The organism is Ignavibacteriota bacterium, assembly GCA_016707525.1.
Classification (GTDB): Bacteria; Bacteroidota; Ignavibacteria; order UBA10030; family UBA6906; genus JAGDMK01.
The window spans coordinates 57,672-115,342 of sequence record JADJHP010000006.1 but is presented as its reverse complement, the minus strand read 5'-3'; the positions used below and the strand labels follow the sequence as shown (position 1 = coordinate 115,342).

The following is a 57,671-nucleotide window of genomic DNA, read 5'->3' as shown; positions in this document are numbered from 1 at the left end:
GCCTGGACCTCGAGCATGCGGGCCTGCTCCTCGGCCTTGGATTTGGCGACGAGCAATTCGGCGGCATGGTCGGCCAGCGCCTGGTCAGCGATCTTGCGCTCGGTGATGTCCCGGAAGAGGCTCAAGAGCATGGGCTGCTGCTCCTCGACCTCGATGATCGTGTTCGAGACCGCGAACCACACGCGGCGGTTGTCCCAGAGCCACATTTCCCGTTCGAAGAACGTCTCCACCGTGCGGGTCTCAAACCGCATGCGGTATTGTTGCAGCACGCGGGCGCTGTCACCCGGCGCATAGAAGGCATCGATCATGCCGCCTTCGAGCTGGGCGCGCGTCTTTCCCACCATCCGGCAGAAGGCTTCGTTCACCATCAGCACGTTACCGTCAGGATCCGTCAGGCGCATGCCATCCTGGGAATGCTCCCATACCGACCGGAATTGCGCTTCGGATTTCCTCAGGAGCTCCTCTGCACGCTTCGGCTCGGAGATGTCGCGCCCGACCACCACGACCCCGGTCACCCGCTGTTCCTGCGACAGCAGGGATGTCGTCAGAGACATCCAGAATTCTTCGCCGCTGTTGGTCCGGCCGCGGACATCACCACTCCATCCACCGCGGATCGTGCCGCGAAGGATACCCCGCATGAGCAGCGGCTCGGTGGATCGTGCGAGGAACTCCTCCAGACGGTGACCGGTGATCTCTCCCACGGCATATCCGAACCTGTCCGCGAAGGCCTTGTTCACATACGTGACACACGCATGGGTGTCCAGAATGACGACGAACTCACCGATGGATCGCGTGACATACGCGAGCCGGGCGATCTCATCATCCATTCTCTTCCTCGTCGTCACATCCTCTTTGACGGCGACGAAATGGGTGATCTCTCCTTCGATGTTCCTCACCGGCGAGATCGACGCGGCCTCCCAGAAGATCTCGCCGTCCTTCTTCCTGTTCGCCAGCTCGCCCCGCCAGACCCTGCCACTCCGGAGCTGCGTCCACATTTCCCGGTACACTTCGTGGTCCGTGAGTCCGGATTTCAGGATGCGCGGATTCTGACCCAGGGTCTCTGCCCGGGTGTACCCGGTCAGCGCCTCGAAGGCCGGGTTCACGTACTCGATGATCCCATCGACATTCGTGATGACGATCGACGTCGGACTCTGATCCACCGCGCGCGAGAGCTTGCGGAGTTCTTCCTCATTGTGCTGGCGCTCGGTGACGTCCAGGAGGGCACCGACGAATCCTGCAATGGGACCGTCCTCACTGGAGGAGAACGGTGCGGCATGGAACTGCACCTGGCGGAGCTCGCCGGCATGGTTGCATACTTCGATCTCGCGCACAAGAACCCGGGCGGTCCGGACGATCTCCTGCTCGAGCTGCTGCTGCACCGGTGCATGCCGTTCACCGAGGATCTGATAGACGGTCTTGCCCACCAGTTCGTCACGGGTCCAACCGGTGAAATTCTCGAATGCCGTGTTGCACCCCAGGAAATGCCCCTCTGCTGCTTTGAAGTAGACGGGCAGCGGGATCGCATCGAGCATCAATTGCTGGAAGACCGCTTGCTGATGGATCGCCGACTCCGCCCGCTTGTGCTCCGTGATGTCCATCGCGAGTTCGAACCGGACGTGGCGGCCATCGGACCACATGATCATCTTGTCGGTGACAAGATAGTCGCGCCCGCTCACGTCGTCGTGATGTTCCCACTGGAGCGACTCGTTGCCGGAGCGGCGGATGAGTTCATTGGTACAGAACGAACACGGGACCGATGCGTCGTGCAGTTCCTTGTAGCAGATCCCCCCCGTGAGCTTTTTGCCGGTGACTTCCTGGAGATGCCGGTTTGCGAAGAGGATCTGATACGAGACCGGATCGGCGACGTAGATGGATTCCGCGATGCTGTCGAAGACCGAAAGGACCTGTTGTTGCTCCGTCCGGTTCCTGAAGACGTGGACCATGCCGGACACCGTGCCCCGGGCATCACGAATCGAAGTGATGTTCTGCTCGACCGGGGTACGCCGCCCGTCGCGGCCCATGAGCAAGACGAACGGCGCTTCCTGGGCACCACGGCCTGTCCCCGCTTCCAACTGACACACGTCGTTGATGTGCCTGCCAAGCGCCGCGTCCTTCGTCCATCCGGTCATCATCTCCGCAACGGGGTTCAGGAGCCGGATGATACCCGCCGCATCGGTGCTGATCACGGCATCGGCGATGGAACCGAGTGTGGTGGACAGCCAATGCTCATTCTCGCGCAGCCGCCGATCCATGGTGCTCTTGTACAGCGCCATCTCGATGGTCGTATGGAGTTCGCGTTCTTCAAGCGGCTTGAGGATATAGCCGAACGGCCCGGTCAGCTTGGCTCGTTGGAGCGTCACATCGTCCGAATGTGCGGTCATGAAGATCACCGGGATATCGGATGTGCGTCCGATCGCCTCGGCAGCTTCCACCCCATCCATCGCACCTTTCAAGGTGATGTCCATGAGGACGATGTCGGGAAGGTGTTCGCTCGCCAGTGCGATCGCATCCGCGCCGGTGCACGCCATCCCTACCACATCGTACCCGATGCGGTCGAGACGCCCGCGCAGATCGTTGGCCACGATCCGCTCATCCTCAACGATAAGTATCCTTGCCCTGGGCATGATCCCTGTTGCATTCGCCTATGGGGGAGATCCCTGGATGAACACATGCTCATCCCACTCCCCGGACAAAAATTACACTTCTAAACCCATGCCAAGGATGCGTGTAAATATTACAATTAAACCGTTGGAATTTCAGTGATTTAGCAGGAATTGATGAGTGCGCATCAGGAAAATGGCGGGTATTGACAATGAGGCAAAATCTTGGTGGCGATTATTACGCAGATGGTCGGAAAGTGTCCATTTCACCCTCTACGATCGCCAGCGTCCTGCGGATGAGATCCTGGGCCCCCTCATATAGTGGGACGTCGTGGCCAGGGAAGATCGCCCGAACTGGCAGACGCGTGAGACGCCGAAGAAGAGTGGTGAACTCGTCACTGTACGTCCCACCCGTCGACCGAACGAACAACGGTGTGTCTCCTGTGAACAGGTACCCGTCGCCGTGTACGTAGATGCACATGGAGTCCATGGAGTGCTCGTTGCAGGCCATGATCTCCGCATCCCTGTCGCCCAGGCGGAGGGACTCCCCATCATGCAGGAGTCGTGTCACGCCATCCGTGGGAGCCATGGCAGCCACGGGACAACCATAGGCGGCAGTCACACGACCGACACCGCCGGCGTGGTCGAAATGGGAGTGGGTGAGCAGGACGAGGTCCACCTGACGCTTCCCGATGCCGGTATTCAGGGTCTGCACAATATCGACGATCCCGCCATCCGTCCCGGTATCCACGAGCGCATTCACATCTTCCAGTCTGTTCCACTCGCCGAGCAACAGGTAGGCCCAACCCGAGTACACCGGGCCCGATGACCGGAGAGGGATGACCTTCACGGCGCCCGCTCGAGCTTCCTGAAGAGTTGCCCTTCGGGCGAGACCTGTTCGAACATCCCGGCAACTTCGTCCGGAAGTTTCTGGGTCTGCTCGGTGGCGAAGAAACCGCCCGGCGCAAGGGCTGCATGGAACATGCGGATCACGGCTGCGCGTTCCTGCTGCTGGAAATGCAGAAGGACGTTCTTGCACATGATAAGGTGGTAGGACGCCCCGATGGGTGTCATGGACAGCAGGTCATGCTTCTGGAAGTGGATCCTGTCGCGCACCATCTGCACCACACGGTACTGGCCCGGTTCATCCGCCGGCTCGAAATAGCGGGCGAACAGGTCCTGAGGGATGCGCTTGAGCGGCTCTTCGGGATAGATACCGGCGATGATGATCTTGCCGAACTGGTCCTGCTCATCGATGTCCGTCGCGTCGATGCGCACGTTGCGGAACATGAAATGCCCCATGCGTTCGGCGATGACGATCGCGAGGGAATAGGGCTCGGGCCCCATCGCGCACCCGGCATCCCAGACCCTCACCCGTGTGAAACCGGACACGGCCGGCACCACATGCTGGCCGATCAGGTCCAGGATGCTCATGTCGCGGAAAAAGAATGTGAATGCCATCAGGCAGCTCCTATCGTGGCGTGCTGCAACTCCTGGATGAGACGATTGATCTCGAGCGCAAGCTTCGGCACCGGAGCATGCATACGGGAGATCCGCAGCGCCACCACCGAGCCCGGCATGGATTCGACCGTTGCGGTTGCGGGGTCCTGTGCCAGGACCACACCACCGGAGACATTCACGTACCCCGCACCGATCGTTCCGTCGCGCCCCATACCCGTGAGCACTGCGACCAGGGCACGGTGCCGGAATGCCGAGGCCATGCTCCGGAAGAGCGGATCGGCAGCCGGACGCACATAGTTCTCCGGTGGATCATCCGTGAGCAGGAGACGTGGCGCGCCCGGATCGACGATCATATGTTTATCGCCCGGGGCAAGATAGACCGTACCGGCATCCACACGCATGTCATGTTTGCCGAGGCGGACAGGCATGGTGGTCTCCTCCTGGAGGCGTGTAGCGAATGCTTCAAGCATCCACGCAGGCCCATGCTGCACGATGAAGAATGCAGCATCCGTGGTCGGCGTGATCCCGTGGAGAAGTTCCCGGACCATCGGAGGCCCCCCGGTACTCGCCGTGATCCCGACACCGACAACATTGCCCCGCCAGCCCGTCGCCGCGCCTTTCAGCACCTTTTCATACTGTTGGCCCTGACGCTTCTGGACAAGCCCCTTCTGCAGAGCATCGACCACGAGCCCGGCATCGATCGGCTTCGTCACATAGACGTCCGCCCCCGCCTCGAGGGCCCGTTGCCGGGCCTGCGGCGAAGCCAGCGCGGTGACCATCATGAGCAGGGGCAGGGGTTTGATGTGCGCCTGGATCTTCTTCACGAGCTCCATCCCGTCCATCTCCGGCATCATCCAATCCGTGAGGACGGCATCCACCGGTTCCCGGCGGAGGACGTCGAACGCCTCTGCGCCGTTCCTGGCAGTAAGGATCTCGAACTGCTCCTTGCGGAGCACTTTCTTCAACAGGACCAGACTCACCGCATCGTCTTCGACGATCAGGACTCTCATACTTATCGTATCCGGGTAAAAGTTCTTTGGTCGACCACGGCACGGAGTTTCTGTTCCAGATCCTCCTGGCGAACAGGCTTGACCAGATAGTCAGTGGCCCCGGCCTCGAGACCCTCCTGTCTGCTCCATTCGCCCCCCTTCACCGTGACCATGCAAACGTAGGTGCCCTTGCTCTGGGGATGGGTACGGATGTATCTGCACAGCTCCACACCATCCACTTCCGGCATCATCCAGTCAGTGAACACCGCGTCCGGATGATGCTGGTCATACAGATGCTTGGCGACCTCGCCATTCTCAGCCTCCAGGACCCGATGCCCCGACTGTTTCACCTGCTTGGCAAGTGTCATCCGTGTCGCAGCATCATCTTCAGCGATCAGGACCAGCATAGTTCCCCCGCCTTCCAGAGTGCACTATTGTTCTGCCAGCACGACCGGCCGGTGCTTCGCCGTGATCGTTGCAGCATGGTATGAGGAAGTGCCATCGCCCCCGCGCGGTGCTTCACCCTCTTGCGTCTTGAACATATGAACGGATGCCATCAAGGATTCCGTCAGCCTGCTCAGGTCATCCGCGGCCTTGGCGATCTGGTGGACCGCCAGGGCGGTTTCCCGCGTCACGCTGCTGATCCCATCCACATTCTTGGAGATCTGGTCTGCGGCATCGGATTGCTGCTCCGTGGCGCGGGCGATGGCACTCACCCGGTCCGTCGCTTCCTGGGAGATATCGACGATCCCCTGCAACGCCCGCCCGGCCTCGTCGGCCGCCGCGATGCCCTGCTCCACTTCTCCCGTCCCTTCGGTCATCGTTGTCACCGCATCGGCGGTGTTCTTCTGAATCTCCTTGATCATGCCCGCGATCTCTCTCGTCGCACGCGATGTGCGCTCGGCAAGCTTGCGGACCTCATCCGCCACGACCGCGAAACCCCGCCCCTGTTCACCTGCCCGCGCCGCTTCGATGTTCGCATTCAGCGCCAGGAGGTTCGTCTGATCGGCGATATCGTTGATCACGGACACGATCTCCCCGATGCGATCGCTGGAGCGGCCAAGTTCGCCAACCGTCGCGGCGGACCGCTTCACCACATCCGAGAGTTGGCGCATGCGGACGATCATCTCCTGCACGATCACACCGCCACGCTCGGCAGCCTCTTTTGCGTGCGTCGATGTCTCCGCCGCCTTGATCGCATTGCCGGAGCTCTCGATGATGGATTTCGCCATCTCTTCCACTGCCGCGGCGACTTCGCTCGCCTGGGTGCTCTGCTCCTGCGCCCCGGCGGCCATCTGCTCAGTGCTGGAGGAGATCTCTGCGCTGGCGCTCGCAACCTCCGAGGAGGATTCCACGATGCTCTCGAGCGTCTTCTTCAACGAATCCACCATCTGTGCGAAGGCCTTCGCCATCGTGCCGATCTCATCGTTTCTCTCCGTGTTGACCAGAACGGTCAGATCACCGCCAGCGACCTTGGTCGCGGCGTCCACCAGCGATTTCACCGGACGCGTCACGGTCACGGTGATACCGACGACGATGCCGACCATCGCGATGGAACCGAGCAGGGCAAGCAGGGCGATCTTCCTCGATTCGGCCGCGACCTCGGCCTGGAGGGATTCGAGCGGGAATATCAATTCAAACGCGCCGTGGACCTCACCGACCTTCCACCCTTCCATCCTCACGCCCGTCGGGTCCTTCCCTTCCTTGTTCCCCCAGAGGGCGAAACTGGTATTCGGATCGCCGTGGCACGCCATGCACTCCTCCGTCAGGCGCACCGCCCGGAAATACCGCAGCTGATTCGTGTTCTTGTCGATGAGAAAATGCTCGGTGGCGTTCTCTGCATCCAGCTTGCGCAACACGCTCGCCTCCACGGAATCCGGCATATTCTTCGGGTTCCGGGGCGAGAACTTCGGGACACGGAGCGTATACCCTGACTCCGCTGCTTTCTTCGCGGCGGTCTTCATCGCGCCCACGACGGGAACCGTGTAGAGCAGTTGGTCCACGTTGGCGATATCCTTGCGGAAGACGCCTTCCTTCTGCTGCTGGGCAGTGAAATCTCGTGACGATTCTGCCTGGAGCAGGATGGCACGGGCGCGATCCACAAGGGCAGCTTCCTTCGTCTCAGCGAAGACGCTGGAGAACCAGAAATACACCCCGGCGGCAATGATGAGGGACCCTGCGGCGATCGGGACGCTGATCTGCCAGCTTAATTTCTTATCCGACATTTTGAATCGCATGGGTCAGCCTTCCTTTTCAAGGACAAGAGCACCGTTCGTTCGCACCGCCACCCCGGAGTGATGTTCTGACGAGTGCCTCGCCCCCCCATGCTGCCCCGGCCGCGCATTGGACAAATGGAACCGTCCCACGGCATCCTGCAACTGATGGGTCAGGTGACTCAGATCGGAAGCCGTCTGCGCCATCTGATGGGCGGCCTTGGAGTTCTCCTGGATGGCACCATTGATGCCATCCACGTTCTTCGCGATGAGTTCACCGGCCTTCGACTGCTCCCCGGAGGCGCTGGCGATCTGCGTCACCATCGCGGTCACCTTCTGTGCTTCCGTCACGATCACGGTCAACGCCACGCCGGCGGATTCCGCCAGCTGAATGCCGTTCGTGACCTCACCCTGCCCTTCTTCCATCGACGTCACCGCTTCGCTCGTCGTGGTTTGGATCTCCTTGATCATCCCGGCGATCTCCTTCGTCGCGCGTGCGGTGCGCTCGGCTAGCTTGCGTACCTCATCCGCCACCACGGCGAACCCGCGCCCCTGTTCGCCCGCACGCGCTGCCTCGATCGCCGCATTGAGGGCCAGCAGATTGGTCTGGCTGGCGATGTCTTCGATCACCGCAACGATCTCACCGATCCGCTCGCTGGAGGAACCGAGATTGCGTACCGCGTCACCCGACTTGTTCACGACATCCGCGATGCGCCGCATGCCGTTGATCGTCTGCGTCATCACGTCGCCGCCACGCTCCGCGGCATTCTTCGCATCCGTTGCCATATGTGCGGTCTGCTGGGCGCTCTGCGAATTCTCCATGATGGTCCGGGCCATCTCTTCCATCGACGACGCCACCTCATTCACCTGCCCGCTTTGTTCGGCGGCACCGGCCGCCATCTCTTCTGTTGCGGCCGAGATCTGGGCCCCGGCACTTGCCACGGCTTCCGAGGCCCCTGCCACTTCGGTCAATGTCGCCCGTATCGTCCCCGTGAACTTGTCGAACGCCCGCAACAGGTCCCCGATCTCGTCCTTCCGGTCCGAAGACAGTGAGGTGGTAAGGTCTGCATTGTCGATGGTCTGAACCACCTGCGTGATCGGTTTGCTGATCATTCCCGAAAGGAAGATGCCAAGCCCCAGACTGGATGCCACCGCGAAGACGAGGAGTGCAATGACGATGTTCCTTGATTCCGCTGTTGTCTCGTCGAACTCGACATCGGTCCTCTTTGCCTCTGCCATATGCCCTTCGATGAGCGTATTGTAGACGTTCTCAACCACGGCTCCCTTGACCTTGAACGCACCGGTCAGCATTGCCGCCGCTTCCTGCATGCGCCCATCCTGCACCGCCTTCCGGTACGCTGCGCCCGCTGCCCGGTATTCCTTGAAGGCATCCTGACCATCGCGGAGGGTCTTCTGTTCATGATCCTCAACAAGATCGCGCGCAAGATCGGCAAGGCCGCTCTCGATCGTCCGTTCCAGGGCAACGAGCTCTTCCATGGCGTTGGCCCGTTCTGCCGGGGCGACCACGAGGAGGCGCACGTTCTGCATGCGCAGGCGCATGAATTCACGCCGCTCAACCCCCAGCTTGCCGATCGAGACGATGATGTTCGAATAGATATCGTCTTCGGCCGTCTTCATCCAGGAGACGGTCTTGACCGCCTCGACACCCAGTGCCAGGGCGATCACCGTGACGATGCCAAACCCGAGCATCAGTTTGGTGCGCGTTTTCAAGTTTGTGAACCAGTTCATCGTAACGTCCCTTGCGTTGTTTTCATGACCCCATCAACGGAGATCCATTCTCCCGTGGGGCACCATCCGACCGGCGCCCACCGCGTGGGTGGGCGCCGACCGACCCATTGCCCCGACTGCAGACTCGAACCGGCAACGATCTGAGCCACGACGGAGATCATCGCCCGGGGCGAGACCTCCCGGCCGGAAGATCCACGGACCAGATGGCGGGGACACAGCCGTCACCCGGCACATCCCCTTCACCTGTGCATGGAGCCTCTGGTCAGGCCGCCTTGCCTTCCGCTCCGAGCACCTTCTCGAGGTCAAGCAGGATCAACAGCCGGTCTTCGAGCTTGCCCACGCCGGTGATGTATTCCTCGTTCACGCTGCCGGCGATGGACGGGGGAGGTTCGGTGACGCTGCGCGGGATGCGCAGGACCTCACGCACCGCATCGACGACGAAACCCACCACCTTGCCACACAGCTCGACGACGACGATCCGCGTATGCTTGTCATGCTCCTTGCGCTCCATGCCGAACCGGCGGCGGAGGTCGATGATCGGGATCACCTTACCACGCAGGTTGATCACACCGTCCACGTGCTCGGGGGCATTCGGAACGCGCGTCACTTCGAGCATCCGGTTGATCTCCTGGACCTGAAGGATATCAACGCCGAATTCCTCTTCACCGATATTGAAGCTGACAAGCTGCAGCAATTCCTCTCCGCTGCCATGCCGTGTCTCACTCGCCTGATGTACCGATGCTACGTCTGCCATACGACCTCCTTGATGGTCATGCTGTCATCTCTATGATCGCTCATCATTACCGGGCCACAAGGGCGCCATCTTCCTTGACCGATACATCGGAGCGGATCGCCTCCCGCCCCCCGTGATCGCCTGCACGGGTCACCCGGAACTGGCCGATGAGTTCCTGCAGGGTGTTGGTCAACTGGTTCAACCCTTCCGCCGCACGGGCGATCTGCTGGGTGCCCTGCGCCGTTTCGCCCGTCACCTTCGAAATGGATTCGACGTTCTTGGAGATCTCTTCGCTTGCGCTCGACTGCTCTTCGCTGGCCGCGGCGATCTGGGTCACCATGTCCGTCACCTTCTGGCTCACCCCGACGATCTCCTTCAAACTGGCTCCCGCCTTGTCCGCCAACTCGATGCCGCGTTCCACTTCGTTCGTTCCTTCTTCCATCGACGTCACCGCTCCGGTGGTGTCCGACTGGATCTTCTTGATCATGCCGGCGATCTCCTTCGTCGCCTTTGTCGTCCGTTCGGCGAGCTTCCGCACCTCGTCCGCTACCACAGCAAAGCCCCGTCCCTGTTCCCCGGCACGCGCGGCTTCGATAGCAGCATTCAGGGCCAGCAGGTTCGTCTGGTCGGCGATGTCATCGATGACCCCGATGATCTCTCCGATCTGATCCGACGAACGGCCGAGCTCCTTCACGGTTTGTGCGCTCTTGTTCACCACCTGGGCGATGCGGCGCATGCCGTCCACGGTCTCACCGACGACCTGACCACCCTGCTCGGCGCTCACCCGCGCCTGCTTCGCCGTGTCGGCCGCGACACTCGCGTTCTTGGAGTTCTCCATGATCGTCTTGGTCATCTCTTCGACCGCGCTGGCAACCTCGCCCGCCTGACTGGTCTGCTCGTGTGCCCCGGCGGCCATCTCTTCCGTGCTCGAGCTGATCTGGGTCGATGCGGTTGCCGTGGCACTCACGGCCTCACTCACCTTGCGGAGAGCATCGGCAAGCGAACTGCCGACCTTGTTGATGCTCTCTTTGATGAGCTGGAGGTCGCCACGGTAGTCTCCCGCCATGCGCACGGTCAGATCGCCCGTGGCCATCACGGCCAGCGTGCTGGAACCCTCCTGGACCGGCTTGATCACCGCATCCAGTGTGTCGTTCACCCCCTGGACGATCTTGCGGAAATCGCCTTCGTGCTTTGCGGCATCGGCACGGGTCTTCAACCGTCCTTCCATCGCCGCTTCCGCGAGCATTCTGGCATCCGCCACGAGCGCGTTCACCGCATCGATCGCCCGGTTCAGGTTGTTTTTGATCTCGTTGAAATCACCGTTGTAGCTGTCGGAGATCTTCGCCGGGATGTCCCCCTTCGAGATCCTGTCCACGTATTCGGCGGCCACATTGAGAGGACCGATGACCGCATCGAGGGTGCTGTTCACACCTTCCACGATCTTCCGGAAATCGCCCTGGTGCTTCGAGGCCTCGGCGCGCGTGGCGAGCTTCCCTTCCACAGCCGCCTGCGACAACATCTTCGCGTCGGTGACCAGCGTGGTGACCGCATCGATCGCCTGGTTCAGATTGTTCTTGATCTCATTGAAGTCGCCATTGTAGCTGTCCGAGATCTTCGCAGGGATATCGCCCTTGGAGATCCGGTCCACATACTCTGCGGCCACGTTCAGAGGCCCGATCACCGCGTCCAGCGTCTCATTGACACCCTGCACGATCTTGCGGAAATCCCCTTGATGCTTTGATGCATCGGCACGGGTCGCAAGCTTTCCTTCGACCGCCGCCCTGGACAGCATGTTTGCATCCGCCACGAGCGCGGTGACAGCCCCGATCGCCTGATTCAGATTGTTCTTGATCTCGTTGAAGTCACCGTTGTAGCTGTCGGTGATCTTCGACGGGATATCGCCCTTGGAGATCCGGTCCACATATTCGGCCGCAACGTTGAGCGGTCCGATCACCGCATCCAGTGTGTCGTTCACTCCCTGGACGATGTCACGGTACCCGCCCTGGAACTTCGTGGCATTCCCCCGTGTGGCCAGCTTGCCATCCACCGCAGCTTTCGACAGCGTGTTGGCCTCCGTGACGAGCTCGGAGAGGGTGCCCGCGATTCCTGTGAACGATGTCCGGAGTGCCTGCTGGGAATCGACCAGGTCATCGACCACGGCTCCCAACTTGCCGATCTCATCCTCACGCGCCAATCCGATCCGTGATGCACTCTCACCGAGGTGCACATCCGTATCACCTGCAGCGATCCGGGTAGCGGCATCGGTGAGTTCACGGTTCGCACGGACCACGGCGTTTGACGCCTCGATCACCTGGTTCACCGGGCGCGCGATCGCGCGCGTCAGAGCTATCCCCAGGCCCACCGAAAGGAGAACTGCCACCACGATCGATACCAGCATGATGGTGTCAGCCCGTGCCGCAAGAGCTTCTGTCTCCTCATGGAGCTCCAGCGCGCCTTCCGCCTTGCGGGCCTGGAAGGAGATAAGCCGTTCATCGAGTTTCTTGACGGCCGCGTTGCCTTCCCGCTTCATGAGAGCGAAGGCCTCATCCGACTTGCCCGACTTCACAAGCTCGATGAAAAGCTCCCGCAAGGGCGCATAGACCCCATACTCTTCCTTGTACGCGTTGAAGAGTTTCTGTCCCGTTTCGGAGTCCATCGATTTCCCGAATTCTGCCATCGCCGCTTCATAGACCGCGACGTTCCGGGCGATCGCATCCAGGGGGGCCTGACGGTCCCCCGGTGTCTTCGCGAGAACAAGGACCAATAATTGGTGACGGGTCTTGTGGAACGCCTCACGCGCGTTCGATACGTGTGTCAGCGGGACGGTCTTGTCTTCGTACATTTCCATATCAGCTTTAACGATCTGCTGAGATGTAGTTATCCCTACATAGCCGACCGCCAGGGTCACGGCGGCCAGGACCGAGAATGCCGCCAGCAGTTTGATCTTTAACGGCCAATTCTTGACCCGTGCCATATCGAATCCTCCAATATTACGTGTTGGTTCATCCCCCCAACGTGGGACGACGCTCTTTCGCACAGAAAACGTGCGCAAGCAGTGTACCAAAAATCCGCTGACGCCACCTTTCGGAGGAACAACCATATTGTGCAGCACACCAAGGATTTAGCAGCATCACCCAAGCACGGACATCTCGGGGGTGGAACGGCCCCGGAAGACTCGGTGATCAAATATGGCCACATGCCCTCCCCTGTTACCTGCCGGCTCCCATGTCATCCCGGATCTGTTTGAATTCACTACGCATTCGAGTTTTCAATGATTCCACACCTGTTCCACAGTTGGCATGCAACTTGACCTATGAGTCGCTCCAGAATACCGGCTCACCGGTCAGCGGCCTCCTCAGATATGAGGCCGGGGACGGGGGGGGCGCACAATTGGGAGGACACACCGTGATGTATCGCCTCGGACTTGCAGTACTCCTCGCTGTCGCCGCAGTGCACACTGTGGCATTCACGCAGGACTACCGGAAAGTGATGGAGATCGTCCAGCGCATGGAAGGACGCCTGACGAAGATGCTCGCGGACGAAGAACGGGCTCACAAGACCCCCGCAAACGAGTCGCGCCCGGACGGTGCGGGAACTCCTGGGTTCAGCGCAGGGGGGGCGGCATCCACAGCGAATGGTGCCGCAGAACCCGCGGCGAGCAAGGATCCGGTCGCTCGACTTCTCAACGGCAACCGCCGATTCGTAGAGGGGAGGACCGCCGCAAGAGATTTCGTCCATGAGCGCCCGGCATTGACCGCGGGGCAGCACCCCTATGCGATCATTCTCACCTGCTCCGATTCGCGCGTCCCACCCGAGCTTCTCTTCGATGAATCACTCGGCCAACTGTTCGTGGTGCGTGACGCCGGCAATGTCGTGGATTCCGTGGTGCTCGGCAGCATCGAATATGCCGCTGAACATCTGCATGCCGGCCTGCTTATCGTCCTCGGACATGAAGCATGCGGCGCAGTGAACGCTACGATCAAGGGGGGTGACGTCCCCCGAACATCGGGCAGATCCTTCACCGCATCTCTCCGCCGGTGCAGAAGGTGAAGGGAATGCATCTGAAGGGCGTGAAGCTCGACAGTGTCTGCATCCAGGAGAACGTACGCTATCAGGTGGCACAGGTCACCGCGCAGAGTGCGTTGCTGAAGTCGATGGTGGAAGAAGGCCACCTCCGGATCCTCGGGGCCACCTACAGCCTCACAACCGGCGGTGTGAGCTTCCACGAAGGAACTGTAGCGGAGTCCCACACAGGCGCGTCCCGCGCGGCACATGGACCCGCTCAGGGATCCACACCCCCGACTGCAGAGAAAGTGAAGCGTGATCACTAAGCCGGTCTCGATACCTTCATGCTCCTGGCCGGACGCCTTCTGCTGATCGCTGTCATCGCTGTGCTTCCCGGCAGAACCACCGCCCGGGAATGCAAGGGATGGGGTCGGACGTGTGGGACGCTTGTCGGGGCATGAACCCCTGTTCCGGGGATCCGGGGCATGATGGAATACAGCACGGCGCGTGTGAGGCCATCTCACACGCGCCGTTCATTTGTGCCGCCCCTTCCACCCAAGGAGGGGCGGCGCGTCACATCAACCACCACCTACCGCGCACCACGCTCTGCGCTCACTGTGCACTGCACCCTGCATCTCACCCTGTCTTCCTACCCTGCCACCAACGATCCATTCTCGCGAACCGCGACCCCCGAATGTTGCCCGCGCGACGGATCATCGCCATGCCCGCTTCCCACCTTGAATCCACCGATGAGGTTCTGGAGGTTGTCCGTCAACCGGTTCAGATCCTCCGCCGCGTGGGCGATCTGCTGCGTGCCCTGCGCCGTCTCGCTTGTCACCTTGCTGATGGCTTCAACATTCTTGGAGATCTCTTCGCTGGCGCTCGATTGCTGCTCGCTCGCGGCGGCGATCCGGGTGACCATATCCGTCACCTTCTGGCTCACTCCGACGATCTCCTTCAGGCTCACACCCGCCCTGTCGGCCATCTGGATGCCGCGCTCCACCTCGCTGGTCCCCTCCTCCATCGACTGGACCGCACCGATGGTGTCCGCCTGGATCTTCTTGATCATCCCGGCGATCTCCTTGGTCGCTTTCGTTGTCCGCTCGGCAAGCTTCCTCACCTCGTCCGCCACCACAGCGAATCCACGCCCCTGTTCTCCGGCACGCGCCGCCTCGATGGCTGCATTGAGTGCCAGCAGATTCGTCTGGTCCGCTATATCGTCGATGACGCCGATGATCTCGCCGATCTGGTCCGACGACCGGCCGAGCTCCTTGACGGTCTGGGCGCTTCTGTTCACCACACCGGCGATGCGCCGCATCCCTTCCACCGTCTCACCCACGACCTTGCCGCCCGCTTCGGCACTGACGCGTGCCTGCTTCGCCGTGTCTGCCGCGATCCTTGCGTTCTTGGAATTCTCCAGGATGGTGTTGGTCATTTCCTCGACCGCCGTGGCCACCTCTCCTGCCTGGCTGGTCTGTTCCTGTGCCCCGGCCGCCATTTGCTCCGTGCTGGAGCTGATCTGGCTCGACGCGCTGGCCGTCGCACTGACGGCCTCACTCACCTTACGGAGGGCTTCCTCGAGCGACCCGCCGACCTTATTGATGCTTTCTTTGATGAGCCGCAGGTCACCCTGGTAGTCACCCAGCATCCGGGCCGTCAGGTCGCCGGTAGCCATCACCGCCAGCGTGCTCGATCCTTCCTGCACGGGACGGATCACCGCATCCAGGGTATCGTTCACGCCCTGCACGATCTTCCGGAAGTCACCCTGATGCTTGGATGCATCCGCCCGGGTGGCAAGCCGACCGTCCACCGCGGCCTGCGCGAGCATCCGGGCATCGGCAACGAGCGCGTTCACCGCCCCGATCGCCTGGTTCAGATTGTTCTTCAGCTCATTGAAGTCGCCGTTGTAGCTCTCCGTGATCACCGCCGGGATGTCCCCCTTGGAGATGCGATCCACATACGTCGCGGCAACATTCAGTGGCCCGATGACGGCATCGAGCGTGTCGTTGACGCCCTGCACGATCTTCCGGAAATCGCCCTGGTGCTTTGAGGCGTCCGCCCGTGTCGCGAGCTTTCCCAGCACCGCTGCCTGCGACAGCATGTTGGCATCCGCGACGAGGATATTGACCGCGTCGATCGCCTGGTTCAGGTTGCTCTTTATCTCATTGAAATCGCCGTTGTAATTGTCCGTGATCTTCGCCGGGATGTCGCCCTTGGAGATACGGTCCACGTATTCCGCCGCCACATTCAGCGGCCCGATCACTGCGTCCAGCGTATCATTCACGCCCTGGACGATCTTCCGGAAGTCGCCGCCATGTTTCGTGGCGTCCGCACGGGTCGCGAGTTTACCCTCCACCGCTGCTTTCGATAGCAGATCGGCATCGGCCACCAATGCGTTCACCGCCTCGATCGCCTGATTCAGATTGTTCTTTATCTCATTGAAATCGCCGTTGTAGCTATCGGTGATCTTCGCCGGGATATCGCCCTTGGAGATCCGGTCCACATACTCCGCCGCAACGTTCAACGGCCCGATGACGGCATCCAGGGTATCGTTCACTCCCTGCACGATCTCGCGGTACCCACCCTGGAACTTCTCTGCGTTGCCGCGCGTGGCAAGTTTGCCGTCCACCGCAGCATGGGACAGCATTCCCGCTTCGGCGACCAGCCCGCGGAGCGCGGTACACGCCTCCCCGAGTGCCTGGCCGAGGACATCCGCGTCAGACGCGATGGGTACTTCTGTCGAAAGATCTCCTTTGGCGATGGCCTTCGCCGATTCAGTTTTGCCGCGAAGGCTGGCCTGCAGGTCCTGGATCGACTGGCTGAGCTGACCGATCTCGTCCTTCCGCGTCACTTCGCGGTTCGTCGAAAGATCCCCGAGGGCGAGCTGTCTGAGGTCCCCAACACCCAGTGCCAGGTCTTTCACGACCTGGCGTTTCACCATGAACGTGACCACAAAGAACGTGAGCAGGATGGTGGGAACCGCGGTGAACACGACGAGCCATCGTTCGCTGCTGATGGCCGCATGGTGCTTCGCCATCGAGATGCGCATGCTGATCGTCGCCAGCGGTGTGCCCGCTTTGGTATCGTGGCAGGCCTCACACCCCTCGTCCGAGAGCATCGGCTCGACCGAGCGGATGATCGGCTCCCCCTTGAAATCCTCTTCGCGCACGAACCCCTTCTGGGTGCGCATGACCATGCGCTCGATCGAATCCATGGCGGCTTCCCCGCCCTGTTTGATCACTTCCGCGGGGAGGACCCGCAGTTCGCGGAGATCCTCGACGCCTTCCATCTTGTCCAGAAGGGGCTTGACCTCGGTGACGCCCTGGCCCATCGCGGACGTGATCGACCGCACCAGAACCTCTCCGGACTGATGGACGGAGTCTCGTGCCTTGGCCATCATGTTCGCCTCCTGTGTCATCCGGAGGACGATGAACATCGCAAGGAGGACCACGGTCAGTACCGCGGCCACGATCAGGCTGATGCGTTTCGAAATTGACATAGTACCCGTACTCCCCTATGATATGTCACAGTGCCACAAGTACGAGAGCAGGTATCCGCCTGGGCCTGCCCGTGCCCTCCCGTCCCTGCGCTTTCCAACTCTCTCTTCTCCCCTCACCGCATCACGCTTCCACCAGCGAACCATTGTCCCTGACCGCCACGCCGGAGTGAGGTCCGCCTGAAGGCCCGACCTCACGATCCTGACCGACCTTGAACTCGCCGACGAGCCGCTGCAAATTGTCCGTCAGCCGGTTCAGGTCCTCTGCCGCCCTGGCGATCTGCTGGGTGCCTTGCGCTGTCTCGCCCGTCACCTTGCTTATCGCTTCGACGTTCTTCGAGATCTCTTCGCTTGCGCTCGACTGTTCTTCGCTGGCCGCCGCTATCTGCGCCACCATATCCGTCACCTTCTGACTCACGCCAACGATCTCCTTGAGGCTCTCGCCGGCCCTATCCGCCAGATCGATACCCCGCTCCACTTCGTGGGTCCCTTCCTCCATGGAGGCGACGGCACCGGTGGTATCGGCCTGGATCTTCTTGATCATCCCTGCGATCTCTTTGGTCGCCTTCGTCGTCCGCTCGGCAAGTTTCCGCACCTCGTCAGCCACCACCGCGAATCCACGGCCCTGGTCCCCGGCCCGCGCGGCCTCGATGGCCGCATTGAGTGCCAGCAGATTCGTCTGGTCCGCGATGTCGTCGATGACGCCGATGATCTCTCCGATCTGATCCGACGAACGCCCGAGTTCCTTCACCGTTTCGGCGCTCTTGTTCACCACGCCGGCGATGCGGCGCATACCGTCCACCGTCTCGCCCACGACATTTCCACCCGCCTCCGCGCTGAGCCGCGCCTGTTTCGCCGTTTCGGCAGCGACATGCGCATTCCGGGAGTTCTCCATGATCGTACTGGTCATCTCTTCCACTGCGGTCGCGACCTCGCCGGCCTGGCTGGTCTGTTCCTGTGCCCCGGCGGCCATCTGTTCGGTACTCGAGCTGATCTGGCTCGACGCACTCGCCGTTGCACTCACCGCTTCACCCACCTTGCGCAGGGCCCGTTCGAGCGAACTTCCTACCTTGTTGATGCTCTCTTTGATGAGCTGCAGATCTCCCCGGTAGTCCCCCTCCATCCGTGCCGTCAGATCTCCCGTGGCCATGACGGTCAGCGTCTGCGACCCTTCCTGCACCGGACGGATCACGGCATCCAGCGTGTCATTCACTCCCTGGACGATCTTGCGGAAATCTCCCTGATGTTTCGCTGCATCCGCACGCGTCTTCAAGCGGCCATCCACGGCTGCCTGCGACAGCATGTGCGCATCGGCAACGAGCATATTCACGGCAGCGATCGCCTGGTTGAGGTTGTTCTTGATCTCGTTGAAATCCCCGTTATAACTGTCCGTGATGGTCTCCGGGATATTGCCTTTGGCGATCCGCTCCATGTAGTCGGCTGTAACCCGCAGCGGCCCGATCACGGCATCCAACGTATCATTCACCCCCTGCACGATCTTCCGGAAATCGCCCTGGTGCTTCGATGCATCCGCGCGTGTGGCAAGCTTCCCTTCCACTGCGGCGCGCGATAGCATATGGGCATCGGCCACCAGCATGTTCACGGCATCGATCGCCTGATTCAGGTTGTTCTTGATAGCATTGAAATCACCGTTGTAACTGTCCGTGATCTTCGCAGGGATATCACCCTTCGCGATGCGGTCGACATACGTGGCCGCGACGTTCAACGGACCGATCACCGCGTCCAGCGTGTCATTCACTCCCTGCACGATCTTCCGGAAGTCACCCCCGTGCTTCGAGGCATCGGCACGCGTGGCCAGTTTGCCCTCCACGGCGGCCTTCGACAGCAGGTCGGCATCGGCCACCAGGGCGTTCACCGCCGCGATGCACTGGTTCAGGTTGTTCTTGATCTCGTTGAAGTCGCCGTGGTACGTTCCCGTGATCTTCTCGGGGATGTCCCCCCGGAGATGCGGTCCACATATTCCGCCGCAACGTTGAGCGGCCCGATCACCGCGTCCAGCGTGTCATTCACACCCTGCACGATCTCACGGTACCCACCCCGGAACTTCTCTGCATTGCCGCGTGTCGCAAGCTTCCCTTCCACCGCTGCGTGGGACAGGAGCAATGCCTCTTCCTGCAACTGCTTCAGGGAAGACTGCACGCGCTGAATACTCTGATTGAGGACGTCCTCTCCGGACCTGACGGTCACCTGATCGGTGAACGTACCTCCGGCGAGCTGCTCCATGATATCGGACTGCTGGCGAATGGCGTCAACGACATGTTCGAATGACGCGTGCAGTTCCCCCACTTCATCCCTGTACGGAACGGCCGCAGGAACATTGACCGAGCCCGTGCTTACCTGCAACGCGACCCCGCGCAGTTCGGCAAGCGGACGGGTGATGCTTCGTGTGATGATCACCCCGATCAGGATGACGAAGAGGACGGCACTCACACCTATCACCGCCATCACGCGCGACTGCGTATCGGTTTCCGCGGCCATCAGAGCCAGGTCGGCCTGCATCGCTTTCTGCTGACCTTCGCGCAATACAAATACCTGTTTCTTGATATCGCGCCAGAGGGCGGTTTCCTTCTTGTTGATCAGCTGCACGGCATCGGCAGGCTTCCCGCCGATCGCCAGCTGCTGCGCCTCTTGCTGCAACGCGAGATCCTCCTGCCAGAGCTGCAGGAGCTTTTCGATCCGGACCAACTTCGCCGAGGAATCGGGCTCGTACGTACGGAGCACTTTGCCCACGGTGCCGAGCGCGGTGTGGATCTCCGTGGCCGCCGTTTCAAAGTTCGCCCTCGCCTTCGTGTCGGTCGGGTTCAGGATGACGTTGCGGGTGGCCTGACCGGTCTGCAGGCCGCCCGCATAGAGATTGCTGTACTGCAGCATCAACACCTCTCCGTGCGAAGCACGGTCCTGGGTACGCGCTATGATCCCGGATTGGGCACGGATCATCCACACCAGGGCCGACGCAAACACGATCGTGACCACGGCAAAGGCGATCGCCAGACGCGTGCCGATGCGCAGGTTCCGGTTCATCCCGGAGAACCCCGTACGGAATGCCATATCACCCCTTCTCTTCTATAGACTATGCGTGCTTCGTTGTTCCGTTTGCCGGATACGACACACCTACCCAGCCCCAACAGTACTGTACTCCCTTCGCGAGGCCGCTGAGGTTGTCATACCCCCGCTTCTCTCTCTCGACCCATCACCGAGGGTGAATGCTGCGATCAGGTTCTGCAGGTTCTCCGTCAGGCGGTTCAGATCCTCCGCCGCCCGCGCGATCTGCTGCGTTCCCTGCGCCGTTTCACCCGTCACTTTCGAGATCCCTTCCACGTTCTTCGATATCTGCTCGCTCGCGCTCGACTGCTCCTCACTGGCCGCAGCGATCTGCGTCACCATGTCCGTCACCTTCTGGCTGACGCCGACGATCTCCTTCAGGCTTGTCCCCGCCTTGTCGGCCAGAGCGATCCCGCGCTCCACTTCGCCGGTCCCCTCTTCCATCGAAGTGACCGCCCCGGCGGTATCCGATTGGATCTTCTTGATCATTCCCGCGATCTCTTTCGTCGCCTTCGTTGTCCGCTCGGCCAGTTTGCGCACCTCATCGGCCACGACAGCAAAGCCACGGCCCTGCTCACCGGCCCGCGCCGCTTCGATCGCCGCATTCAGCGCCAGCAGATTCGTCTGATCCGCAATGTCATCGATGACGTCGATGATCTCACCGATCTGATCGGAGGACTTCCCGAGTTCCTTCACCGTGTCGGCGCTCCTGTTCACCACCCCGGCGATGCGTTTCATGCCGTCCACGGTCTCGCCGACGACCTTCCCTCCCTGTTCCGCACTCTCCTTTGCGAGCTTCGCCGTCTCTGCCGCAACACTCGCGTTCTTTGAATTCTCGAGGATCGTCTTGGTCATCTCCTCCACCGCACTCGCCACCTCTCCAGCCTGGCTCGTCTGTTCCTGCGCTCCGGCAGCCATTTCCTCCGTACTCGAGCTGATCTGGCTCGAGGCACTCGCCGTCGCACTCACGGCCTCACTCACCTTCCGCAGGGCATCTTCCAGCGAGGAACCCACCTTGTTGATGCTTTCCTTGATGGTCTGAAGGTCACCACGATAGTCGCCCTGCATGCGCACGGTCAGGTCTCCGGTGGCCATCACGGCCAGCGTTTTCGACCCCTCCTGCACGGGCTTGATGACCGCGTCCAGAGTCTCATTCACCCCTTCCACGATCTTGCGGAAATCGCCCTGGTGCTTCGTTGCATCGGCCCGCACGGTAAGGCGTCCGTCCACCGCGGCCTGCGCAAGCATGCGCGCGTCGGCAACGAGCGCATCGACGGCCTGGATGGCCCGGTTCAGATTGTTCTTGATCGCGTTGAAATCGCCGTTGTAGCTGTCCGTGATCTCCGCTGGAATATCTCCCCTCGAGATCCGGTCGACGTATGTCGCCGCGACGTTCAGAGGACCGATCACTGCGTCGAGTGTATCGTTCACCCCCTGCACGATCTTTCGGAAATCGCCCTGATGCTGCGAAGCATTTGCCCGTGTGGAGAGCTTGCCTTCCACTGCTGCGTGCGACAGCATATTGGCGTCGCCCACCAGCGCATGGATCGCATCGATGCAGCGGTTCAGATTGTTCTTGATCTCGTTGAAGTCACCGCTATAGTTGTCGGTGATCTTCGCAGGGATCTCGCCTCGGGAGATGCGGTCCACATACGTGGCCGCCACGTTCAAAGGCCCGATCACGGCGTCCAGTGTGTCGTTCACACCCTGCACGATCTTGCGGAAATCCCCGTGATGGGCAGACGCATCCGCACGCGTGGCGAGCTTGCCCTCGACTGCTGCCTGCGAGAGCATGTTGGCATCGGCCACGAGGGCGTTCACGGCATCGATCGCCCGGTTCAGGTTGTTCTTGATCTCATTGAAGTCACCGTGATAGCTGTCCGCGATCTTCGCCGGGAGATCTCCCTTGGAGATGCGGTCCACATATTCCGCCGCCACGTTGAGCGGTCCGATGACCGCGTCCAGGGTATCATTCACACCCTGGACGATCTGACGGTACGCTCCCTGGAACTTCTCGGCATTCCCGCGGGTCGCGAGCTTGCCCTCGACCGCGGCCTTGGAGAGCACGCCGGCCTCGGCAACGAGGCCGCGCAGCGCCTCGGTCGCGCGGATGAGTGCCTTGCCTGCGACATCCTTCTCCGATCGTACGCGTGCATCGGCGGACAGGTCACCGGATCCGATGCGCCCGATCAGCTCTGCCTGTTCTCGCGTGTTGCCGGCCATCGTGTTGAAGGACGCTGAAAGTTCACCGATCTCATCCTTAGACGTCACGTCGATCGAGACGTCAGCATCTCCAAGCGCGAGACGTCCGGCCGCCTCGGTCAGTCCACGCATCGAGCGTGCAAGCCGGCGGCCGAGAATGAGTCCCGAAACCCCTGCCACAACAAGCGAGATCCCGATGACGGCCATGATCGTCCAGCGCAACCCTGCGAGATCGGTCTCAACATCATCCACATACACGCCGGTCCCGATGATCCACCCCCACGGCTTGAACAATTTCACCGCGGAGAATTTTGGCACCGGAACATCCGACCCGGGTTTGGGCCACATGTAGCTCACAAGCCCTTTGCCATTCGCTTTGCAGACCTCTACCATTTCTACGAAGAACGCCTTTCCGTTGGGATCCTTGAACCCCGTGATGTCTGTGCCGTTCATCTCCGGCTTGAGGGGATGCATGATCATCCGTGGGGTCAGATCATTGATCCAGAAGTAGTCCGTTTCATTGTACCGGAGGTTCTTCACGCGCTCCATGGCGCGGCGCTGTGCTTCCTCCCGACTGAATTCGCCTTTTGCGACCCGTGCTTCATATTCCGTGGCGAGCGTGTAGGCGATATCGACCACCTGATGGATCGATGCTGCCTTCTCTTCATAGGCCCAACCTTCTACTTCCGGCAGGACATAGAAGTAGAGCAATGCAGCCAACGGAATTGCTGTTGCCAGTGTGACCACCCCTACCTTCGATGCCCATCCCCAATCCGCGAATCGTCGAACCGTCATACGCACCTCCGTCTCGTGAGCATCAATAGGTATAGAACTGGACTTGCAGGGTTGCTTCCCCATTTGTCACACGCTCGGCGACCCGGGTGTCGTCGAGGCCCGATGGCGACCAACGATCTCGTACATGAACTTCACACTTGCACCATGAGCGTTGAGGAAGTAGTTCACGCCGAGGCCGAAGCGATCGCCGGACCGCAGCATGTTCTGATAGTCGAGCGTCGCCGCAGAAGCGCCCACCTGTTTCAGGACGGCCGCGCGCACGGTCTGGGATTCATACTTCAGGTACGGCTGGAGGTGGAGATCCTTGAACAGGAAGCCTGCCTCGAAGAAGACGATGGACTGTTTCGGCACGAGCCCGGTGAACGCCGAGGAATCCATATCGCTTCCTCCGCCGTTGAATGCCCCGGCAGAAGCGGAAACGGTGATGGATCCCAGCTCGGACACGGGGAGGTCAACGAATGCATCTGCCGAATATCCACGGTAGGTCCCCTGCATGTCCATACCGGCTCCGACGTTGACCATGCGCCCCTTCCCGAGCGTGGTGCCTGTATAGAAGAAGCCTTTCTCCTTGTCCAGGAAGCAGTACTGCAAGCGGACCGCGCTCCGCATGGGTGAATACTGGTTCACGTTCCTGCCGCTGTACAATCCCGCGCGGTACTCCAGCCGTTCGTCCACCAGGTGTCCGCGCGCGGTGATGCCCAGATCACGCCCCACGGAGTTGTCCAGCGGGGCGCTGCTGATGAACTGGTAACTCCCGTAGTTGATGCCCATCAGGGTCGTGGCCCCTGCAGGCCGTTGCGCGAGATTCCCACGAGATGCAATCCTGCAACGAACGACAGTTCGGGCATGAAGGTATGCTGTATCTGGGCATCCTGGACATACATCGACACGCCGTTCACCTTGCTGCCGTTGCTACCCACACGACCGATGTTCGTGGCGTCAGATTCGAAGAAAAACGATGTGTTTTTGGTAAGGTTCCCGCCGACCAGCACGCGCAGGCGGCGGATGAAGAGTTGACGCTGCCAGTGGCGGTTGTACGCCGGATCGTTGTCCTGCTGGGCGGTGGTCTGTTCCTGCAACGCCTGAGCCTGGAACTGCGATAACAAGCCGACCTTCATCATGGGGTAGACCTCTGCCGGTACCGCGGGTTTCGCCCGGAGGTCGTCTACCGCCTTCTTCAGGTCTGCGAGCAACTGCGCGACTTCAGGCGGGGAGGAGGAATGACCACCGCTTCGAGCAGGGCGAGCCGTTCTTCGATGAAGAGCGCCCCGACGGCGGCGCCTGCTGAGACAGGCTTGGCGGCCTTTCCAGGGCTCGTGGTGGTGCTCCGGGCTCTGTCCGGGCGGATGCTATCCTGCCGGCCGCGGAGCCTCTGTGCGCGGCGCGAGACGCTGCAACGTGGAATCGACACGCGCGGTGATCTCCGCGATGCGGGAGAGTTCCTGCGCCAGCACGCCGCCGGTGAACACCAGCATGGCAACGACAACCATTGATAGACGATGCATATTCACCTCTTCCTCTGGGTTACGGGGCCCTTGTTTCCACCTGCCTCTTCACATCCGGTGGCACCGTTGCCTGCCCGATGGCAACGATACGCCTCACTTGCCTCTCCCCCTTCCGCTACTCAGGTGAATCACGCAGCCTTCATGTCCGCGCCCAACACCTTCTCCAGATCCAGAAGAATGAGCAAGCGGTCCTCCAGCTTCCCTACGGCCGTGATGTACTCTTCATTCACTCCACCCGTGATCGACGGCGGCGGTTCGGTGACACTCCGCGGGATCCGGAGTACTTCACGGACAGCATCCACAACGAATCCGAGCACCCGTCCGCTCAGCTCGACGACCACGATGCGCGTGTGCTTATCGTGCTCCTTCCGGGGCATGCCGAAACGGCAACGGAGATCGATGATCGGTATGACCTTTCCCCGGAGGTTGATCACCCCATCCACATGGTGCGGGGCGTTCGGCACGCGGGTCACTTCCAGCATCCTGTTGATCTCCTGGACCTGCAGGATGTCCACCCCGAATTCTTCGTCGCCGATGTTGAAGCTCACGAGCTGCAGCAATTCCTCACTGCCATGCTTCGCGTCCGCTGACTGATGGATCGATGCCGATTCTGCCATACTGCACCTCCCGTGTTGGTCACTCGCACCGAACTGCTTGCTTCTTCCTTAGTATTCCTGCTATCCGTTCTCCAACATACCCTCCTCCCGTACGCCGATGCCACCCACCGTGACAACGTCACCCCCGGCTCTCACGCCGGCGCCATTGCTTCCCACGGTGAACCGTCCGATCACCCTCCTTCGCATTTCTACCCCTCCGCCATCGACCCCTCACCACGCGGTCTGGGGCCGCCCATCCGCCCCCCCCCCCGCCGGGCCCCCCCCCCAGTGAAAGCGGTGATCAGCCGTTGCAGGTTGTCCGTCAATCGGTTCAGGTCCTCTGCCGCCCGTGCTATCTGCTGTGTCCCCTGGGCGGTCTCACCGGTGACCTTGCTGATCGATTCGACGTTCTTCGATATCTGCTCGCTTGCGCTGGATTGCTCTTCGTTCGCGGCAGCGATCTGGCCCACCATATCCGTCACTTGCTGGCTCACCCCAACGATCTCCTGCAGGCTCGACCCTGCCCGGTCCGCCAGGGCGATCCCGCGTTCGACCTCATTCGTGCCCTCTTCCATCGACCGGACCGCATCGTTCGTATCCGACTGGATCTTCTTGATCATGTCGGCGATCTCTTTGGTCGCTTTCGTCGTCCGCTCCGCCAGCTTGCGCACTTCATCCGCCACGACGGCAAAGCCGCGTCCCTGGTCGCCGGCCCGTGCGGCTTCGATCGCCGCGTTGAGCGCGAGGAGGTTCGTCTGATCAGCGATGTCATCGATCACACTGATGATCTCACCGATCTGGTCGGACGACCTGCCCAGCTCTCTGACGGTCTCCGCGCTCTTGTGCACCACACCGGCGATCCGCTTCATGCCGTCCACCGTCTCCGTCACGACCTTCCCGCCCTGCTCCGCCCGGAGACGTGCCTGCTTTGCCGTCTCGGCGGCCACGCTGGCATTCCTGGAATTCTCCTGAATGGTCTTGGTCATTTCTTCCACGGCACTGGCGACCTCGCCCGCCTGGCTCGTCTGCTCCATGGCACCCGCGGCCATCTCTTCGGTGCTCGAACTGATCTGGCTCGATGCGCTGGCCGTGGCACTGACCGCCTCGCTGACCTTGCGCAGGGCGTCCACCAGCGAGGTGCCCACCTTGTTGATGCTCTCCTTGATGAGTTGCAGATCGCCGCGGTAGTCGCCCTGCATGCGGGCCGTCAGATCCCCCGTGGCCATCATGGCCAGGGTGCGCGACCCCTCCTGTACCGGTTTGATCACCGCGTCCAGCGTATCATTGACCCCCTGCACGATCCTGCGGAACTCGCCGTCATGCCTCAGTGCATCGGCACGGGTCGCGAGGTTCCCTGCCACCGCCGCTTCAGCCAGCATCGTGGCGTCCTGCACGAGGTGCGTCACCGCCTCACGGGCAAGACCGAGGCGCTCGTTGATCGTTTCGAAATTCGCCCTGACTTCCGCGGTGTCAGCATCCCCCGGGGCAACAAACAGCTGCAGGCCCAGGTCGCCTGCGGACAGTTTGTGAAGGTCTTCGGAGAGTATCTCCACCTGCACGCGCTGGTACGCAGCCACCTTGTCCGCAACCTTTTGAGCTTTCCTGACAGCGGTCTGGTCCACGACGATCTCCAGAACGCCAACAACCTCATGCTTCCCATCCTTGATCGGCACACCGGTATAGCTTATCTCCAATTCGTTCGCGCCCGGGCGCGCGGTCGTCTCGCCCTGCTCTGTCTTGCCGGTCGCAACGGCACGCATGCATGCGCATTCGCCCGTGCTGCAGTGGTCGGTGCGGAAATGGTCGAAGCACTTCTTCCCGTAGAGTTCTTCGGGCCGGCGGCCGCCAGCAGCAGCACCGATCTTGTTCATATACAGGACCGTCCGGTCACGATCGATGACCATAACGGGAACCGGCATGGAGTCGATGAAGCCGACGAGACTGTCGAGCGTCGCGTTCACGCCTTCAACGATCCTGCGGAATTCACCCCCGTGCTTCCGGGCGTCCGCCCGCGTGGCGAGTCGTCCCTCCACCGCCGCTTGTGACAGCATGCTGGCATCCGTAACCATGGCATTCACCGCGACGATCGCCTGGTTCAGATTGTTCTTGATCTCGTTGAAGTCACCGCTGTACTTGTCCGTGATCTGCGTCGGGATGTCGCCCTTCGAGATGCGGTCCACGTACTCTGCCGCCACATTCAACGGTCCGATCACCGCATCCAGTGTTTCGTTCACACCCTGGACGATCTCACGGTAGCCGCCCTGGAATTTCTCCGCATTTCCCCGTGTCGCCAGCTTCCCGTCCACTGCTGCCCGGGAGAGCATGCGCGTCTCGGCAAGCAATCCCTGAAGAGAACCGACTGCGTTGCGGAGGGCGAGCATGACCACATCGTCATTCGAACGTGGAGAGACCGTCACATCGATTGTGCCTGCAGCGATGGCTTCCACGATCCCTGCCTGCTGTCTCATATTCTCGGTCAGCGCCACGAATGATGAGGCCAGCTGTCCGACCTCGTCCTTTGAGGTCACCGCCACGCTCACATGAACATCTCCAAGGGCCAGCCGGTCGGCCGCCGTAGCGATGGCCCGGATCGGTGCAATGATCCGGCGTGTATACAGATACACGAGTCCCACCCCGATGAGCACGATCGCGAGACCGACGACGATCAGGGTGGTGCGTAGGGTTTGGACGGGGGCGAGCGCGTCTTCCGTCTTCGCGCGGACAAGAAGTCCCCAGCGGTGGCCGGCATATGCTCCCACGCCCTTCGAGAACGCAAATCCATTCACTTGTGTGAAGCCGAATCGTACACTCTTCTCGACCGTGGATCCATTCTCTCCTGCCATCACCCGGGTAACACACTGTGAACTTCCCGACGTGGCCAGATTCTTCGTCAGTATGTCCTTCTCGGCATCATCATCAATGATGAGACCGCGCCGATCAATGATGGTGACGCGGAATGATGGAAAGCCATTGGCTCTCTGGAATGCGATGGTTTCATCAGTGATCGACTGTACCACAGCGATGTAGCTGGCGTAGTTACACCACACGCCCAGGATGGCACCGTTCTTATCGCGTATGGGAGCCGCGAACGGGACCGTGATCACGTTCGACCCGAACACACCTCCGATGGCCTTGTCACGCACCGGTTCACCGGCAAACGAGGAACCCGGCGCAACCTGACCGCTGATGCAGGCCTTGAACCAATCGGCCGAGCTGAACGATGTCCGTTCGAGCGCCTCTGTGTCATAGCGCTTGCCGTCGTGCGAAGTATTGGCGGTCGCAACGACTTTGCCGGAGCGGTCGACGACGATCATTGCGTCGTAGACCCCATAGAGTCGCGACATCTCATTCGCAAAGGCCCGGAGACGGTCCGGCGGCTCCTTGCCGCTCATCGTGTTTATAGCAAGCGGGTTGGCGACAAATGCCTGGACATCCCCGTAACGTTCCATCAAGCCTCTGTCGATCTTGTCCATGGTCGACAGAGCGACATTCTGAAAATTCACCTGCAATCCATCCACGATACTGGATGAGCCGCGGTCGAAGGCGACATAACCCGTCACCGCGACCGTCAGCGTGATCAAGCCCACGGTCATGAGGACGAGCCGCCCCCGGAGCGAGTTGAACCCGAGGCGGGTGGTCAGTGCCCCGAACACGTGTACCATGGCATGCCTCCGCCGGGTCATCAGATACCATACGATCGCTGCAACGGCGACGACCGCAGGGATCTGCCACCACAGTGCGGACGAGCCGCCGGAGACAGGCCCCGACGGAGGGGCAGCCTTCACCGACGGCACACCAGCGGCCTTCTCGCGATCATCGCCGCCCCGGGGTGCCGGAGCGGGCTCTGATGATGCCGGGGACGGCTGTGCGGACAAGGAGGCGACCGCCCCGCGCTCTGTCACGGGAGACACGGACCGATCGACGCTCTGATCGCCGCGCTCCACGGGTTGCTGGGGGAGTGCCGGCTTGACCGCAGGCACAGGTGCTTTCGTGGCCGGGGCAGTACTGTCGCCCATGAGGCGGAGAAGTTTTTCCCTGGTCGACATACCAGTGGCCGTGCTGTCCGTCTGCGAGGAAAGCGGTGTTGCCAGCACCAGCATCGTGAAGACCAGCAGCGATATCCCTGTGCCAATTGCGAATCGTGTGCGTGCTCCGGAGCTGCTCATGACTCGATCCTTTGACTAGAAGTTCACGGTCGTTGCAAGAAAACCCCAGTACGAAGTTGCCGGGCCTTGTTTGTATTGCATGGCCTCACCGGGGACGAACGCCGACAATCCCAGCGTGAATGTGACGATGGGAGAATACTTGTAGTTCACGGTCAGATCGATCTCCTGACCAAGGGCCTTTGCCTCGGTGAACTGGCCGGTGGTCGGATCCTTGAACATCGCGCCACGGTCCAACCGGAAGTGATGCAGGTCGAGCGCCAGCGACAGCGGTTCATACGGCGTCGCGGCCCAGGACAGGATCGCGTCATGCAATCCATACTCCCCGAGGACCTTGGGAAACAGATCCATGAAGCCGTAATAGGTGTGGCCGGAACCGAATACCGTGTTGAACGATCGGTACGACCCATCCTTCGCATCATTGTCGCCGCTCAGCATCGTGTAGACCACGCCCACGCGCATCTTCAGCGATGCATCGACCGTCACGCCTGCATTCATACTGTAGAGGTCGGCGCTGATCTTGTTCCGCGCATCCGTTTCTATCAGGGAGATGTGCCCGTACTGATGGAAGAACTCAACGTCCGCATCCCATGGTGCACTCTTGGCATACAGCCGCAGGCCGGCCGTGGCGCGGCTGAGCTTCGAAGCCCCGATCTCCGGGCCCTTCGTCAGTTCCGTCGTGTTGTCGTCGAGGAGATACACAAGATCCGCCATCACGGGCTTCAGATTGCGCAGCGTTGCATACAGGCCGTGGAAGTTCTCGGCCGCCACCACCGTCTGGCTGCCAACAAGCTTGGCCGTGAACAGGTGAACGGTGTACATCTCGCTCTCATAGGACACCTTCGCTGCATCGAACGACCGCGCGGTATTTCCCCAGTTCGAGGGGCTTACCAGGCGCTCATTGCCATAGCTCATCTCCTGCCGTCCGAGCTTCAAACTCAATCCGGACGAGAACATGTTGGCCACGCCGAGATAGGCCTGATGGAAGTCGAGCGCCTTGGCTGTACCGTCGGTCGTCCCCCGCGCCAACGCGGGATTCCCGCCACCCCATGTGCGGCTATCCTGGATCTGAATGAAGGCCTGCACATCGTCGGAGGGTTTCACCATCACCCCCACGCGCGACCGGAGAAGATTGTACCCCAGGGTTCGGGCTTCAGGAACGAACGATCGGCCATCCATCTCACCCCGGTCCCTGATCTGACCCGAGATCTGGTAGGTGATGCCGGAGGGTGCGGGGACCGTTTGAGGCGGTTTGACCTGCTGCGCTGCGATCGGAGGTTTCTCCGTGATCACCTTCTTCAGTTCGGCAACAAGGGTATTCAACTGCCCCGTGAGCTGTGAGAGATCTGCATTCTGCGGCACGCCGCTGATGCGCTTCTCAAGGATATCCATCCGGCGCGCCAGATCCTCGACCGAGGCCGAAGCAACCGCTGCGTTGTCGCTGCGGTCCGCATGCGGGACGGCCACGAGGCTCTGTCGCAGCGCGAGGACCTCACTCCGGAGACTCGCGATCTCATTCTTGCGCTCCGTTTGCTCGCGCGAGATCATGACCTTGAGGGACGTTTCCATCTCATCCACGATCTCGATCACTTTCTTGAAATCCTGACCGAGCGCATTCCCCGTCACGAGGAGCAGAACCAGTACTGCCACAGCCTTCGACTTCATGGACGGAACCTCCGTATGTGGTGACATTGCCGCTCTCATTCCGTTGTCATCTACCTTGTTGACATTCTCCCCCATCTCCCCGTCCTCTACCGGGGGTAGTGCGTGCTGCCTCTCGCGCAAATGCTGTACCAACATGCTCACTATTCCTGGAACGCTTCAGACAGCTTATTTCATCATATTTTGGCGCTTTCCATCCGCACCAACCGGAGTGAGGGGATGTCTCCCTGCTCTCGGTGCGTACTATTCGACAGGTGCCCTATTTTTCTGTCAAGCGACAGGTACTTTGGCCAGACCGGTCCGGATGAAAAGCAAGCCGGGTGAGCCCTCCGCTGCAATGCCGGAAAAGCCCACCCGTTCTTTCCAGTTCAGATATCTGAATTCAGATATTCTGATATCTGCATTCGCTAGCCTGCCACCAGAACCCCGTTCTCGTGCACTGCAACGGCATTCCGTCCAACGTCACTCCGTCCGAGACGGAAATCGCCGATCAGACGTTGCAGATTCTCCGTGAGCCGGTTGAGATCCTCCGCGGCACGCGCGATCTGCTGCGTCCCCTGCGCTGTCTCGCTCGTCACCTTGCTGATGCCCTCGACGTTCTTCGAGATCTGCTCGCTGGCACTCGACTGCTCCTCGCTTGCGGCCGCGATCTGCGTGACCATGTCCGTCACCTTCTGGCTCACGCCACGATCTCCTTCAGGCTCGCGCCTGCCTTGTCGGCCAGTTCGATCCCCCGTTCCACCTCCTGCGTCCCTTCTTCCATCGACCGCACCGCTCCCGTGGTATCGGATTGGATCTTCTTGATCATCCCGGCGATCTCTTTCGTCGCCTTCGTCGTCCGCTCGGCCAGCTTCCTGACCTCGTCCGCCACCACCGCAAAGCCGCGCCCCTGGTCCCCGGCACGGGCCGCTTCAATGGCCGCGTTCAGAGCCAGCAGGTTCGTCTGGTCCGCGATGTCGTCGATGACGCCGATGATCTCACCGATCTGATCGCTCGATTTCCCGAGCTCCTTCACCGTCTCCGCGCTCTTGTTCACCACGCCGGCGATGCGCTTCATGCCTTCGACGGTATCATCGACCACCTTCCCGCCCTGCTCAGCACTGACCCGGGCCAGTTTCGCCGTCTCCGCTGCGGCACTCGCATTCCTCGAGTTTTCGAGAATGGTCTTCGTCATCTCTTCCACTGCACTCGCCACTTCGCCCGCCTGGCTCGTCTGTTCCTGTGCCCCGGCAGCCATCTCCTCGGTGCTTGAGCTGATCTGGCTCGATGCACTCGCCGTCGCACTCACCGCCTCGCTCACCTTCCGCAGGGCATCCTGCAGGGAGCCGCCCACCTTGTTGATGCTCTCCTTGATGAGCGCCAGGTCGCCGCGGTAGTCACCATTCATCCGCGCCGTCATGTCTCCCGTCGCCATCACCGCCAGCGTGTTCGACCCCTCCTGCACCGGCTTGATCACCGCATCCAGCGTGTCGTTCACACCCTGCACGATCTTCCGGAAGTCACCCTGGTGCTTCGATGCATCGGCACGGGTCGCAAGGCGCCCTTCCACCGCCGCCTGCGACAGCATCACCGCATCGGCGACCAGATTCGCGACCGCCTGACGGGCCGTGCCCAGGCGCCCGGTGATCGCATCGAAGTTGTTCTTCACTTCGGCCGTGTCCGCATCGGCCGGATCCACAGCGAGCGAAAGGTGCAGATCACCGACGGACAATTTCTGCAGGTCGCTGGCGAGCCCGTTCACCTGTGCCTTCTGATAGCTCGCTACCTTGTCGGCGATCGCCTGCGCACGTCGCACCGCCGTTTGGTCCACAACGATCTCGAGCACACCGATCATCTCGTTCTTCTCATCCCGCACGGGAACACCCGTGTAGGCGATCTCGAGCTGATTCTTCCCGGGGCGTGCCGTGGTCTCCCCCTGCTCCGTCTTGCCCGTTGTGAGCGCCCGCATGCAGGCACATTCACCACTCGTGCAGTGATCGGTGCGGAAATGGTCGGAGCATTTCGTTCCGGTGAGTGACGCGGGCGTGCGGTCGCCGACAGCAGCTCCGATCTTGTTGATGTATTGAATGGTCCGGTTCCGGTCGATCACCATTGCCGGGACAGGTATGGAGTCGATGAACCCGACAAGACTGTCAAGCGTGGCATTGACCCCCTGAACGATCTTCCGGAAGTCGCCGCCGTGCCTGGATGCATCGGCGCGCGTCGCAAGCTTCCCTTCGACCGCGGTCCTTGACAGCAGGACGGCATCGGCCACGAGTGCATTCACGGCACCGATGGCCTGGTTCAGGTTGTTCTTGATCTCATTGAAATCGCCGTTGTAGCTGTCGGTGATCCTGGCGGGGATGTCGCCCTTCGAGATCCGGTCCACGTACTCCGCAGCGACGTTCAATGGTCCGATCACCGCATCCAGCGTACCATTGACCCCCTGCACGATCTCACGATAGCCTCCCTGGAACTTCTCCGCATTGCCGCGGGTGGCAAGCTTGCCCTCGACCGCCGCCTTCGACAGCATCCCTGCCTCGGCCACCAGGCCACGCAGCGCGGTGATCGCATTCTGCAGGGCTGTACCGAGCACGTCCTCGCGTGACCGTGGTGTGACCTCGACGGACAGATTGCCTGCCGATATCTGGTGCGCGGCGTCGGCCTGCTCCTTCGTGTTCGCGACAAGCGTGGCAAAGGCTTTGCTGAGTTTGCCGACCTCGTCGTTGGTCTCTCTGCCTGATATCTGCACGTTCACGTCCCCGGTCGCGAGCTTCGCGGCGCTTTCTGCCACGCTCTTGATCGGAAGACCGATGATGCGCGCAAGGAACACGCCGAGGCCGATGGCGAGGACCATGGCGACCGCGATCGCGATGATCAGCGCGCGTTCACTCGACCCCACCTGAGCGTCGGTCGCCGCGTCGAGTTCGTCTGCAATGCGCGTATTGATCTCGACCAACGCGGTCAGCGCTTTCCGGCTCGCTGTGAGCTCTTCACGTGCAGGCCCATCGATCAACGCCAGCGCTTTGACTTCCTCGCCATTCATCACCATCTCCAGCGCGCGGTCGCGGACCCCACTGTACGTCGTCCAGTGTGCACGGAACGATTCCAGGACCTTCTGTTCTTCTGCTCCCGGATTCCCTTGCGCATACTTTGAAACCAGGTCGTCTACCTTCTTCGATTCTGTCCTGACGATGCCTATATATTTGGTTCGCGCTTCGGGGGTCTTGGACATGAAGACATTCCGTACGTCGCCGCGCGCCGTGAGCAACGCGGCATTTGCATTTCCCAGGCCCACGATCGGGACCAGGCGGTCGCGATACAGCTCATCCTGATTTCCCGCGAGGACGCTTATTCCCGAGTAGCCGAAGTATCCGACAATAGCTGCAATGAGGGCGACGAGGACATAACTGCTGATCAGTTTCGTCGCAATGTTGAGGTCATAGAACCATTTCATAGCTCCCCGCCTGAGTGGTCTTTGAATAGTACACGTGTCAACGTGACATACGTTCTCAGACAGGAGGAGTACAATGAGTGTACCACTTCGAAAAAAGAAGGGGTCCAGAATTCTTCCCAAATATCTTCGAATGGGAGACCTGGACCCCCTGAACTCGCGAAAATCAGCGATATGCGGGCCGTTCCATGGTTAAAATTCAGCTACTGAAGAAACATCGCCAACGTTTCGCCTCCATGGATGACCTCAGAAGCGGCCTTCGAAGCGCACGCCAAAGACCGATGCATTGCCGACCAGTCGCGAACAGCACGGGGCGATCACGTATTGAAAGTCAGGCTGCACGGCTATCGATGGAAGCAACTGGATCCGGTACGCCAGTTCGATGCTGACTTCACCGCCACGATCCGGCAATTCTTCCATGTCTGCGGGGTCAAGCAGCGTGTTCCTTTGCGCGAATGTGACGCCGAGGCCAAGCCTATCGCTGTCGCGCCCCGGGATCAAGCCCGTATACACACCGCCACCCGAGAAATTCGCACGGTACCGGTTGAGCCGTAGCTCCGCGAATCCGACGCGTGTGAAGAGGCAGAGCCCTTCTTCCCCGCCATCTTCACGGAGGACCTGCTGCTCGGCAAGGACGTAGGCTCCCCCGTTGGGCAATGGAGAGTCGACAGACGGGGGATACCACCACGCACCCACAGCATACTTCGACCGTGAGCCGCCATCCTCCCCATCGCTCACGACACCGCCTTCGGCTACGACGAGGACACCTTGATCCCTGGACCAGGAGAACGACGGCGTGTACGGATCATCCTTCGATCCCGGGTGACCGTCGATGACCGCGGTCTGGGCGTAGACGCTCCCGAATTCACCCCGCAGACGCACTGTGAGAGCAGGGTTCGGAAAGATCCCCGGGCCATTCGGGCCGGTCTGCGCAAGCTCCTTGCCGACACCAAATGAAGAATTGAGGAATACGACGGCCGCATCGGTCACATAGAATTCTGCATTCAGATCGTACAGACCGGCAAGGACCGACACCTGATCATCCAGGAAGGACTGGCGCACCCAGAATTGATACAACTTGGTCAGCCGCGTCGATTCGATGTTGCTGACGATCTGCGCGTCCCCGACATATCTGCTCACCGAGCCGCCATTGTTGGCGATCGCATGGGCAAAGAACGAAAGCCCCATGAAGCCCGAAGGCTGCATCGGCATCGATGGCCAACTGCAGATCGAACTGATTGATCGACCCACCATGGGATTCCACCCCACCATTGAGGTCCGACATCTGGTCGGTCCGGTACATCGCACTCAACGTGAATCCCGCGGCTTCCAGGCGCGGGCGGGTTCCACCCCAGGTGCCGGTGATCACCGGCCAGGTCGCAAAGCCTGATGGCTGATGGAGCGCAAGGGCAGACGAGGCGGTGGTCGGTGTGGCCGTCGGGGCCGGGTTTGCTGATGCTGTCGCGATGAGCGCTACAGAATCCTTGCCGTCGCGTTGGAGTTGGTCGGCTGCCAGTGCTGGAGCCGCAAGAAGGATGATGGCCGCCAGGGCCGCACGTGTGCGCAAGAGCATTTCACAGTCTCCGATGTCAGTTCACATGTCCGACTCGGAAGACCAAAATCGATGCCACGCGCAAAACGGCGAAACCATGCGCCCATACGCAAGCCTGGAAAGGGAAAAGCCAGTAGGTTGTAGAATCTACGCAGCGACGGGTGGACGCAGCCGGAAGCCGTCGTGGTCGCGCCAACCGGTGGATGCTCTGATCCAATCCTCAACGGTCACAGGCTCGTCGCACTGCTCTTCTTCAAACACGAAGAACCGGCAATCCGTACGATGATCCGGCCCACCGGGGAGAGCATCCTCTCCGCACTCCGGACAGCATTCGGGAGGTGTTGTTTCAGGCCATCGGTAGCTGCGGCGCATGGCTGTGCTCCTCACTTGCAAGTGCTTGTTCGAGTGCCTTGTGCAGCGACGCCATGTCGTGCGGTTTACACAGAACGAGTTCGATCGCTGCAGCACGGGCTTCCTGACGGACGGCTTCGGGAAGATAGCCGGACATGAGGAACATTCTGGCCCGCAGATGGCGGGCCTGCAGGGTCCTGGCCAATTCGATCCCGTTCATTCCCGGCAGATAGTAATCGATGAGGACCAGGTCGACATTCGACCACGATGCCTCACGCAACGCTTCTTCTGCTGTTGCCACGCCGTATGTTTCGAATCCCAGCGACGAAAGGAACGTCGTCAGGGCCTTCCGGAAGAGATGATCGTCTTCCACAATGAGAACCGTCCGCATGCGCTTTGGCATCCCGTCGAATTGTTGATATCCCCCCCCTCCCATCTCACATATCAGAGATACCCAAAACCCATGCCAGCAGGCCGGATCACAGGAAATGCTGGAAGCGGCGCAATTTCGCCATCGGAGGGAGTCAGGGAGTGACACCGGCATGATACGCGTGCCGAATATCAGCCACGTGCCTGTGGTGTGTGAAACATGAGCGGTCAGGTGCGGGGAGCATCCAGGCACTCGCGCACTGCGGAAAGGAACTCATCGATCTGGAATGGCTTCCGGACCGCGCGCAAGTGTTCTTCCTGGAGGAGCGAGGAAATGAGCTGGTCCGATGTGTACCCGGAACAGAACATCGCTTTGAGGTTCTTGTTGATATGCTTCATGGCCAGATAGGTCTGGCCCCCGTCCATACCCGGGAGGATGAGGTCAAGGATCACCAGCGAGATCTCTTCATGGTGCTCCTGATACGCAGCGAGTGCTTCGGTGCCGTCGCGCGCCGTCAGGACGCGATAGCCATGTTCGGCCAGGATATCGCGGCCGAACTCCCGCATCCCCTGTTCATCGTCAACCAGCAGGATGAGCTCGGAGCGTGGCACGGCGACCTCACCATTGCGCACGCCATCCTTGCGGTGAGCATCAGCAAGGGGCATATACACGGAAAAGGCGCTGCCGTGTCCGGGCGACGAGTCGACAAGCACGATCCCGCGATGGCCACGGATCACCGTATAGACGATCGAAAGCCCCAGCCCCGCTCCGCGGCCGGATTCCTTCGTTGTGAAGAATGGATCGAAGATCCTGTCGGCGATCTCCTGACGAATCCCGACGCCCGTATCCGTCACGCGGAGGAGGATGCATTCATCGCCGACGGGCAACGCCAATGCGGGAGCGATGGCCTCGGTGATGCGGACGCGCATGGCCTCGAGCGTGATCGTGCCACGGCCGCCGGTGGACACCTGTGCCTGGATTGCATCACGGGCATTGAGGCCGAGATTCATCAACGCCTGGCGGAGTTCGCCACGGGCGGCCGTGATCAGCGGCAGGGAGATCTCGCACCGTTTATGGATCGTGATCGTGTCGGGGCACTCGCTCCGGAGCAATTCGGTAACCTCGTCCATCAGGGGGCCGATCGCGACCGGCTCCGTCGAGCGTTCTTCCACGCGGGCGAAGGCCAGGAGCCGTTGGGTCACCTCGTCGGCACGGTGCACCGACTGCTCGATCGCCTGACTGTATTTCAGGACCCGGCCGTGGTCATGGATGTACTTCTTGATGAGGGTCGCGAACCCGAGCACATTGTTCAGGATATTGCTGAACTCATGGGCGATGCCACCCATCACCGTTGCCGTGCTTTCCATCCGTCGCGCCACGAGTGCCCGCTCCTGTGCATCGCGGCGTTCGGTGACGTCCCGGATGATCATCACATATCCTTCGACCGAGCTCCCGGCCTCCCGCACCGAAGCCACGAGGATCTCGGCCCAGAAGGACGAGCCGTTCGGACGGGTGTGCCACACCTCGACCTGAACCTCTTCGCCGGCCCCCGCACTGAACAGCCAATCGGCTGCTCCTCCCCCCCCCCCGGCCGATTCCGGAATGAGCGCACTGACGTGCTGCCCCGTGATCTCCGCCTCGGTATATCCCGTGATCAATTCCGCCCCGGCGTTCCAACTTACGATATGCCCGGCAGGATCGAGGAACACGATGGCAATGTCCCTCAGGTATTGCACCATCAGGCGGTGCTTGCGCTCGGTCTCCTGCAGTGCGCGCTCGGTCTCCTGCCGCTCCTGCCGCTCCCGCAACTCCCGGATGGCGCGGCGCGCCACAGGCGTCAGGCGCGTCAGGCGCTGCTTCAATACGTAGTCCGTCGCGCCGCTCTTCACCGCCTCGATCGCGATGTCCTCCCCCGATGCGCCGGAGACAAATATAAAGGGAAGATCCGGATACCTGGCGCGGACGATCCGCAACGCGGTCAACCCATCGAAGGATGGGAGGGCATAGTCGGCAAGGATGAGATCATAGGACCCGGTGGCGATCGCCGTTTCAAAGCTCTCCCGTGTATCGACACGGTCGATCACGTGTTCCACCCCGTCATTCTGCAGCCTCAGGGCAATGAGCTCGGCATCCAGCGCGTTGTCTTCGAGACAGAGTATCCGTAGCTGCGCTGCGCTCATGCGGCCACCTCCGTCCCGGCCGCAAGCGAGTGAAGATGGAAGTAGAATGTTGCCCCCTGGCCTGTCTGGGCCTCGGCCCAGATCCACCCCCGGTGGCGGCGGATGATGCGCTGCACGATCGCAAGCCCCACACCCGTCCCCTTGAAATCCTCCTCGCGATGAAGCCGCTGGAACACACCGAACAACCGCTCGGCATTCGCAGGATCGAACCCTACGCCATTGTCGCGGACGAAGTACACGCGTGCCGGGCCCGTACCATTGCACCCGACATGGATCTTCGCCTGCGCGCATCGTGAGGTGAACTTCACGGCGTTGGCAAGCAGATTGTGATAGACCTGCTTCATGAGCGTCGGGTCCCCCTGGAAGGGCGGCAATGGGTCGATCTGAAAATCCACGACCCTGCCTTCGAGTTCAGACTGGAGGACCTCCAGTACATCCCGGACCAGTACCGTCGGGTCGACCGGCATCATGCGTACCGGCGACCGCCCCGTACGGGAGAGGGTCAGGAGTGCCCCGATGAGGTCCTGCATCTTTCCCGCACTCACCTTCAGAAATTCGACATAGCGCTGCCCGTCCGCAGAGAGCTGCTCCCCGCAACGGTCCGCAAGCGCCCGCGAAAATCCATCGATCGCCCGCACAGGCGCCTGCAGATCGTGCGAGATGCTGTACGTGAACGCTTCCAACTCCTGGTTCGTGAATTCCAGTTCGGCGGTCCGCTGTTTCACGCGGTCCTCGAGTTCAGCATTCAGCAACCGGTTCTCTTCCTCGGCCTTCTTGAGCGCTGAAATGTCGGTGAACGTCGTGTGCACCTGATAGGGCCGGTCTTCTCCCGGCCGGAACAACGGCACGGCGTTCACAATGATCCAGCGATACTCGTCCAACGATGGGTTGAACACGCCCATCATGAAGTCATGGACCTGCTTCCCCGTACGCAGCGCCACCATGGCCGGATGGGCAGACCCGGCAAGGTCCGTGCCATCCTCACGTACCGTCCGCCAGCGAGGATCGAGAGAGGTGCGGCCGATCATCTGATCGAAAGTCAGGCCGAGGATCCGTTCACCGGCAGGATTGGTCGAGAGGATCCGGCCGTCGCTTGCCTGATACACGACCCCCTGGGCCATGGTCTCAACGAGGTTCCGGTGCCGCTCTTCGGAGAGCCGGATGCCTTCTTCGCGCTGCCGCTGGGCGGTGATATCCTCGAATGCGATGACAAGGCGTGAGCCGGGAAGACGGAAGAGGGACAACCGGTAGGTCCCCTTCACCGTGCCGTCATCATAGTCCAGACTATCCACATGGAGCACGGCACCATGGTGGATCACATTCATCACCTGTTCCCGCACCCCCTCGCGACCATACCAGCGGGGCCAGAGCTCGTCCAACGACCTCCCGCGCACTTCAGGCAGCGAGAATCCGGTCAGCCTCTCGGCCTCGCCATTGCCGCCGGTGAGGATGAAGCGGCCCGTGGCGGGTGCGTGCTGATAGATGAAAATGCCGACAGGCATCGAGCGGATGATATCTTCCGATGTCTGAAGGCTCTCTTGCAGCGCCTGTTCCGCCCTGCGGCGCGCCGAGATATCGCGCCAGGACGTGTGGAGGATCGTCCGGCCATGCAGCGGGATGGCGGTCAGCACAACATCAACGGGAACCAACGAACCGTCAGCACGGGTGTGCATCCATTCGAAATGGACACATCCTTCACGCAATCCCCGTTCGATCAACGCCGCCGCCTTGCGATCGGATGGTTCACCATCAGGCTGCATGGGTGGGGAGATGGAGGAGGGGTCCCGGCCGATGAGATCGGTCTTCGAGGGCATACCGAGAAGTTCCAGCGCGCGGGCATTGCAGTCGATGAACACACCGCCATCGATCAGCAGATTCCCCTCGCCGCCTTTCTCAAAGAGGAGACGGAACAGATGCTCGCGTTCCCTGACATCAAGATCCGATTGATGGCTGTGCCGGAAATACCCCTCAATGAGGATCACGCCGGCGAACATCAGGAGCGAGATCAGGAGTCCGACGATCTCGTTGAGGTCAGCCCCCGGGGTGTTCCCCTTGTTCAGGAGGAGGATCAGTGCGATGACACGGCGGAGGGCCATCAGGAGAAGCGCGGACGAAATGAGGAACCACGCCACCCGCCTGCCCGTGTACCGGATGAGGCGGATCGCCCATGCCGCGGCAGCCAGTTGAAGGCCGATCGACACGATCACCACGAACGTCGTCATGGTTCCCTGCGCTATTATCGGCGCCCGTCCAGGACATCTCGTACAAGCTGGATGAACGACTCCGGATTGAACGGCTTCTGTATCGCCTGCAGGTGCTCCTCTTCCAGCAACGCCGAGATGACCTGGTCCGGCATGTATCCGGTACAGAAGAACGCCTTCAGTTCGGGATCGATCTTCTTCAACTCAAGATACGTCTGTCCACCATCCATCCCGGGCATCACCAGATCGAGGACGACCAACTTGATCTTGTCGCGATGGCGGCGGTACACCTCCACCGCTTCCTGTCCCGTACTGGCGATCAGGACCTTGTACCCCTCATCCTCCAGCAACTCGCATCCGAGTTCCTGCATCGACTCTTCATCGTCGACGATCAGGATGGTCTCATTCATTCCGCGCGCCGGGGCCGATGGGGTGGCAACCACCGGGCGGGACGACGCCGATGGCACCGCGGGGAAATAGACGTGGAATGTGGTCCCTTCACCCTCTTCGCTATCCACGACGATCGTCCCGTGATGATTGCGAACGATGCTGTACACCACCGAGAGGCCGAGGCCCGTTCCACGACCGCGTTCCTTGGTCGTGAAGAAGGGATCGAAGATGCGCTCGCGGATGTCCGCAGGGATGCCGATGCCGTCGTCGCTGACCCGGATCTCCACATAGTTCTCGGAGGGGACCCCGAGCATCGAGGCACTGATCCGCTCGCCCACCTTCCCGTTGAACGCCCCGATGCTGATCGCACCGGCACCACCCTGACTCCGAGACGTGACCGCATCACGCGCGTTCACACACAGGTTCAGCAGCACCTGGTACACCTCCCCGTGATCGCCAAGAATGGACCGGAGGGCGTCGTCGCAATGACGGGTCACACTGATCGTCCTGGGGAATGTCTCGCCACAGAGGCTGAAGACCTCGTCCATGATCTGCGCCACATTCACCGTCACGCTCTCGCGTTTCGCCTTTCTCGCAAAGGACAGGAGTTGGGCCGACAGCTCCGCACCCCGCGTGGCGGACTTCTCGATGGTCGCGGTGTACTTCAGGACCTTTTCGGGTTCCTGCGCGTGCTTCTTGATCTGGAGCACGAACGCGATGACGTTGTTGAGGATATTGTTGAAATCATGCGCGATCCCGCTCGCCAGCGTACCGATACTCTCCATTTTGTGCGACTGCCGGACCTGCTCCTCCAGCTTCTTCCGTTCGGTGATATCATACATGTACCCCTTGAATTCGGCGAAACTGCCGTCGGCCAGCGTGATGGCAATGGCGTTCATGACCACATGGATCAACTGGCCGTCAGGACGGACCAGGTCAAGTTCGAATTCCTCCACACGGCCGCGGGCACGCAGGATATCGAAGATCGAGTCCCGCACTTCGGGCGAGGAAAAGAGCGAGAGCACGTTGCATTGCATTGCACTCACCACCGACGGGAACCCCACGATCCGTGCGAATGCCGGGTTCGCATCCAGCAACGTTCCGTCCACCTTCGCGATGAAATCGCCCGTGAGATCGTCCTCGAAGAACCGCCGGTACCGCTCCTCGCTCTCACGAAGGTCATGTTCCGCCTTCCGCCGCTCCGTGATGTCGCGGAGCACCATGGTCATCAGGCGCTCACCCCGGGCCTCCACCTGGGACACGGACACTTCCAGCGGGAATTCTGTGCCGTCCGCGCGGAGGCCGGTGATGGCATCCGCATCGCTGATGCGCGCCTGTGCCCCTCCGACCCGGGCGATCTCGTCGAAGGTGCGAACGGTGGATTCGCGCAGGCGTGCCGGAATGAACCCCCCGATGGACTTGCCGACGGCCGCCGCCGCGCTGCATCGGAACATCTGCTCGGCCGCCGCATTGAAGAGCACGATCTCGTGGTGGCTGGTCACGGTAACGATCGCATCCATCGCCGACTGGATGATGCCGGTCATGCGCGCTTCGCTGATGCGCAACGCCTCTTCCGCCGCACGCTGTTCGGTCACATCGCGGAACACCACAACGATACCGGTGGTCTCCCCACGGTCATCCTTGATCGGGGCGGCACTCTCCTCGATGGGGATCTTCGAGCCGGACCTGCTGACCAGGACCGTGGCGCCGGCTTCATGAGCCTCACTGTGTTCGAAGGCGGTCTTGAAGACATCAGCAAGTTGGCGGCCGGACGCATCCCTGACCATCCATCCCGTCAGCCGCTCCGCGATGGGGTTCATGAACGTTATCGCCCCGGCAGTGTCCGCCGCGATGATCGCGTCACCGATGCTGCGCAGCGTGGTGGTGAGCCAGCGTTCGCTTTCGCGCAGGCGCGCCTCGATGCGATGTTTGTACAGCGCCATCTCGATGGTGATCGAGAGTTCGCGCTCCTCAAAGGGCTTCAGGATGTATCCGAAGGCGTCGGTGACCTTCGCGCGCTGCAGGGTGTTGTCGTCCGCGTAGGCGGTCAGATACACGATCGGCAGGCCGTACAGCTCACGGATCCTGTCCGCCGCCGTGATGCCGTCGACATCCCCCTTCAGCATGATATCCATCAGCACCAGATTCGGCCTGTGCCGTCCCGCCTCCGTGATGGCCTCTGCAGCGGTCGATGCAATGGCAACGACCGAATACCCGCGGCGGGTCAGGCGCGCCGCGATATCCTTTGCGACGATGTGTTCGTCCTCAACAACAAGGATAGATGCCTGGGTCATCCTGCTATGCTCCGTTCGGTGAAGTGGACGCGTCCGGTCCCCGCCGGCCGTTCGTGTCCTGCGCGTACTTGTCGGCGATCTCCGGATACAGGTGAGAGAAACACTCGGGACACATTCCATGACTGAACTGTGCCTGCGTATGCTCGGTCAGATAGCGCTCGACCTGGGTCCAGTACCCGCTGTCGTCCCTGATCTTCTTGCACGAGGCGCAGATCGGGAGCAGGCCACTCAGGGTCTTCACGCTCTGGAGCGCCCCCTGGAGCTCTTCCTGGGCACGGCGGCGCCGCACAAGCTCTTCCTGCAGGTCGGCGGTTCGCTCCCTCACCCGGATGTCCAGGTCCTGACCGATCCGGCGCAGTTCCTCTGCGGATCGCCTCCGCTCGGTGGTGGATGCACCGAGGAGCAAGCCCGTAAGCCCGAGAGAGGCGGTATACCCGTAGAAGAACACGAGCCCGACAGCGAAGCGCGGTTCAGCGAACGGCCCCTCGCCGTGGAGCACCCCCCAGAGGGCGAAGGCCACACCGACGGCAGTGGCTGCGGTTGCCCCCTTCTGTCCGAACCGCAAGGCAGCCCAGATCACGAACGGGAATGCGACGAACGACAGCGGGGCAACAAGGTCCAGCTCGAATACCCCCGCGTGCACAACGGTCGCCCCTGACACCAGCAGCATGAACATGATGACGCCCTCTCCTTTGCGCGCGGAGGAGAGCCAGAGTTCTTCCCGGTGCGACCAGGCAAGAGCGAGCGACCCGATCACGAGTGTTCCCATCGCATCGCCCAACCACCAGAAGCGCCAGAGATGCCCGGCATCCCGCCACAGAACGACGCCGCTCCCGCAGAGAGCAAGGGTTCCCGCGGTCGCGCCGACCATCGGAGCGATCCCCACGGCAAAAAGGAGGAACGCCAGGATGTCGCTCACCCTCCTGAGTCCGGGCCGGAGATCCGAAGCGTTGCGGAGGAGGTAGACGCCGACCGATCCTTCCAGGACGACGCTCACCGCGACGATGATGGAGACCCACGCCGGCATGCCGGCCATGGTGGTCACCACCAGAGAGCCTGCCAATAACGCGGGCACGATGCGGGGGCCGAAGATCAACAGCGAGGCCAGCGCGATGCCGGCCGGGAACCAGACCGGAGCAAGCCGGGGTGTGGAGATGGAGGTCGCCAGACTTCCGTACGCCCCCAGGGCGATCACGATCGCCACCACGAGCAGAGCAACCCGGTGACGCCGCTGCAACGACACCACGAGTCCCTCCCACAGGGAGATGTCGCTCACCGCTGCCGGATGAAGAGGCACATGGTCTCCGTTCTGTTGGAGGCGCCGCGATACGCGGCACCCGAGATCAACACATCGATCGGCCCGATCCCGTTCCCACGCAGATGGAACGGCCGGCTGTCCATGGACACCGCAGTGGAGAGATGATCAACGATCTCCTCACCCTCACGTGGTCTACCGAAGAGGTCCTTCAGCGGACGCCCGCACACGTCAGGCGCCCCCAACGCGTCAGCGCCTCGAAGGCAGGCGATACCGCCAGCACGAGGCCATCGGCGCCGAGGATCAGGCTCGCAGCAGGCGGGATCGCAGCGGATTCCTGCACCGCGGCGTGGAGCTTGCTTTCGAGGACACACAGCGTCATCTCGAAACGTCCCCGCTGATCCACAGCGATGCTTCCCTTGAACGCTCCGGTGCGGAGTGTCCCATCCTTGAGAACGATCTCAAGCATCACGGTCTCCAGGACAGGCGAACTCTTGAACCGCGTGAAGGTCGAAACGAACCGGTCGATACTTCCCGAAGAGAGGAATTCTCCGAACCACCGGCCGATCACCTCGTCCTGGGCATGACCGAACAACTCCAGCCAGGCCTTATTGACACGGAGGATGTGTCCATCAGCATCGAGGGCGTGGAACGGGATCGGCGCGTTCTCGAACATCAGGCGGAAGCGTTCCTCGCTCTCCCGCATGCGCTTCTCCGACTGGTGCTTGTACAGCGCCATCTCGATCGTCGAATAGAGTCCGCGTTCATCGAAGGGCTTCAGGATGTATCCGAAGGGCTCGGAGACTTTGGCGCGCGCCAGCGTGGCTTCGTCCGACGATGCGGTGATGAAGACGACCGGAATGTCGAACCGCCGCCGGATCTCCTCCGCCGCCTGAATGCCATCCATATCGCCCGGCAGGAGGATGTCCATCAGGACCAGATCCGGCCGCGTGGCTTCGCACCGTTGCACGGCCTCACGGCCAGCGGCCGCCCGCGCCGCGATCGTGTACCCGAGCGTCATGAGCCAACGCGTCAGATCCTCCGCAACGATGAGTTCGTCCTCAACCACCATGATGTTTGTACTGCCCATACCGCCTCGCTATTTCCGGAATGTCATGATGAATTCTGCCCCCCGCTCGGCCGGCTGCAGCGCCACTTCACCCTGCACCTGATCCGCAAGCATGCGCACGAGCGTAAGCCCGAGGCTGTCCGACGTCTCGAAGTCCACATCCGCGGGGAACCCCACCCCATTGTCCCGCACCGCAAGCCGCACCATGTCATCGCTGACGGGATGCAGGTCGATATCGATGCGCCCTCCCCGGCCCTCAGGGAAAGCGTATTTCAACGCGTTGGTGACCAATTCGTTGACGATGATCCCGCACGGGATCGCACGGTCAACGGCAAGGAGGACCTGCGACGCATGGACGTTGAGCGACACCCCGTGCGCCCCGATCCCGTACGAACGGAAGAGCTGGGTCGTGAGTTCCCGCAAATAGTCGGAGAAATCGATCTCTGCGAGGTTCGCCGACTGATACAGTTTCTCATGGATGAGAGCCATGGATTTCACACGGTTCTGGCTCTCTTTGAAGATCTTGATCATCGCCTCGTCCTTCAGGTATTCGGACTGAAGGCTGAGGAGACTGGAGATCACCTGGAGGTTATTCTTGACACGGTGGTGGATCTCCTTCAGGAGGACCTCCTTTTCCCGGAGCGAATTCCTGAGCGCCTCGTCGGCACGCTTGCGCGCCGTGATATCCCGCGCCACACCGACCATTGCCACCGGCTCGTTGTCGTCGTTGCGCACGATGGAGGTCCAGAGCTCCACCGGGAAGATCGACCCATCCGCCCTGTGGTTCAGCACCTCGCCATACCACGAACCGTTCAGCGTCCCGTTGCGGATCTCATTCATCTCCACGGCCGCCGATGCACCGCTCCGCACCATCGCGATGTCCTGTCCGAGGATCTCTTCCTCGCGGTACCCGTAGGTCTCAAGGAATGCATCGTTCACGAACAGCACCCTGTCTTCCAGATCGGTGATCGTCACACAATCGCGGGCGCTCGTGATGGTATGCGCGAGGAGACGCAGCCTCCTCTCCGCTTCCTTGCGTTCGGTGATATCGCTGACACTCCCCCAGACACGCACAAGCCTTCCCGCCTCGACCGTGCCGGTGACACTATGCAGCACTTCGCGGACCGGTCCGGACGGAGGCATGAGCACGGATTCAAAGGCGGTCAGGCGGTAGCCGGAGATGACGAACTCTTCAACGGTGCGACGGTCCTCGACCCGGGTATCGGTGAAGAGACGCGTCAGCGTGGTCCCGATGAGTTCCCGCGGGTGCTCACACCCGCAGAGGCGCGCGAACGGCAGATTGCATTCCGCGAAATAGCTGCGTTCAAAGAGCAGCTCCAGTTGCTTCGCAGGCGGCAGATCCACGGGGATCGGTTCCAGCATTTCAATGCGCCAGATGCCCTCCGAACTATTCTCGACGAAGGTGCGGTACCGTTCCTCGCTTTCGCGCAGCCACTCTTCGGCCTTCTTCCTCTCGGTGATGTTCCGGGAAATGGTGACGACCGCGGACACGTTCCCCGAGGCATCCTTCATGGGCGACACCTGGTCCAGGAACCAGAAGAGTTGCCCATCCCACATCATCCTGGTCTCGTCCGTGAAGCCCTGCCCGGTATCGACCACCCGCTGGATACGGTCGCGGATCTGCCGGGCAAAGCCGGATTCGTGGACCTCCTCCGGGAGCTTTCCCTGCAGCTGCTCCATGCGGACACCGAACCGGAAGGGGCCATTGTAATACAGGTACCGCCCTTCGATGTCCTGCATGATGATGATGTCTTCCGTGCACTCCAGGAGGGAGTGCAGGTATTCGTCGCCGGTCGGGAGCCGCAGATGTCCGTCACCCGAAGACCGGTGGATCATCTGTTCCTGCGGCATCGCGACGAAGATCGTTGTATCGCCGGACACCACGACCCTGCAGCGCAACGGACGGAGCGGTTGCGCGGAGAAGACGAGTTCGTCGGTGGCCGGCCCCCCGAGGGTGGTGCGGATGCGGCGCAACAGCACCCGTATCCTGCCAAGACTCTCTTCCGTCAGGAAGGTATCGATAGCCCTGCCGATCGTCTCCGTGGCCGGTAGACCGGTGTGGCGCTCGGCAGCAGTGTTCCAGAAAACGACCTCGGCGTCGGACCCGATGCCAATGCACACTTCTTCGAGCGTGCCGATGATGGATTGAAGCCGTGAGGATGCGCGGCCGGCGATCCCCTCCGCCGTGTGGCGTGGGGTGATGTCGTTGATCAGAAGGATGTACTCGGCCTTGCGGGGTGAGATCTGACGGCGGCGGGCAGCAAGTGTACACCAGCGGTGATCATCGTTCGCGGTGCGCACCCGGCATTCGATCTGGAAATGCTGCCGGGCCAGGACGGCCGCATCGATCGCGCGGACGGCGGCGGGCCGGTCATCGGTGTGAATGAGGCGGTGCCAGAGCCGGCCGCGGGATTGCCGGACCGTGGTTCCGGTGAACGACAGCGCCAGGTCGTTCGCGCCGACAAGCGCTCCCGCCCCATCGAGAACGAACGTGAGGCCGGGAATGTGCGCGGCAAAGTGCTGCCCCTCCCCGATCGTTGTCCGGGGTCGGGCCCCCTTCCGCGCGGGGCGTCCCCCTCCCTTCTTCCGGCGCAGGGGCATGATCAGACGCTCGTCCTGTAGGTCCTCTGTTCAGGCCGTATGCCGAGTTGTTCCATTCTGTACCGCAATTTGGACCGCGTCAATCCGAGGACCTTTGCTGCCTGGACCTGGTTGCCACCGACGATGTCCAGGGTCTTGAGGATCAGGTCCTTCATCACGTCGTTCATGCGGATCCCCTGCGGCGGGATCTCGAGGACGAACGCCTTCCCGTTCGTGGAGGACGCCGCGGCCGATGTGCCGCTGGCACGGAGGAAACTGAAATGTTCGGCGGTGAGCGCCGGAACGTTGTTCAGCAGCACCACACGCTCCATCGCGTTGCGCAATTCCCGGACGTTCCCCTTCCACGTGAGTTGCTCGAGCCACTGCAGCGCCTCGGGTGTGATGGCGGGAACCGGACGGGTGAAGCGCCGGCAGAACTCGGCAAGGAAGGCCTTCGCCAGTTCACCGATGTCCTCTTTGCGATTCCGCAACGGCGGGATGCGAACCGATGCGACGTTGAGCCGATAAAACAGGTCCTCACGGAACCGCCCTTCTTCCACCTCCCGGGCCAGTTCCTTATTCGATGCCGCGATCACACGGACATCGACACTGATCTCCTTTGTGCCGCCCAGCCGGTAGAAGCGCTTCTCCTCGAGCACACGCAGAAGCTTCACCTGCATATCCAACGACAGCTCCCGGATCTCATCGAGCAGGATCGTCCCGCCATCGGCGAGTTCGAATTTCCCCTGCTTCATCTTTTCCGTGGCGCCGGTGAACGCTCCTTTTTCATAGCCGAAGAATTCGCTCTCGGCCAGCTCCTTCGGGATCGCCCCGCAGTTGAGGGTCACGAACGGCTTCTCTCGCCGCGAACTCTGCTGGTGAACGAACCGGGCCATGAGCTCCTTGCCGGTGCCGCTCTCCCCTTCGATCAACACGGTCGTATTCTCGCCCTGCGCCAGCTTCTCGGCGGTCTCCAGTGCGCGGCGGAGCGCGATGCTCTTCCCGATGATGCCGGACCGTGAACGCTCGCCCTCCAGTTCCTCCTGGAGCAGCTTCACCTGGGTCTGCAGCCGCGCATGATCGAGGTTCTTGTCGATCAGCACGCCCAGGTGGTTCAGGTCGAACGGTTTCACAACGAAATCCGCGGCGCCCTCCTTCATCGCCCGTACCGCCAGCGACACATCCGAGTGGGCGGTCATCATGATCACCGGGGTCTGCCACCCCTCCTGCCGCATCCGGTTCAGGAGCTGAATACCGTTCACACTCCCGAGGTAGATATCCAACAGCACGATGTCTGGTTTCTGGTCGTCCAGGAACTGAAAGAACGCCTCCCCGCGGTCGCACAGCGCCACGACGTATCCGAGTTCACCCAGGATCTTCTTCAGGGTGTTCCCGAGGATGGGTTCATCATCAGCCACCAGTATCCGCGCTTTCGCCATGGCGAAGTCCTTTTCTTAGCTGTGAGTTGGTAACGAAATGCGAACGATGGTGCCGCCACCTTCGGCCGGATCGACCCGGATCTCTCCTTTGTGTTTCTCGATGATCTGCTTCGAGATCGAAAGGCCGAGGCCTGTGCCACCGGATTTGGTCGTATAGAATTGTTCGAAGAGGTGTTTGCGCTGTTCCGCAGAGATACCGGGTCCGAGGTCGCGTACGGCCAGCTCCACCATCCCGCAGCTCCCGGGCTCGCCGGAGGTCCTGGTGGTGGTCAGCTCGACCGTTGCACCATCCGGTGAAGCGTCGATGGCATTCTGGACAACGTTCAGGACGACCTGCTGCATCTGCTTCGCATCGATCATCACCGGCGGCAGGCCATCCGCCAGATGCGTCGCGAAATGGATATCCTTCTGCTGCACCGAGATCTTGATGAACCCGAGCACCTGCCGCGCCAGGTCATTGATCTCTTCTTCCTTGAGAACGGGCGGCGTGACGCGTGCAAGGTTCAAGGTATTCTCGATCACCGCCTCGATCCTCCGGGTCCCTTCCAGCGCGTCCTTGAGAGGGTCGCACAACTCGGTGTGTGTCTGGGTCTTGAAGACCAGGTACTGGAGGTTGAGCGCGATGGCGGACAGAGGATTGCGGATCTCATGCGCGATGCCGGCGGCAAGCCTTCCCATCAGGGTCATCTTGTCCGCCTGGATGAGCTGCTCGCGCATCTTCTTCTGTTCACTGATGTCGCGCACATACAGCAGGACACGCGTGTCCTGCGGCCGCGTCACAGGGCCGACGCCGATATCCACCTGGACCGATTCGCCGCCCTTCCGTGTGATCGTGGTCTCGCCTGAAGCGAAGTGCATCGTGTCGAGCATCGTGGAGGTGAACTCACCGGCGGCGAACGGAAGATGCGCCATGGCAAAGAGCTCCTCGCGTTCGTAGCCGAGCAACTCCAGCCCGGCGCGGTTGACGTCCACCACCCGGCCCGTCTCACGGTCGACAACGAAGATCGCGATGCTTGCATGGTCGAAGAGGGTCCGGTACCGGTCCTCCGAAGCCTGGATCTCACGGTTCTTCTTGATCAGCGTGTCCGCGTACATCTCCAGTTCCGCCATCTTCTCTTCGAGCTTCTTGATGACGATCGCGCGGTGCTTTTCCAGGAACTCCTGGTCATCGAGCTGCTCCATGGCAGGGGCCGGCTCGTCAGGAACACGGCCATAGTGCTGCTGGGCAAGCTCGTTGATCGCCTGTACCAGCGCACCAAGCCCCGCGTACTTGACCACGTACCGGTCGACCCCGATGCTCCGGGCAAACTCCTGGTCGCCTGCATCCACATAGTTGCCGGTGTAGATGATGAAAGGAAGGGTCCCGCACGCGGGCAATGTCCTCACCTCCTTGCACAGCTGGAACCCATCCATCTTTGGCATCATGGCATCAGCCACGATCATGTGGAAGGGTTCCGCCTTGAGAAGGTGCAGCGCCTCCACCCCGTTGCGGGCCATGATGGGGCGGTACCCGTTCTCCGACAGCACATCTTCGAGGAGTTCCAGGTTCTCCTGAATATCATCGACCAGCAGCACCTTCAGGGTCTGGCTATCGCTCGGTGTACGCGAAGAGTGTTCAGATGGAATCGTCATAGACAGATCGTTCTGAATGGTCAAAAGAAATCAGCTGGGAGAATCGTAACCAAGGTACCAATATTGGCCAATTGGTTGCAATACGCATATCAACGTATTTCCGCGCATCCCGGGGACGTAGTTGGCCAAATCCCGGCATGGAAATCGAAGCATGTGGCGAAAAGACGCTGTTTCTGGCTAAAGGAAGGGCAGATGGCGGAAGAACGACTACTGCGGAAGAATCACGATACCATTGGTGATCGCATACCGGACAAGCCCCGCACTCTCGTGGATATCAAGCTTTTTCATGATATTCACACAGTGGGTATCAACGGTCCGGACACTAATATGGAGGACGTTGGCAGCTTCCTGGTGGGTTTTCCCTTCAGCGATGAGCTGGAGGATCTCCCGCTCCCGGGGAGTCAATCTGTGCGCCGGGTGGCTCTCTCCCTCAGTTGCAGGGTCGTTCTTTCCCCCGACCATGTACGAATCAAGAATGACCTTGGACACGGAAGGGCTGAAAAAGGCATGGCCGGCATGAACCGCCCTGATCGCCGCGTAGAGGTCTTCAGCAGAAGTATTCTTGAGGAGGTAGCCGTTGGCACCCGACCGCACGACCTGGAGGATATACTCATCCTTGTCGTGGGCCGAAAGGACGAGAACCTTGATATGGGGCATCTGTTTTTTGACCAGCCGTGTGGCTTCCAGGCCGTTCAGCTCCGGCATGCTGATGTCCATGAGGACGACATCGGGATCGAGTTCCATCGCCCGTTCCACCGCAATGCGTCCGTCCGTAGCCTCTCCAACGACCTCGATCCCTTCATCAAGCGAAAGGAGCGAGACGAGGCCCCGCCGCACGATCGTGTGGTCGTCGGCTACAAGGACACCGATTGGCCTGTTTTTCACTGCGGAGATTGAATGATAGATAATGGATAGTGGATAATGGAGAATGGACAATTATCCGGGGTGGAAGAATGTACGCTATTGAAAGTCGAGTGTCAATCCCACGGTGGGGGTATCGACACACGCCGGAGGTGGCTGGCGTGAAGACGGGCCGCGAAGACCGGTGCATGGGCAGGGCACGAAGGTCCGGGTTCGGGCCGGAGAGACGGGGACGGGAGGTCCCCGTCGGGCATCAGGATTCAGCGGGCCCCTTCTTGATATCCTTCAGCATGGCATCCACCACCTTTTCCGTCACATCTTTCTGGAAATAGAATCCGTCGCGGATCCTTTCGCGGATGGCCTCGAAGCGGCTGGACTGCTGAGACTCGTACATGGCGCGGGCCTCATCTGAGAGTTCGATGCGATCGGACCGTTCATCGGAATCGGTCTTTTCTTTGGCGCGGATCGGTGCCTTCGAGCTGGTACCAGAGCGGTTGCCACCCTTCACCGGGTCGACCGCGCCCGCCGTGTTCAGTATTTCCTGGATAGCCATACGTCCCGACCTTTCGGGTCACGATGACGCAGCCGACCCCTTGAGCCCGGCTGCGAGATTGGTATTGATGGCAATGAGTACCGACAGCTTGTCCGCTTCCGGGAACGCCATGACCTCAAAGATCCGCCGGTCCACGTACGCGCTGAGCGTCAGCACCTGGGCTTTGATCTCGTCCGGCAACCGGTTCTCCTGGTCCGACAACGACACCTGGAAGAATGTCCAGATGCGCTGGTTGAACCGCAGAGCTTCATCAAGGAGCTTCTCCCGCTGCGCGGTCGCCCATTGCATCTGGGCATGGCGCAGGAGTGCTGCTGCCTTCATGAGGACCGCCGCCTCACGTTCGCGGTCCGTCATCGATGCGCACTGTGCCTTATTGTACGCTTCTGCCTGACCTGATCGCATGCGACATTGCCTTTTCTTCGTACTGCATCAACTTCCGGGTCTCTTTCAGCGCCTGGTAGTACTTGCCATTGTAGATCGCTTCGCTGATGGTCTTGAACATCCCGGTCGTGCTGGGTGCGGCATTGATGATATCGCGTGCGAGGTCCCAGTACAGCTCCTGGTACTTCGGCAGGTTATTGCCATCAATATACATCAGCTGGATGACAAAATACACCCGCTTGCACGGCGTATCGGCCTTGGCCTCGCTCAGGATCTCCTTTTCACGGAGGAGCGGGACCTCATTTTCGACCATCAGTTCAATGGTCTTGCCGGTGGCGTTGCGCAAGACCGCGCCACCGGCAATGACCCGTTCACTGGCTTTCAAAGACAACTTCAGAGCCATGATCCTTTATCCCAGTAATTGCTCGAGCTGCGCTGTGCCGCTGCCGGAGAGACCAACAGTCTGATCGGCGAGCATCCGCCGTGCCATTCCGCTGTTCCCCTCAGCCGCCGCCTCCGTCATGCCCCGGTCGAACGTAGAACCGGGTGCTTCATAGCTTTGTTCCCGAAGGCGCACACGCCGGGAAAGAAGAGTGGTCGAGGCATCATCCAATTGCTGCACAGCACTGGCGATGTCCTTATCACTAACATTTTCCGGCGGTGTAAGTTCCGGCAGACGTAGCCCCAGAGGACCCGTTTGCACTTGTTCCGTCTGTACCGTCCTGGCGATTCCATTCGGCCCGATCGCGACCGTCCATTCATCCATACCGACCTGAACCGACGTCCGTTCCTGGTCCGAGAGCGTCCGTGCGTCTTCTTCCGGAGGGATGGTCAGTTTATCGATCATCGTCCGCAGAGCAGCATAACTCCGCAGACGCCGAGCGCGCTCTTCGCTACCCGGAGGGAACGGAGGGTACGTCTTCGAGACGACCTCCAGCTCCTTCTTCATAGCATCGATCGTTGTGCCAGCGGCCTCCATGGCCTGATCCATCGTCCTGATGGTGGCAGCAACTGCGTTCGACCGCTCGTGCAACGCCGTCAACCGCTGATACTCCGGCGCTGTACGCGCAATGGTCAACTGACCGGCCTTCTCAGACGTAACTCCTCCAGACTGTGCCGCGGATCCCGCTTGAGAGGCAAGTCTATCAAGCCTATCCTGGGAGCGGTTCACGCCCTGGGGGGCGGGATCGAACCCGATAGTGTTGATTGACATGGTCACCTCGTTGCCAGTGAATGGGAGGAGGGATCATTCCCTCCTCCCTCTCTGGCATTCCTTGTCGTTATCCGGGTTAGAAGAGCCGCAGCACGGACTGGGCGTTCTGCGCCGACAGGCTCAATGCTGTGGTACCCAGCGACTGCCGGGTCTGCAGCATCAGCATGTTCGCACCCTCTTCGTTCATGTCGGCTTCCGTCAGAGCGTTGGCGCCGCCATTGAGCGTGGCTACCATCGTATCCGCCCAGTCAGCACGCGTCTGCACCACGCTGAGGCTCGACGACAGGGCCGATGCCTTCACGCGCAGGGTATCCAGAGCGCTGGAGAGCTGGGTAAGAGCGGAGTTGATGGACAGGGTGCCGCTGGTCGAATCGGACCAGGATGCGGTGATACCACCCGTCGCCTGGCCAACGATACCAACCGTCAGACCCGTGGCCGTCGCCTTGAATCCTTCGATGCTCAGCGAGCTCGCACCGTCCTCGTTGAACTTCACGGTCATCGTGTTGCTCACAAGGAGGTTCGTGCCGCGATAACCGGAATCGCTGGCCATCGTGTTGATCTGGCTGATCACCGAGTTGTACTGCGTGACGTACTGCGCACGCTGCGTGGTGTCGCTCGTGGCCAATGCGGCCTGAGCAATACCTTTCGCCGATTCGATCAACGTGTTGATCGACTCGATACCGCTGCTCGCGGTCTTCACCGTCTGGATAGCTTCGTTCATGCTATCCTTGCGTGCAGTGATATCGTTGGCGCGATTGAGGTGCGCCTTGGCCGCAAAGTAGTTGGTCGGGCTGTCCAGTGCGCTGTTCACCTTTTTACCGGTGGACAGACGATCCTGGGTGCGGTTCATGAGGCTGACCGTGTTCTGCAAGCTAAGCAGGTTAGCCCGCATCGCGCCCGTCAACGAAATGCTCTGTGCCATTGATGATCCCCTTTCTAGGGTGTGTGTGGAAATGGCAGCCTCTTCTGAGGCTGTACCTAACCCTATTATCGGCCGGGGATGTCAAATCTTTAGCCGAAATGAAAAGTTATTTTAGATTTATTTTAAGTCGTTGTAGGATAACGACTTATGGGGTATTTCGGAGGGGAACGCTCTTGTTACCTGCCCATGGCGGCTTCGATCTCCCGCGCTACACTGTCAACCACCTGCTCCGTCACATAGCCATCCAGATAGTACCCACGACGGACCCGCTCCCGGATCACGTCCAGCTTGCGCGTCTCATCCGCAGAATGCAGGGCCCGCGCACGGCCGGAAACACTCACACGGTCCTTCGTCGGCTCTTCTGCTGCCACCGCTCCGCGCCGCTCTTCCCCTGCCCGGTTGCCCCGGAGGGAGCTGACCGAAGCCGCATTGCTGATGATGGTCGAGATCGTCATGACCCACACTCCTGGATTCAGTCGTTTACTGCGCAGACCCCTTCAGGCCGGCCGCAATGTTCGTGTTGATATTGATAAGGATGTCCAGCTTTTCGGGTGCCGGAAATGCCAGAGTGTCAAAGATCCGCCGGTCAATGAATGCACTCAGACGGAGAACGTTCTCTTTGATCCCCTGCGGCAACGGATTCTTCTCGTCCAGCAACGCGACCTGAAAGAAGGTCCACAAACGCTGATTGTACCGCAACGCCTTCTCCAGACTCCTGTCACGATCCGGGGCCGCCCAGTGTGTTTGCACATGCTTCATCAAGGCTGCCGCCTTCATCAGCACCGCCGCTTCCGCCTCCCGATCTCCGAGTGCTGCAACCTGATTCCGACTGTAGACCTCTGCCTGACTCGCGTGCATGACCTGGTATCCTTTGCTGAACGTTCTCGTAAGGACGACTTCACTTCAGTACCTGTGCGACCGGGAGGGAGGCGAGCCGCCTCCCTCCCGCGCCGCTGCGTACGTCTAGAACAGGCGGAGCACCGACTGAGCGTTCTGGGCCGACAGACTGAGGGCCGTGGTACCCAGGGACTGCCGGGTCTGCAGCATCAGCATGTTCGCGCCTTCTTCGTTCATGTCCGCTTCGGTCAGCGAGTTGGCACCGGCGTTCAGGGTCGCGATCATCTGATCCGCCCAGTCCGCACGGGTCTGCACGATGCTCAGGCTGGATGACAGCGCTGAAGCCTTCACGCGCAGGGTGCTCAGGGCATCCGACAGCTGCGTCAGTGCCGAGTTGATCGACCCGACACCGTTGGTGGTGTCCGACCAGGATGCCGTGATGCCACCGGTTGCCTGGCCCACGATACCGACCGTCAAGCCCGTGGCCGTCGCCTTGAAGCCTTCGATACTCAGCGAGCTCGCACCATCCTCATTGAACTTCACACCGAGAGTGTTCGCCACAAGGAGGTTCGTTCCACGATACCCGGAGTCGCTGGCCATCGTGTTGATCTGGCTGATCACCGCATTGTACTGCGTCACATACTGCGCACGCTGCGTGGTGTCGCTCGTGGCCAGTGCGGCCTGCGCGATACCTTTCGCCGATTCGATCAGGGTGTTGATCGACTCGATGCCACTGCTCGCGGTCTTCACCGTCTGGATCGCTTCGCCCATGCTGTCCTTCCGGCCGGAGATGTCGTTCGCACGATTCATGTGCGCCTTGGCCGCGAAGTAGTTGGTCGGACTGTCCAGAGCACTGTTGACCTTCTTCCCGGACGAAAGCCGGTCCTGGGTGCGATTGAGCAACG

At 61.0% G+C, this 57,671-nt stretch carries 43 protein-coding genes (2 of these 43 cut by a window edge); 2 read left to right on the top strand and 41 right to left on the bottom strand.

Annotated elements, in window-relative coordinates:
* From IPI01_10940 to IPI01_10900, 9 genes are all read right to left on the bottom strand, one after another.
* A protein-coding gene (locus IPI01_10940; GenBank protein ID MBK7258293.1) for a PAS domain S-box protein crosses the window boundary here: on the bottom strand, positions 1 to 2,624 show its 5' portion. Its footprint begins 2,017 nt before the window's first position; the window shows 2,624 of its 4,641 coding nt (coding positions 1-2,624); the start codon lies at positions 2,622 to 2,624; its stop codon lies beyond the left edge, outside the window.
* A 214-nt stretch (positions 2,625 to 2,838) separates the two neighbouring features.
* Positions 2,839 to 3,450 carry an MBL fold metallo-hydrolase gene (locus IPI01_10935; protein ID MBK7258292.1) on the bottom strand — a complete coding sequence of 204 codons (612 nt, stop codon included), beginning with the start codon at positions 3,448 to 3,450 and terminating at the stop codon, positions 2,839 to 2,841.
* Complete coding sequence (locus IPI01_10930; protein MBK7258291.1) at positions 3,447 to 4,061, bottom strand: chemotaxis protein CheR; 615 nt, start codon at positions 4,059 to 4,061, stop codon at positions 3,447 to 3,449. Before IPI01_10930 ends, IPI01_10935 begins: the two co-directional genes overlap by 4 nt.
* On the bottom strand, positions 4,061 to 5,071 hold the full coding sequence (locus IPI01_10925; GenBank protein ID MBK7258290.1) for a chemotaxis protein CheB: 1,011 nt from the start codon (positions 5,069 to 5,071) through the stop codon (positions 4,061 to 4,063). The genes IPI01_10930 and IPI01_10925 overlap by 1 nt, the downstream gene beginning before the upstream one ends.
* A gap of 2 nt (positions 5,072 to 5,073) precedes the next feature.
* Positions 5,074 to 5,457 (bottom strand): response regulator, encoded by a 384-nt coding sequence (locus tag IPI01_10920; GenBank protein ID MBK7258289.1) that lies wholly within the window; start codon positions 5,455 to 5,457, stop codon positions 5,074 to 5,076.
* Between the two features lie 24 nt (positions 5,458 to 5,481).
* The gene (locus IPI01_10915; protein MBK7258288.1) at positions 5,482 to 7,287 is read right to left on the bottom strand and encodes a methyl-accepting chemotaxis protein; all 1,806 of its coding nucleotides are present in this window, start codon (positions 7,285 to 7,287) and stop codon (positions 5,482 to 5,484) included.
* A gap of 3 nt (positions 7,288 to 7,290) precedes the next feature.
* A complete protein-coding gene (locus IPI01_10910; GenBank protein ID MBK7258287.1) occupies positions 7,291 to 9,012 on the bottom strand; it encodes a methyl-accepting chemotaxis protein in 1,722 nt (573 codons plus the stop codon).
* A 262-nt stretch (positions 9,013 to 9,274) separates the two neighbouring features.
* The gene (locus tag IPI01_10905) at positions 9,275 to 9,766 is read right to left on the bottom strand and encodes a chemotaxis protein CheW (protein ID MBK7258286.1); all 492 of its coding nucleotides are present in this window, start codon (positions 9,764 to 9,766) and stop codon (positions 9,275 to 9,277) included.
* Positions 9,767 to 9,812: 46 nt separating this feature from the next.
* Positions 9,813 to 12,719 carry a methyl-accepting chemotaxis protein gene (locus IPI01_10900; GenBank protein MBK7258285.1) on the bottom strand — a complete coding sequence of 969 codons (2,907 nt, stop codon included), beginning with the start codon at positions 12,717 to 12,719 and terminating at the stop codon, positions 9,813 to 9,815.
* A gap of 554 nt (positions 12,720 to 13,273) precedes the next feature.
* Here IPI01_10900 and IPI01_10895 point away from each other — a divergent pair.
* Both IPI01_10895 and IPI01_10890 read left to right on the top strand, forming a co-directional pair.
* Positions 13,274 to 13,795: a hypothetical protein gene (locus IPI01_10895; protein ID MBK7258284.1), complete on the top strand. Its 522-nt coding sequence runs from the start codon at positions 13,274 to 13,276 to the stop codon at positions 13,793 to 13,795.
* Complete coding sequence (locus IPI01_10890) at positions 13,783 to 14,076, top strand: hypothetical protein (protein MBK7258283.1); 294 nt, start codon at positions 13,783 to 13,785, stop codon at positions 14,074 to 14,076. Before IPI01_10895 ends, IPI01_10890 begins: the two co-directional genes overlap by 13 nt.
* A 323-nt stretch (positions 14,077 to 14,399) precedes the next feature.
* Here the strand turns inward: IPI01_10890 and IPI01_10885 are convergent, their stop codons facing one another.
* From IPI01_10885 to IPI01_10730, 32 genes are all read right to left on the bottom strand, one after another.
* Positions 14,400 to 17,249: a HAMP domain-containing protein gene (locus IPI01_10885; protein ID MBK7258282.1), complete on the bottom strand. Its 2,850-nt coding sequence runs from the start codon at positions 17,247 to 17,249 to the stop codon at positions 14,400 to 14,402.
* A gap of 121 nt (positions 17,250 to 17,370) precedes the next feature.
* On the bottom strand, positions 17,371 to 19,122 hold the full coding sequence (locus tag IPI01_10880; GenBank protein ID MBK7258281.1) for a methyl-accepting chemotaxis protein: 1,752 nt from the start codon (positions 19,120 to 19,122) through the stop codon (positions 17,371 to 17,373).
* Positions 19,123 to 19,139: 17 nt separating this feature from the next.
* Positions 19,140 to 20,315 (bottom strand): HAMP domain-containing protein, encoded by a 1,176-nt coding sequence (locus IPI01_10875; protein MBK7258280.1) that lies wholly within the window; start codon positions 20,313 to 20,315, stop codon positions 19,140 to 19,142.
* A gap of 63 nt (positions 20,316 to 20,378) precedes the next feature.
* Positions 20,379 to 23,306, bottom strand: a complete 2,928-nt coding sequence (locus tag IPI01_10870; GenBank protein ID MBK7258279.1) for a cache domain-containing protein — start codon at positions 23,304 to 23,306, stop codon at positions 20,379 to 20,381.
* Positions 23,307 to 23,372: 66 nt separating this feature from the next.
* A complete protein-coding gene (locus tag IPI01_10865) occupies positions 23,373 to 24,077 on the bottom strand; it encodes a hypothetical protein (protein MBK7258278.1) in 705 nt (234 codons plus the stop codon).
* Positions 24,077 to 24,427 (bottom strand): hypothetical protein, encoded by a 351-nt coding sequence (locus tag IPI01_10860; GenBank protein ID MBK7258277.1) that lies wholly within the window; start codon positions 24,425 to 24,427, stop codon positions 24,077 to 24,079. The genes IPI01_10865 and IPI01_10860 overlap by 1 nt, the downstream gene beginning before the upstream one ends.
* A 228-nt stretch (positions 24,428 to 24,655) precedes the next feature.
* Positions 24,656 to 24,811 carry a hypothetical protein gene (locus tag IPI01_10855; GenBank protein MBK7258276.1) on the bottom strand — a complete coding sequence of 52 codons (156 nt, stop codon included), beginning with the start codon at positions 24,809 to 24,811 and terminating at the stop codon, positions 24,656 to 24,658.
* A 128-nt stretch (positions 24,812 to 24,939) separates the two neighbouring features.
* A complete protein-coding gene (locus tag IPI01_10850) occupies positions 24,940 to 25,428 on the bottom strand; it encodes a chemotaxis protein CheW (protein MBK7258275.1) in 489 nt (162 codons plus the stop codon).
* Positions 25,429 to 25,616: 188 nt separating this feature from the next.
* Positions 25,617 to 29,573, bottom strand: a complete 3,957-nt coding sequence (locus tag IPI01_10845) for a HAMP domain-containing protein (protein MBK7258274.1) — start codon at positions 29,571 to 29,573, stop codon at positions 25,617 to 25,619.
* A 15-nt stretch (positions 29,574 to 29,588) separates the two neighbouring features.
* Positions 29,589 to 31,235: an alginate export family protein gene (locus IPI01_10840; protein ID MBK7258273.1), complete on the bottom strand. Its 1,647-nt coding sequence runs from the start codon at positions 31,233 to 31,235 to the stop codon at positions 29,589 to 29,591.
* Between the two features lie 404 nt (positions 31,236 to 31,639).
* Complete coding sequence (locus IPI01_10835; GenBank protein ID MBK7258272.1) at positions 31,640 to 31,915, bottom strand: hypothetical protein; 276 nt, start codon at positions 31,913 to 31,915, stop codon at positions 31,640 to 31,642.
* On the bottom strand, positions 31,912 to 34,668 hold the full coding sequence (locus IPI01_10830) for an MCP four helix bundle domain-containing protein (GenBank protein MBK7258271.1): 2,757 nt from the start codon (positions 34,666 to 34,668) through the stop codon (positions 31,912 to 31,914). Before IPI01_10830 ends, IPI01_10835 begins: the two co-directional genes overlap by 4 nt.
* 243 nt (positions 34,669 to 34,911) lie before the next feature.
* Positions 34,912 to 35,919 carry a carbohydrate porin gene (locus IPI01_10825; GenBank protein MBK7258270.1) on the bottom strand — a complete coding sequence of 336 codons (1,008 nt, stop codon included), beginning with the start codon at positions 35,917 to 35,919 and terminating at the stop codon, positions 34,912 to 34,914.
* 644 nt (positions 35,920 to 36,563) lie between these two features.
* Positions 36,564 to 36,959 carry a response regulator gene (locus IPI01_10820; GenBank protein MBK7258269.1) on the bottom strand — a complete coding sequence of 132 codons (396 nt, stop codon included), beginning with the start codon at positions 36,957 to 36,959 and terminating at the stop codon, positions 36,564 to 36,566.
* A gap of 206 nt (positions 36,960 to 37,165) precedes the next feature.
* Entirely contained in the window at positions 37,166 to 39,118 is a 1,953-nt protein-coding gene (locus tag IPI01_10815; protein ID MBK7258268.1) for a response regulator, read from the bottom strand.
* A complete protein-coding gene (locus tag IPI01_10810) occupies positions 39,115 to 41,340 on the bottom strand; it encodes a PAS domain S-box protein (protein MBK7258267.1) in 2,226 nt (741 codons plus the stop codon). Before IPI01_10810 ends, IPI01_10815 begins: the two co-directional genes overlap by 4 nt.
* Positions 41,341 to 41,354: 14 nt before the next feature.
* The gene (locus IPI01_10805; protein ID MBK7258266.1) at positions 41,355 to 44,003 is read right to left on the bottom strand and encodes a PAS domain S-box protein; all 2,649 of its coding nucleotides are present in this window, start codon (positions 44,001 to 44,003) and stop codon (positions 41,355 to 41,357) included.
* A gap of 4 nt (positions 44,004 to 44,007) precedes the next feature.
* Positions 44,008 to 45,300 carry an MASE1 domain-containing protein gene (locus IPI01_10800; GenBank protein ID MBK7258265.1) on the bottom strand — a complete coding sequence of 431 codons (1,293 nt, stop codon included), beginning with the start codon at positions 45,298 to 45,300 and terminating at the stop codon, positions 44,008 to 44,010.
* A complete protein-coding gene (locus IPI01_10795) occupies positions 45,276 to 45,488 on the bottom strand; it encodes a hypothetical protein (protein MBK7258264.1) in 213 nt (70 codons plus the stop codon). Before IPI01_10795 ends, IPI01_10800 begins: the two co-directional genes overlap by 25 nt.
* Positions 45,470 to 46,348 carry a response regulator gene (locus IPI01_10790; protein ID MBK7258263.1) on the bottom strand — a complete coding sequence of 293 codons (879 nt, stop codon included), beginning with the start codon at positions 46,346 to 46,348 and terminating at the stop codon, positions 45,470 to 45,472. The genes IPI01_10795 and IPI01_10790 overlap by 19 nt, the downstream gene beginning before the upstream one ends.
* 9 nt (positions 46,349 to 46,357) lie before the next feature.
* Positions 46,358 to 48,949 carry a PAS domain S-box protein gene (locus tag IPI01_10785; protein MBK7258262.1) on the bottom strand — a complete coding sequence of 864 codons (2,592 nt, stop codon included), beginning with the start codon at positions 48,947 to 48,949 and terminating at the stop codon, positions 46,358 to 46,360.
* A 2-nt stretch (positions 48,950 to 48,951) separates the two neighbouring features.
* Positions 48,952 to 50,367 carry a sigma-54-dependent Fis family transcriptional regulator gene (locus IPI01_10780; GenBank protein ID MBK7258261.1) on the bottom strand — a complete coding sequence of 472 codons (1,416 nt, stop codon included), beginning with the start codon at positions 50,365 to 50,367 and terminating at the stop codon, positions 48,952 to 48,954.
* 15 nt (positions 50,368 to 50,382) lie between these two features.
* Positions 50,383 to 51,999: a response regulator gene (locus IPI01_10775; GenBank protein MBK7258260.1), complete on the bottom strand. Its 1,617-nt coding sequence runs from the start codon at positions 51,997 to 51,999 to the stop codon at positions 50,383 to 50,385.
* A gap of 207 nt (positions 52,000 to 52,206) precedes the next feature.
* A complete protein-coding gene (locus tag IPI01_10770; GenBank protein ID MBK7258259.1) occupies positions 52,207 to 52,884 on the bottom strand; it encodes a response regulator transcription factor in 678 nt (225 codons plus the stop codon).
* Positions 52,885 to 53,113: 229 nt separating this feature from the next.
* Positions 53,114 to 53,413, bottom strand: a complete 300-nt coding sequence (locus IPI01_10765; GenBank protein ID MBK7258258.1) for a hypothetical protein — start codon at positions 53,411 to 53,413, stop codon at positions 53,114 to 53,116.
* Between the two features lie 18 nt (positions 53,414 to 53,431).
* Positions 53,432 to 53,815 carry a flagellar biosynthesis regulator FlaF gene (flaF, locus tag IPI01_10760; protein MBK7258257.1) on the bottom strand — a complete coding sequence of 128 codons (384 nt, stop codon included), beginning with the start codon at positions 53,813 to 53,815 and terminating at the stop codon, positions 53,432 to 53,434.
* Entirely contained in the window at positions 53,784 to 54,197 is a 414-nt protein-coding gene (locus tag IPI01_10755) for a flagellar biosynthesis repressor FlbT (GenBank protein ID MBK7258256.1), read from the bottom strand. Before IPI01_10755 ends, flaF (IPI01_10760) begins: the two co-directional genes overlap by 32 nt.
* A 6-nt stretch (positions 54,198 to 54,203) precedes the next feature.
* On the bottom strand, positions 54,204 to 54,872 hold the full coding sequence (locus IPI01_10750) for a hypothetical protein (protein ID MBK7258255.1): 669 nt from the start codon (positions 54,870 to 54,872) through the stop codon (positions 54,204 to 54,206).
* Positions 54,873 to 55,083: 211 nt separating this feature from the next.
* Positions 55,084 to 55,929, bottom strand: a complete 846-nt coding sequence (locus IPI01_10745) for a flagellin (GenBank protein MBK7258254.1) — start codon at positions 55,927 to 55,929, stop codon at positions 55,084 to 55,086.
* Positions 55,930 to 56,105: 176 nt separating this feature from the next.
* The gene (locus tag IPI01_10740) at positions 56,106 to 56,384 is read right to left on the bottom strand and encodes a hypothetical protein (protein MBK7258253.1); all 279 of its coding nucleotides are present in this window, start codon (positions 56,382 to 56,384) and stop codon (positions 56,106 to 56,108) included.
* A 25-nt stretch (positions 56,385 to 56,409) separates the two neighbouring features.
* A complete protein-coding gene (gene flaF, locus IPI01_10735; protein MBK7258252.1) occupies positions 56,410 to 56,787 on the bottom strand; it encodes a flagellar biosynthesis regulator FlaF in 378 nt (125 codons plus the stop codon).
* Between the two features lie 105 nt (positions 56,788 to 56,892).
* On the bottom strand, positions 56,893 to 57,671 hold the 3' portion of the coding sequence (locus IPI01_10730) for a flagellin (GenBank protein ID MBK7258251.1). 67 nt of this gene lie beyond the right edge of the window; the window shows 779 of its 846 coding nt (coding positions 68-846); the start codon falls outside the window, past its right edge — the gene reads right to left on this strand; it ends in the stop codon at positions 56,893 to 56,895.

Coding starts and splice junctions, on each gene's coding strand:
- IPI01_10930 (MBK7258291.1), bottom strand. CDS start 4,061: ATGGCATTCACATTCTTTTTCCGCGACATGAGCATCCTGGACCTGATC.
- IPI01_10925 (MBK7258290.1), bottom strand. CDS start 5,071: ATGAGAGTCCTGATCGTCGAAGACGATGCGGTGAGTCTGGTCCTGTTG.
- IPI01_10920 (MBK7258289.1), bottom strand. CDS start 5,457: ATGCTGGTCCTGATCGCTGAAGATGATGCTGCGACACGGATGACACTT.
- IPI01_10915 (MBK7258288.1), bottom strand. CDS start 7,287: ATGCGATTCAAAATGTCGGATAAGAAATTAAGCTGGCAGATCAGCGTC.
- IPI01_10910 (MBK7258287.1), bottom strand. CDS start 9,012: ATGAACTGGTTCACAAACTTGAAAACGCGCACCAAACTGATGCTCGGG.
- IPI01_10905 (MBK7258286.1), bottom strand. CDS start 9,766: ATGGCAGACGTAGCATCGGTACATCAGGCGAGTGAGACACGGCATGGC.
- IPI01_10900 (MBK7258285.1), bottom strand. CDS start 12,719: ATGGCACGGGTCAAGAATTGGCCGTTAAAGATCAAACTGCTGGCGGCA.
- IPI01_10895 (MBK7258284.1), top strand. CDS start 13,274: ATGCTCGCGGACGAAGAACGGGCTCACAAGACCCCCGCAAACGAGTCG.
- IPI01_10885 (MBK7258282.1), bottom strand. CDS start 17,249: ATGTCAATTTCGAAACGCATCAGCCTGATCGTGGCCGCGGTACTGACC.
- IPI01_10875 (MBK7258280.1), bottom strand. CDS start 20,315: ATGGCATTCCGTACGGGGTTCTCCGGGATGAACCGGAACCTGCGCATC.
- IPI01_10870 (MBK7258279.1), bottom strand. CDS start 23,306: ATGACGGTTCGACGATTCGCGGATTGGGGATGGGCATCGAAGGTAGGG.
- IPI01_10865 (MBK7258278.1), bottom strand. CDS start 24,077: ATGGGCATCAACTACGGGAGTTACCAGTTCATCAGCAGCGCCCCGCTG.
- IPI01_10860 (MBK7258277.1), bottom strand. CDS start 24,427: ATGATGAAGGTCGGCTTGTTATCGCAGTTCCAGGCTCAGGCGTTGCAG.
- IPI01_10855 (MBK7258276.1), bottom strand. CDS start 24,811: ATGCATCGTCTATCAATGGTTGTCGTTGCCATGCTGGTGTTCACCGGC.
- IPI01_10850 (MBK7258275.1), bottom strand. CDS start 25,428: ATGGCAGAATCGGCATCGATCCATCAGTCAGCGGACGCGAAGCATGGC.
- IPI01_10845 (MBK7258274.1), bottom strand. CDS start 29,573: ATGAGCAGCTCCGGAGCACGCACACGATTCGCAATTGGCACAGGGATA.
- IPI01_10840 (MBK7258273.1), bottom strand. CDS start 31,235: ATGAAGTCGAAGGCTGTGGCAGTACTGGTTCTGCTCCTCGTGACGGGG.
- IPI01_10830 (MBK7258271.1), bottom strand. CDS start 34,668: ATGAAATGGTTCTATGACCTCAACATTGCGACGAAACTGATCAGCAGT.
- IPI01_10825 (MBK7258270.1), bottom strand. CDS start 35,919: ATGGTGGGTCGATCAATCAGTTCGATCTGCAGTTGGCCATCGATGCCG.
- IPI01_10820 (MBK7258269.1), bottom strand. CDS start 36,959: ATGCGGACGGTTCTCATTGTGGAAGACGATCATCTCTTCCGGAAGGCC.
- IPI01_10815 (MBK7258268.1), bottom strand. CDS start 39,118: ATGAGCGCAGCGCAGCTACGGATACTCTGTCTCGAAGACAACGCGCTG.
- IPI01_10810 (MBK7258267.1), bottom strand. CDS start 41,340: ATGACGACGTTCGTGGTGATCGTGTCGATCGGCCTTCAACTGGCTGCC.
- IPI01_10805 (MBK7258266.1), bottom strand. CDS start 44,003: ATGACCCAGGCATCTATCCTTGTTGTTGAGGACGAACACATCGTCGCA.
- IPI01_10790 (MBK7258263.1), bottom strand. CDS start 46,348: ATGGGCAGTACAAACATCATGGTGGTTGAGGACGAACTCATCGTTGCG.
- IPI01_10785 (MBK7258262.1), bottom strand. CDS start 48,949: ATGCCCCTGCGCCGGAAGAAGGGAGGGGGACGCCCCGCGCGGAAGGGG.
- IPI01_10780 (MBK7258261.1), bottom strand. CDS start 50,367: ATGGCGAAAGCGCGGATACTGGTGGCTGATGATGAACCCATCCTCGGG.
- IPI01_10775 (MBK7258260.1), bottom strand. CDS start 51,999: ATGACGATTCCATCTGAACACTCTTCGCGTACACCGAGCGATAGCCAG.
- IPI01_10765 (MBK7258258.1), bottom strand. CDS start 53,413: ATGGCTATCCAGGAAATACTGAACACGGCGGGCGCGGTCGACCCGGTG.
- flaF (MBK7258257.1), bottom strand. CDS start 53,815: ATGCGATCAGGTCAGGCAGAAGCGTACAATAAGGCACAGTGCGCATCG.
- IPI01_10755 (MBK7258256.1), bottom strand. CDS start 54,197: ATGGCTCTGAAGTTGTCTTTGAAAGCCAGTGAACGGGTCATTGCCGGT.
- IPI01_10745 (MBK7258254.1), bottom strand. CDS start 55,929: ATGGCACAGAGCATTTCGTTGACGGGCGCGATGCGGGCTAACCTGCTT.
- IPI01_10740 (MBK7258253.1), bottom strand. CDS start 56,384: ATGACGATCTCGACCATCATCAGCAATGCGGCTTCGGTCAGCTCCCTC.
- flaF (MBK7258252.1), bottom strand. CDS start 56,787: ATGCACGCGAGTCAGGCAGAGGTCTACAGTCGGAATCAGGTTGCAGCA.